The organism is Burkholderia ubonensis, assembly GCF_001718695.1.
In the GTDB taxonomy this organism is placed as follows: Bacteria; Pseudomonadota; Gammaproteobacteria; order Burkholderiales; family Burkholderiaceae; genus Burkholderia; species Burkholderia ubonensis_B.
Map to the genome: position 1 here is coordinate 1,437,456 of NZ_CP013422.1, position 57,028 is coordinate 1,494,483.

The 57,028-nt window shown below is 68.2% G+C and carries 47 protein-coding genes and 2 pseudogenes (2 of these 49 only partly in view); 18 read left to right on the forward strand and 31 right to left on the reverse strand.

Annotation, left to right across the window (positions count from 1 at the left end):
* The 10 genes from WJ35_RS26075 to WJ35_RS26115 form a co-directional block, all read right to left on the reverse strand.
* Nucleotides 1-10,938: the 5' portion of a filamentous haemagglutinin family protein gene (locus WJ35_RS26075; RefSeq protein WP_069240637.1), read on the reverse strand. The gene continues 1,809 nt to the left of window position 1, outside the view; the window shows 10,938 of its 12,747 coding nt (coding positions 1-10,938); it begins with the start codon at nucleotides 10,936-10,938; its stop codon lies beyond the left edge, outside the window.
* 64 nt (nucleotides 10,939-11,002) lie between these two features.
* Complete coding sequence (locus WJ35_RS31935; protein ID WP_014725296.1) at nucleotides 11,003-11,203, reverse strand: hypothetical protein; 201 nt, start codon at nucleotides 11,201-11,203, stop codon at nucleotides 11,003-11,005.
* Between the two features lie 32 nt (nucleotides 11,204-11,235).
* Nucleotides 11,236-11,646, reverse strand: coding sequence for a glycosyltransferase family 9 protein (locus tag WJ35_RS32400; RefSeq protein WP_230459734.1), 411 nt, complete (start codon nucleotides 11,644-11,646; stop codon nucleotides 11,236-11,238).
* Complete coding sequence (locus WJ35_RS26085; protein ID WP_230459735.1) at nucleotides 11,643-13,352, reverse strand: tetratricopeptide repeat protein; 1,710 nt, start codon at nucleotides 13,350-13,352, stop codon at nucleotides 11,643-11,645. Before WJ35_RS26085 ends, WJ35_RS32400 begins: the two co-directional genes overlap by 4 nt.
* On the reverse strand, nucleotides 13,349-16,981 hold the full coding sequence (locus WJ35_RS26090; protein WP_230459736.1) for a tetratricopeptide repeat protein: 3,633 nt from the start codon (nucleotides 16,979-16,981) through the stop codon (nucleotides 13,349-13,351). Before WJ35_RS26090 ends, WJ35_RS26085 begins: the two co-directional genes overlap by 4 nt.
* 137 nt (nucleotides 16,982-17,118) lie before the next feature.
* Nucleotides 17,119-17,781: a PulJ/GspJ family protein gene (locus WJ35_RS26095; protein WP_034195246.1), complete on the reverse strand. Its 663-nt coding sequence runs from the start codon at nucleotides 17,779-17,781 to the stop codon at nucleotides 17,119-17,121.
* Nucleotides 17,765-18,175: a type II secretion system minor pseudopilin GspI gene (gene gspI / locus WJ35_RS26100; protein WP_063710896.1), complete on the reverse strand. Its 411-nt coding sequence runs from the start codon at nucleotides 18,173-18,175 to the stop codon at nucleotides 17,765-17,767. Before gspI ends, WJ35_RS26095 begins: the two co-directional genes overlap by 17 nt.
* Nucleotides 18,176-18,787: 612 nt before the next feature.
* Nucleotides 18,788-18,994 (reverse strand): hypothetical protein, encoded by a 207-nt coding sequence (locus WJ35_RS26105; RefSeq protein ID WP_069240639.1) that lies wholly within the window; start codon nucleotides 18,992-18,994, stop codon nucleotides 18,788-18,790.
* 332 nt (nucleotides 18,995-19,326) lie between these two features.
* Nucleotides 19,327-19,926 carry an alpha-ketoglutarate-dependent dioxygenase AlkB family protein gene (locus tag WJ35_RS26110; protein ID WP_069240334.1) on the reverse strand — a complete coding sequence of 200 codons (600 nt, stop codon included), beginning with the start codon at nucleotides 19,924-19,926 and terminating at the stop codon, nucleotides 19,327-19,329.
* A 261-nt stretch (nucleotides 19,927-20,187) separates the two neighbouring features.
* Nucleotides 20,188-21,336: a metallophosphoesterase gene (locus tag WJ35_RS26115; protein WP_069240335.1), complete on the reverse strand. Its 1,149-nt coding sequence runs from the start codon at nucleotides 21,334-21,336 to the stop codon at nucleotides 20,188-20,190.
* A gap of 3 nt (nucleotides 21,337-21,339) precedes the next feature.
* Between WJ35_RS26115 and WJ35_RS26120 the strand changes: the two genes are divergently transcribed.
* A complete protein-coding gene (locus tag WJ35_RS26120) occupies nucleotides 21,340-21,540 on the forward strand; it encodes a hypothetical protein (RefSeq protein ID WP_034195251.1) in 201 nt (66 codons plus the stop codon).
* Nucleotides 21,541-21,870: 330 nt separating this feature from the next.
* Entirely contained in the window at nucleotides 21,871-22,578 is a 708-nt protein-coding gene (locus WJ35_RS26125) for an MgtC/SapB family protein (RefSeq protein ID WP_069240640.1), read from the forward strand.
* Nucleotides 22,579-22,611: 33 nt separating this feature from the next.
* On the opposite strand, the gene WJ35_RS26130 is transcribed toward WJ35_RS26125, so the two are convergent.
* Nucleotides 22,612-23,331 (reverse strand): autoinducer binding domain-containing protein, encoded by a 720-nt coding sequence (locus WJ35_RS26130; protein ID WP_010089674.1) that lies wholly within the window; start codon nucleotides 23,329-23,331, stop codon nucleotides 22,612-22,614.
* Between the two features lie 71 nt (nucleotides 23,332-23,402).
* Here WJ35_RS26130 and WJ35_RS26135 point away from each other — a divergent pair, with 71 nt between their 5' ends.
* From WJ35_RS26135 to WJ35_RS26145, 3 genes are all read left to right on the forward strand, one after another.
* A complete protein-coding gene (locus WJ35_RS26135) occupies nucleotides 23,403-23,846 on the forward strand; it encodes a DUF4902 domain-containing protein (RefSeq protein WP_069240336.1) in 444 nt (147 codons plus the stop codon).
* A gap of 209 nt (nucleotides 23,847-24,055) precedes the next feature.
* Nucleotides 24,056-24,664 (forward strand): acyl-homoserine-lactone synthase, encoded by a 609-nt coding sequence (locus WJ35_RS26140; RefSeq protein WP_069240337.1) that lies wholly within the window; start codon nucleotides 24,056-24,058, stop codon nucleotides 24,662-24,664.
* Between the two features lie 52 nt (nucleotides 24,665-24,716).
* A complete protein-coding gene (locus tag WJ35_RS26145) occupies nucleotides 24,717-25,490 on the forward strand; it encodes a hypothetical protein (protein WP_080484429.1) in 774 nt (257 codons plus the stop codon).
* A gap of 220 nt (nucleotides 25,491-25,710) precedes the next feature.
* On the opposite strand, the gene WJ35_RS26150 is transcribed toward WJ35_RS26145, so the two are convergent.
* From WJ35_RS26150 to ribA, 5 genes are all read right to left on the reverse strand, one after another.
* On the reverse strand, nucleotides 25,711-26,580 hold the full coding sequence (locus WJ35_RS26150) for an ankyrin repeat domain-containing protein (RefSeq protein ID WP_069240339.1): 870 nt from the start codon (nucleotides 26,578-26,580) through the stop codon (nucleotides 25,711-25,713).
* Entirely contained in the window at nucleotides 26,580-26,870 is a 291-nt protein-coding gene (locus WJ35_RS26155) for a VgrG protein (protein ID WP_224019468.1), read from the reverse strand. Before WJ35_RS26155 ends, WJ35_RS26150 begins: the two co-directional genes overlap by 1 nt.
* A gap of 98 nt (nucleotides 26,871-26,968) precedes the next feature.
* A complete protein-coding gene (locus tag WJ35_RS31645) occupies nucleotides 26,969-27,142 on the reverse strand; it encodes a hypothetical protein (protein ID WP_155121977.1) in 174 nt (57 codons plus the stop codon).
* A gap of 16 nt (nucleotides 27,143-27,158) precedes the next feature.
* On the reverse strand, nucleotides 27,159-28,241 hold the full coding sequence (locus tag WJ35_RS26160) for an acyltransferase family protein (RefSeq protein WP_014725312.1): 1,083 nt from the start codon (nucleotides 28,239-28,241) through the stop codon (nucleotides 27,159-27,161).
* Between the two features lie 54 nt (nucleotides 28,242-28,295).
* Nucleotides 28,296-28,946 (reverse strand): GTP cyclohydrolase II, encoded by a 651-nt coding sequence (ribA, locus tag WJ35_RS26165; RefSeq protein ID WP_060233549.1) that lies wholly within the window; start codon nucleotides 28,944-28,946, stop codon nucleotides 28,296-28,298.
* A gap of 176 nt (nucleotides 28,947-29,122) precedes the next feature.
* Here ribA and WJ35_RS26170 point away from each other — a divergent pair, with 176 nt between their 5' ends.
* Complete coding sequence (locus WJ35_RS26170; RefSeq protein ID WP_059531904.1) at nucleotides 29,123-29,584, forward strand: CBS domain-containing protein; 462 nt, start codon at nucleotides 29,123-29,125, stop codon at nucleotides 29,582-29,584.
* A 142-nt stretch (nucleotides 29,585-29,726) separates the two neighbouring features.
* Here the strand turns inward: WJ35_RS26170 and WJ35_RS26175 are convergent, their stop codons facing one another.
* A complete protein-coding gene (locus WJ35_RS26175; protein ID WP_069240340.1) occupies nucleotides 29,727-30,056 on the reverse strand; it encodes a DUF4148 domain-containing protein in 330 nt (109 codons plus the stop codon).
* A gap of 509 nt (nucleotides 30,057-30,565) precedes the next feature.
* On the opposite strand from WJ35_RS26175, the gene WJ35_RS26180 reads away from it, so the two are divergent.
* A complete protein-coding gene (locus tag WJ35_RS26180; protein WP_010097912.1) occupies nucleotides 30,566-30,964 on the forward strand; it encodes a GreA/GreB family elongation factor in 399 nt (132 codons plus the stop codon).
* Between the two features lie 189 nt (nucleotides 30,965-31,153).
* On the opposite strand, the pseudogene WJ35_RS26185 reads toward WJ35_RS26180, so the two are convergent.
* Nucleotides 31,154-32,267: pseudogene (locus tag WJ35_RS26185) on the reverse strand (porin).
* Between the two features lie 615 nt (nucleotides 32,268-32,882).
* Between WJ35_RS26185 and WJ35_RS30780 the strand changes: the two are divergent.
* The gene (locus WJ35_RS30780) at nucleotides 32,883-33,266 is read left to right on the forward strand and encodes a YXWGXW repeat-containing protein (RefSeq protein WP_080484431.1); all 384 of its coding nucleotides are present in this window, start codon (nucleotides 32,883-32,885) and stop codon (nucleotides 33,264-33,266) included.
* Between the two features lie 111 nt (nucleotides 33,267-33,377).
* On the opposite strand, the pseudogene WJ35_RS26190 reads toward WJ35_RS30780, so the two are convergent.
* Nucleotides 33,378-33,590 (reverse strand): annotated as a pseudogene (locus tag WJ35_RS26190) (dicarboxylate/amino acid:cation symporter); the annotation flags it as partial.
* Entirely contained in the window at nucleotides 33,584-35,335 is a 1,752-nt protein-coding gene (gene ggt, locus WJ35_RS26195) for a gamma-glutamyltransferase (protein ID WP_059894852.1), read from the reverse strand. The pseudogene WJ35_RS26190 and the gene ggt, both read right to left, overlap by 7 nt.
* Here ggt and WJ35_RS31650 point away from each other — a divergent pair.
* A complete protein-coding gene (locus WJ35_RS31650) occupies nucleotides 35,334-35,537 on the forward strand; it encodes a hypothetical protein (protein ID WP_124259751.1) in 204 nt (67 codons plus the stop codon). The genes ggt and WJ35_RS31650 overlap by 2 nt on opposite strands.
* 157 nt (nucleotides 35,538-35,694) lie before the next feature.
* Complete coding sequence (locus WJ35_RS26200; protein ID WP_034195257.1) at nucleotides 35,695-36,573, forward strand: MurR/RpiR family transcriptional regulator; 879 nt, start codon at nucleotides 35,695-35,697, stop codon at nucleotides 36,571-36,573.
* A gap of 49 nt (nucleotides 36,574-36,622) precedes the next feature.
* On the opposite strand, the gene WJ35_RS26205 is transcribed toward WJ35_RS26200, so the two are convergent.
* Nucleotides 36,623-37,969 carry an AAA-associated domain-containing protein gene (locus WJ35_RS26205; protein WP_069240342.1) on the reverse strand — a complete coding sequence of 449 codons (1,347 nt, stop codon included), beginning with the start codon at nucleotides 37,967-37,969 and terminating at the stop codon, nucleotides 36,623-36,625.
* Between the two features lie 11 nt (nucleotides 37,970-37,980).
* On the reverse strand, nucleotides 37,981-39,735 hold the full coding sequence (locus WJ35_RS26210) for an ABC transporter permease (protein WP_069240343.1): 1,755 nt from the start codon (nucleotides 39,733-39,735) through the stop codon (nucleotides 37,981-37,983).
* A 620-nt stretch (nucleotides 39,736-40,355) separates the two neighbouring features.
* Between WJ35_RS26210 and WJ35_RS26215 the strand changes: the two genes are divergently transcribed.
* Complete coding sequence (locus WJ35_RS26215; protein WP_069240344.1) at nucleotides 40,356-41,501, forward strand: patatin-like phospholipase family protein; 1,146 nt, start codon at nucleotides 40,356-40,358, stop codon at nucleotides 41,499-41,501.
* A gap of 58 nt (nucleotides 41,502-41,559) precedes the next feature.
* On the opposite strand, the gene WJ35_RS26220 is transcribed toward WJ35_RS26215, so the two are convergent.
* Nucleotides 41,560-42,264 carry an SDR family oxidoreductase gene (locus WJ35_RS26220; protein WP_069240345.1) on the reverse strand — a complete coding sequence of 235 codons (705 nt, stop codon included), beginning with the start codon at nucleotides 42,262-42,264 and terminating at the stop codon, nucleotides 41,560-41,562.
* Between the two features lie 119 nt (nucleotides 42,265-42,383).
* On the opposite strand from WJ35_RS26220, the gene gcvA reads away from it, so the two are divergent.
* The 3 genes from gcvA (at nucleotide 42,384) to WJ35_RS26235 (ending at nucleotide 44,835) form a co-directional block, all read left to right on the forward strand.
* Entirely contained in the window at nucleotides 42,384-43,283 is a 900-nt protein-coding gene (gene gcvA, locus WJ35_RS26225; RefSeq protein WP_069240346.1) for a transcriptional regulator GcvA, read from the forward strand.
* A gap of 136 nt (nucleotides 43,284-43,419) precedes the next feature.
* Complete coding sequence (locus tag WJ35_RS26230; protein ID WP_010089687.1) at nucleotides 43,420-43,728, forward strand: ArsR/SmtB family transcription factor; 309 nt, start codon at nucleotides 43,420-43,422, stop codon at nucleotides 43,726-43,728.
* A gap of 45 nt (nucleotides 43,729-43,773) precedes the next feature.
* The gene (locus WJ35_RS26235) at nucleotides 43,774-44,835 is read left to right on the forward strand and encodes an alkene reductase (protein WP_069240347.1); all 1,062 of its coding nucleotides are present in this window, start codon (nucleotides 43,774-43,776) and stop codon (nucleotides 44,833-44,835) included.
* A gap of 12 nt (nucleotides 44,836-44,847) precedes the next feature.
* On the opposite strand, the gene WJ35_RS26240 is transcribed toward WJ35_RS26235, so the two are convergent.
* A complete protein-coding gene (locus tag WJ35_RS26240; RefSeq protein ID WP_069240348.1) occupies nucleotides 44,848-45,375 on the reverse strand; it encodes a GNAT family N-acetyltransferase in 528 nt (175 codons plus the stop codon).
* An 86-nt stretch (nucleotides 45,376-45,461) separates the two neighbouring features.
* Here WJ35_RS26240 and WJ35_RS26245 point away from each other — a divergent pair, with 86 nt between their 5' ends.
* Both WJ35_RS26245 and WJ35_RS26250 read left to right on the forward strand, forming a co-directional pair.
* On the forward strand, nucleotides 45,462-46,073 hold the full coding sequence (locus WJ35_RS26245) for a LysE family translocator (protein WP_011882557.1): 612 nt from the start codon (nucleotides 45,462-45,464) through the stop codon (nucleotides 46,071-46,073).
* A gap of 111 nt (nucleotides 46,074-46,184) precedes the next feature.
* Nucleotides 46,185-47,138 carry an alpha/beta hydrolase family protein gene (locus WJ35_RS26250; RefSeq protein ID WP_069240349.1) on the forward strand — a complete coding sequence of 318 codons (954 nt, stop codon included), beginning with the start codon at nucleotides 46,185-46,187 and terminating at the stop codon, nucleotides 47,136-47,138.
* On the opposite strand, the gene WJ35_RS26255 is transcribed toward WJ35_RS26250, so the two are convergent.
* The gene (locus WJ35_RS26255) at nucleotides 47,135-48,049 is read right to left on the reverse strand and encodes a phosphatidylinositol-specific phospholipase C (RefSeq protein WP_155121978.1); all 915 of its coding nucleotides are present in this window, start codon (nucleotides 48,047-48,049) and stop codon (nucleotides 47,135-47,137) included. The two genes, WJ35_RS26250 and WJ35_RS26255, sit on opposite strands and share 4 nt — an antisense overlap.
* A gap of 3 nt (nucleotides 48,050-48,052) precedes the next feature.
* Here WJ35_RS26255 and WJ35_RS26260 point away from each other — a divergent pair, with 3 nt between their 5' ends.
* Nucleotides 48,053-49,087, forward strand: coding sequence for a LacI family DNA-binding transcriptional regulator (locus WJ35_RS26260; RefSeq protein ID WP_060233680.1), 1,035 nt, complete (start codon nucleotides 48,053-48,055; stop codon nucleotides 49,085-49,087).
* A gap of 94 nt (nucleotides 49,088-49,181) precedes the next feature.
* On the opposite strand, the gene WJ35_RS26265 is transcribed toward WJ35_RS26260, so the two are convergent.
* From WJ35_RS26265 to WJ35_RS26285, 5 genes are all read right to left on the reverse strand, one after another.
* Entirely contained in the window at nucleotides 49,182-50,060 is an 879-nt protein-coding gene (locus WJ35_RS26265) for a carbohydrate ABC transporter permease (protein ID WP_230459737.1), read from the reverse strand.
* A complete protein-coding gene (locus tag WJ35_RS26270; protein WP_060233517.1) occupies nucleotides 50,030-50,899 on the reverse strand; it encodes a carbohydrate ABC transporter permease in 870 nt (289 codons plus the stop codon). Before WJ35_RS26270 ends, WJ35_RS26265 begins: the two co-directional genes overlap by 31 nt.
* A 35-nt stretch (nucleotides 50,900-50,934) precedes the next feature.
* Complete coding sequence (locus WJ35_RS26275) at nucleotides 50,935-52,173, reverse strand: ABC transporter substrate-binding protein (protein WP_060233515.1); 1,239 nt, start codon at nucleotides 52,171-52,173, stop codon at nucleotides 50,935-50,937.
* 423 nt (nucleotides 52,174-52,596) lie between these two features.
* A complete protein-coding gene (locus WJ35_RS26280; RefSeq protein WP_069240350.1) occupies nucleotides 52,597-53,478 on the reverse strand; it encodes a neutral zinc metallopeptidase in 882 nt (293 codons plus the stop codon).
* A gap of 778 nt (nucleotides 53,479-54,256) precedes the next feature.
* A complete protein-coding gene (locus WJ35_RS26285) occupies nucleotides 54,257-55,237 on the reverse strand; it encodes an NAD-dependent epimerase/dehydratase family protein (RefSeq protein ID WP_069240351.1) in 981 nt (326 codons plus the stop codon).
* 99 nt (nucleotides 55,238-55,336) lie between these two features.
* Between WJ35_RS26285 and WJ35_RS26290 the strand changes: the two genes are divergently transcribed.
* Nucleotides 55,337-56,236 (forward strand): LysR family transcriptional regulator, encoded by a 900-nt coding sequence (locus tag WJ35_RS26290; protein WP_069240352.1) that lies wholly within the window; start codon nucleotides 55,337-55,339, stop codon nucleotides 56,234-56,236.
* A gap of 340 nt (nucleotides 56,237-56,576) precedes the next feature.
* Here the strand turns inward: WJ35_RS26290 and WJ35_RS26295 are convergent, their stop codons facing one another.
* Nucleotides 56,577-57,028 carry the 3' portion of a LysR family transcriptional regulator gene (locus WJ35_RS26295; protein ID WP_011882568.1) on the reverse strand. The gene runs 421 nt beyond the window's last position, so the window shows 452 of its 873 coding nt (coding positions 422-873); the start codon falls outside the window, past its right edge; its stop codon occupies nucleotides 56,577-56,579.

Sequence of the window (57,028 nt, forward strand, 5' to 3'; positions counted from 1 at the left end):
CGCGTCGGTCAGCGCCGGGATCGCGGCGACCGGCAGCGGGTTGGTCGGCGACGGCATCGTCGACGGATCGGCGTCCGACAGGCCGAATTGCGTCGCCGGCGCCGTGTCGCTGCCGACCGACAACGCCGCGGCGTTGGACAGACGCACCGACCGATCCGCGATCAGGTTCAGTTGTCCGAGCGCCGACGGAAACAGCGTACCGCCCGATTCGACGTCGATACCGCCGCTGAATGCGGTCAGATTGACGCTGGCCGGCAGCACGCCGTTCGCACCGGTCAACAGGCTGCCGATTGCGCCGAGCCGGATATCGCCGGTCGTCGACGACACGTTCACCGACGAGGTCGGCGAGTAGCCCTGGCTGTCGGCGTACTGCCCGTAGTACTGCAGGTTGATCTGGTGGGTCGGCGAATCGCCTGCCTGAGGGAACGCGCTCGCATACGACGGATCGAGCACCGCGCCGAGCTCGACACCCTGTCGGCCGGTCACGTCGAACACGCCGTCCTGGGTCGCCAGGATCGTCGATACCGCTACTGGAGCTTGCCCGGGGATCGACACCGGCACCGCGATGTCCGAGCCGATGCTGCCGCCTGCCGAGATCACGCCCGCGCCTTTCGCGACGAAGTAAGTGCCGCTCAAAATGTCGCCGTCGGCGCGTACCGACAGATTGCCGCCGCCGACGGTGACGGGCTGGCCGGTTGCGTCCTTGTACCAGGTGGTCGGCAACGACACCGCGAGATCCGAAATATTCCCGCCGGCACTGAGCGAGACATTGCCGCCGACGCTCATCACGCCCTGGTCGAAGGCGCCGAAATCGATCGAGGTCCGGGCCAGCGGAGCAACGAGTGTGTTGCCGTCGGCCGTTTTCGCGCCGGTGATCTGCATCCACTGCCACCAATACTGGTCGATCGAGTTACCGGCATTTCCGGTCACGGTTCCGTTCGCGTCGATCACCTTCTGCATGCCCTTGATGTCACGTCGCGCATGAATCGTGATGTCGCCGGCCGAATCGGGATTCACTGCCGAAGTCACCAGAACGTCCTGCAGGCCGGCGACGTTGCCATGCGCGATCGCGGTCGTCAAACCGACCGGCGGCGCGCCTGCCGCCGGCGCGCCGGCCGTATAGATCACGCCCGGAATGATCAGCGTCGACGGATCGGCGACCCGCGACGTGTCGAACAACGACACGTCGTTGCCGGCCGCCACGTCGATCGATCCCTTGCCGGTCCGGATCGTTACCGGTTCGACGAGCGTCAAGCCGTTGCTGTCCACGTAGCCCGTGTGCCCGCTCAGCACCACGTTGCCGAGGTTGGCGGAAGCCGCCGCTGCGTTCGTGGACGTCGAAGCCGGCTGCAACGCGAGCGGGTTCGCGCTCGACACATCGGCGCCGGACACGATCCGGTACGACGAGCTTTCGCCGCCGAGCAAGGTCGCGAAAGCGACCGGTAGCGGATTGTTCGCGGTCGGCACGTTCGCCGCCGCGTTGCCGGGTAGCGCGCCGATATTCACGACGCCGGTATCCGGCACCGACGAAGGCGCAATGGGCGCATAGAACACGTTGTACGCACGTACGGGCGGTGTGAACAGGCTCGGGAGCCGACGATTGAAATAGCGTGAATATGCGAGCATATAGTTCGCGTAATCGGCAAGGTAGGCACGCTGCTCCGACAACGTCGCGTTCGCGGCCAGGCCGGTCGGCGGTGTCGGTGCGGCAGGTGTGCCAAAACTCGTAACCGTCCTGGGGGTGTACCCATTCATGTAAGTGCCGGGCGCGGGGCCGCTCGTGAGGTCAGAGCCCCAATAGGCCGTCAGATAGTCGCTGTAGGTCGAATGATCGGCCAGTACCGGCGCCGGCGTAACCGACGGCCTGACCGGCAGAATGTGCCCGGTGTAAATCGATGCGGAATTCGGCGACGTCCACGCTTCGATATCCTGTTGCCACGCGCCGGTATATGACAGATATGCCGAGTAATAGCCACCGGTCTGCCCCGTCAGCGGCGATACCAGCATTGCATTCGGATCCAGCGACGTGAGGCCCGCCGTTCCCCCGTTCGTAAACGTCACGGTCACCTGCGTCGGATCGTCAAGCGACACCAACTGGTCGAATTGCTGCTTCGCGTCCGTATAAGTGCCGGTTGCCGTAGCCGGCCCCGATCCGCCCAGGATCGACGCCACCTGGCTCTGATAAAACCCGTCCGAAATGCTTGCGTACGCATCGAAATCGTTGGCCGCGCGGAACGTCAGCGTCGGCGCGATCGTCGACCGATAGCGGAAATCCGGCGTAATGCTGCCGCTGTTGTTCGGTGCGCCCGCGCCGAGGTTCCAGTTCGACAGCACCGAGATATTGCCGCCGTTCACCGCATGGCCCGGATTGGCGAGCTCGATGCCCGGCGCGACGCTGAAATTCTGCAGCGATGCAGCGGCGAACTGGCCGGCGACGCCATCCGGTCCATGCTGGACGAATGCCATCAGCGTGCCCGGCGCTGCGCCGGACGCGTCGGCGCGATACCCGTAGAACGCGACATGATCGGCGTTGGCGGCCGCGGCGGCGAAGTACGCGCCGGACAGCCCGGTGAAGCCGCTGCCGGAAATCCCGTTGCGCAATTGATCCTCGGTCACCGCCGTCGACTCTCCGGTCGCGTCGTTGACGAGCGTTCCGCCGCCCGCGCCGCCCGGCGTATAGCTGTACGTCGCCGGCGTGCTGCCCGGCACCGTGAACGTGCCCGCCAGCAGATGGCCGCTGCCGTCGTACCAGCCGGCCGGATCGACGAGGCCGTCGAAATGCTGCGAGCCGGTCGTCGCATCGGCGGTGCTCCACACCGCATACGCTTCGACCGTCGTCTTGCGCGACCCGCGCACGCGGCTTCCGTCGAGCACGACGTTGACCGTGCCGTCGCGCAGCAGCGGCGCGCGGAAATCGACCGTGCCGTCCAGCGTGCCGCCGGGCGTACCGCCGGACACGTCGATCGACGCATTCGAACCGAGCCGGATCGCGCCGGACTGCGCGGCCGACACGTTCTCGTAGCCGTAGCTCGCGTTGTACGGATCGGCGACGGCCGGATCGAACGTCGCGCTCGTGCCGATCGCGACCTTGCCGCCGCGCTGGCTCGCATCGGTTGCCTTCGCGAGCAGCGAGCCCTCGATATCGACGCCGCTCTTGCCGTACAGGCTGATCTGCCCGCCCGCCTTGCCGGACGCATCGATCGTCCCCAGCACGTCGACGTTGCCGTTCGCCGCATCCGACGCGTTGCCCGCGCCGCCGTCGGCCGTCAGCGACACCGCGTGAGCGGACAGCGCATTGCCGGCCGACAGCGTCAGGTTGCCCGAGCGCGTGTGAATGTCGATCGACTGGTTCACGCCGCTCGACGCGAGCGTCTTCGCCAGCGCGTCGAGGTCGGCCGCACCGGCCGTGTCGAGCGACAGCGAGCCGCCCGCATAGCCGCTCGCCGCGCCGCCCTTGATCGTGCCGTTCAGGTTCACGACCTGCTTGGGCGCCGACAGCGTCAGGCTGCCCGCCGCGCCGCCGCCCTTCGCGCCCGAGAAATCGAGCGTCGCGCCCGGCTGCAGGTCGACCGTCCCCGCATCGGCGGTCAGCGTGATCGAACCGGCCGGCGCGTACTGCGTCACGTCGAAGAACTGCTTCGACACGCCTGCCGAACTGACCGTCGAACCGCTGCCGATCGTCAGATTGCCGGTGGTCGCCTCGAGGCTCACGTTGCCGGCCGGCGCCGCGATCGTCGCGCCGTTGTCGGCGAGCGTGGCGCCGACGAAGTGCCATGCACCGCCGACCGGCGTCTGCGGCAACGCGGCGCCCGCCGCGCCGTTCAACGTCAGCGCGCCGGCCGTCTTCACGGTCGACGCGGAACGCGTATCGGCCAGATACACGGGCGCGTTCAGCGTCACCGGCAGCGCACCGAAATCGAACGTCCCCGTGCCTTGCCCGACGATGCCGGCGCTCGCGCTCAGGTTCGCCGACGCGAATCCGCTCAGCGACTTCGTGCCGGCGCCGAAATCGATCTCCTGCGCGTTGACCGTCAGCGTGCCGCGGCCCGGCGTGACGGCGCCGTTCGGCGCGCCCGTCTCGTTGGTGAACGCGATCTGCTGCCCGTTCAGCGTCACGCGGCCGCCGTCGCTCGTGAAGGTGCCCGCGCTGAGGTCGACGTGCTTGCCGAACGTCGCATTCACGTCGCCGATGAAGCCCATCGCGCCATAGCTGCGCAACGACACGAGATCGGCGTTCGCGAACTGCGCGAGGCCCGACGGATCGATCACGAAACCGGGCAGGCTCGCCGCGGCTGCGCCGCCCGCATTCGTGAACGTGATCGCCGAGCCGTCCACCGTGATCGCTTTGGCCGACAGCAGCGCGCTCGGGTCGGCCTTCAGCGTGCCGGACGAATCGAGCAGCAGCGCCTGTCCGCCCGACAGCGTCGCGCCCGCGCCGACCGTCAACAGCCCGGCGCCGGTCGCGCCGCTGCGCGTGAGCGGCGCCATCGCGCCGTTCGATACGCGCAGCAGCGCGCCGTCGCCTGCGATCGTGATCGGTTGATCCTTGGCCGCCGGGTAGTCGCCCGCCGCCGCGATCGATGCCCCGGCGTCGACGCGCAAGCCGTTCGCCGCATTCGGATCCGTACCGCTCGCGTCGGTTCTCGTCGCGATCAGGATCTCGGGGCCCTTCAGCGACGAACCTGCGTCGTTCGACACGACCACGCTGTTCGCGATCGGCGTGATCGTCACGCCGTTCGCGGTCGCCGCACGCGTGCCGCCGATCAGCAGGCTGCCGGCATTCAGCGAATCGAGCGCATCGCTGCCGATCTGCAGATAGCCGGCCAATGCCGCGCTGCCGCTGCCGGTGATCTGGATGTCGCGCGACGCGATGTCGACCTCCGCCGGCGCGCCGAGTGCACCGGGCGCCGCGTTGAGCGTCGCGCCGAGCGCCAGCGCCTTGGTCGCGGCGAGCACGAGCTGACCGCCGTCCACCGGCAGCGGCGGCGTCACGTTGCCCTGCTTCGCGGCCTGCGCGGCGAAGAAATCGTTCGCGCCCTTCAGCGTGTACTGCGAATACTGCTGCCAGGTTGCGCCCGACTGCACGTCGAACAGCGTCGGCGTCGCGCTGCGGCCGCCGGTGACCGCGTCGGCGAAGTAGCCGGCCGTCGTCACGGTGCCGTCCGGCCGCACCTGCGTCGCGCCCGGAACGACGTTGCCGCCGGTGCCCGACACCGTCACGCGGTACGCGCCCGGCAGCGTCGCGTACTTGCCCGGCAACAGCGTGTAGTAGCCGGGTTTCAGGCCCGGCACGCCGGACAGGTACACAGCCTTGCCGATCGCGTCGTGCAAGCCGGCCTGGCCGACATCGAGCGTCGCGGTCGTGGTCGTCGGCGTCCCGTTGCTCGCGACGCCCGGCTGCAGCGTCTGCGCGAACATCGGATCGTATGCGGCGACCGGCGACTGGACGCCCGGCACGATTGCGTAGACGTTCCCGGCGCCGGCGTTGACCGGCACCGCCGTTGCCCCGTTGCCGCTCGCATAGCTCACGTTGTATTGCGCCAGCACGTCGCGCGTGCCGCCCGTGCCCGGCACCCATTCGGCGGCCTGCAGATCGCCGCCGCCCGACAGGTCGATCGTCGCGCCCTTGCCGAGCGCGACGCGCGCGCCGTTCACGCCCACGTACTTCGCGGGCGGCGCGTTCAGGTCCCCCGCCGACGCGCCGGCGAGCGGATTGAACTGCCATTCGACGCCGTCGATCGTCGTGCCGTACGGAATGATCGACGTGCCGTTCGAGACCGACGTGACGCTGCCGTTCGCGAACGTCACCGAATCGGTCGCGACGAGCGGCAGCGTGCCGAACTGTTTCTGCGTCGCACCGCTCGCAGGATCGCCGACGCCGAACACGAGCGCGCCCGACGGCGCGCGCACGGTGCCGCCCTGCACGATGTCGGTGGCGTCGACGAGCAGCGTGCCGCCCGCCGACAGTGGCGTGCCGGACGCGCCGGTCGAGCCGAACGTGACGGTGGTCGGCGCACGCTGGCCCGTGACCGGATCGACGGGACCGACCGCATCGACGATGAAGGTGCTGCCGGTGGCCGGATACAGGCTCGCCGCATTGAACGTGACGTTGCCCGGCGTGTACAGCACGCCCGGCAGCAGCGCATTGCCCTGCTGAGACACGCTCGTCGAGCTCAGACGGATGTCGCCGCGGCTGCTCAGGTTCGCGTGACCGAAGTTGTTGAGCTGGATCTGGTTGCGCAGATCGACGAACGACGCATTGACGTTCAGCGTCGCATCGGACAGCGTCTCGACCGGCGCGAACTGCGGCGTCGACGACGTTGCCGTCGGGCCCGCCAGCGCGACGTACGGCGCGTCGATCGTCACCTTCGTGCCGAGCGGGTGAGCCGGCGCCTGCGACAAAAGGGCGTCGAGCGCCGAACCGGCGGCGCCCGGCTGCTGCGGCGTCGCCAGCAGCGTCTGCAGCTGGTCCATGCCGATCGCGGCGATGCGCCCGCCATTGAGCGTCACCGACTCGGGCAGCGCGAGGCTCACGTTGCCCGCGAAAGCGATCGTCGGCACCGGCGCCGAAAGCGGCGACGGCGTGCTGTCGCCCAACACGAGATTCGCGATCCCCGAACCGTCGAGGCGATCCGCGGCGAACTCGATCACGCCGCTCGGCTGGCCGGCCGCGCTATCGGCCGGCGTCGGGACAGCCGCGCCCGGCGCGAACCCGGCGGGCAGCAACGTGCCGCTCTGCCGCACGACGAGCGCGGTCGCGCCGGGCGAACCGCCGTTCTGGTGCGGCAGGATCGTCAGCGTGCCGCCGCGCGCTTGCGACGCGCCGCCGTGGCCCGCCAGCTTGCCGTCCGCGAACAGCCCGTATGCGGCCGACAGCGTGATCGAGCCGGCGTCGCTCCACACCGGTTGCGACGCATAGGCGCCGTTCGCCTGCAGGCGGTCGAAGTTCGTCGACGCGCCCGAGACGTCGATCGTCGAGCCGGCTTGCGCGACCACGTAGCCGGCATCGCTCGACAGCGTCACCGAGCCGCCGGGCAACACCTTGCCGGTATGCGGCGTGACCGTCGTCGCGCCGATCCTGACCGGCGCGGCCAGCGGATCGGCCAACGCGACACCGGCCGCGTCGAGCGTCGCATCGGCGCCCAGCCACACCGAGCGGCCGGCGCTCGGCGTGAACACGATGGCTTGCCCCGGCTGCGCAAACGGGCCGCCGCCCGTATCGGCGCTCAGCGTGATCGAGCCACCCGGCGCGACCACCGAGCCGAGCACCGTCACCTGCAGCGGCGAACCGAAGCCGATGCTCGCGCCGGCATCCGCATGGATCGACGCGCCCGACGCCAGCGTCACGGCGCCGGTCACGTCCGCATAGGACGGCGGCGGGCCATTGGGCGTGCTCTGCCAAGTCAGATAGTTGCCGCCCGTCAACACGAGGCTCGTCGGTTGCCGGTGATAGGCGTCGAGTTGCCCGATCGTCGTCAGTCCCGCCGACGCGAGGTTCGCGCCCGAACCGGTGCGCTGCAGCGCGAGCGCGTCCGGCATGCGGTTGCGTTGCGTCAGCGCGAGCGTCGCGCCCGGCGCGATGGTCGAGCCGTAGTACGCGTTCAGCACGTACTTGCCGAAGCCCTGCTGCGCGAAAAAGCTGTCGGGCAGGTACACGTCCCACGGCGAGGCGGCCGAGCGGTCGCCGCCGATCCGCAAGCCGAGCGCCTCGAGCGTCAGCGTGCCGCCGCCCGAAAAGCCTTCGCTCAGTATCGTGCCGCCCATCGCGATCGTGCCGGCGCTCGGCTGCGTGGCGGGCAGCGGCGCACCGCCGTCGAGCGTGTGACCGAACTGCCTGGTCGCGCCGGATGCCGCATAGGTCTGCAACGTGACGTTGCCGCCGCGCCCGACCGGCACGCCGTCGCGCATCAGCAGTTGCCCGTTCGCGAGCATCTCGCCGCCGCTCGACACGTCGAGCACGCTGCCCGGCTGCAGCACGATCGAGCCGGTCGCATCCACGTCGGCGCCGTTCACGCGCGTCGAGCCCTGCATCGCCGACAGCGAGATGCTGCCGCCGTCGACGAACTGGCTGTTGCCGGGCGTGGTGCCCGGCGCGGCCTGCACGTCGTTGTTCACCCACTGGCCGGCCGCGTCGAGCGCGCCGTGCGGGCCGACCACGACATTGCCGCCGCTCGTGACCGAAATCTTGCCGGACGGCGCCGAGACACGCCCCGCGATGTTCACGTCCGCGCCGATCGCCGAGCTGTCGAGCGAAACGGAGCCGCCGGGCTGCAGGTTCAGCTGCGTGCCCTGCGCGACCTCGATGCCCTTGCCGGCGTTCTTGTCGCCGGTCACGTTCAGGCTCGCGAAGCCGCCGCGATTCAGCGTCGCCACCGGCACGACCTGCGTGGCCGGCAGATTGTCCGGATCGTTCGCGGCGAGCGCCGCCGACGCGCTCGGGTCGAGCCGCGTGTCGATCGAAAAGCCCGGCATCAACGCGCCGAGCTGCGGCGCTTCGTTCTGCAGGATCACGAGGCCTGCGATGCCGTTGATCGTGAGCGACGTGCTGGCCGCGGCGTTCCACGCCATCCCGGCCAGCGCGCCGCCGGCCAGCTTCGGGTCCGCGCCGAGGTTGAACGTACCGCCCGACGGCAGGCTGTTGCCCTGCGTCTGCTTCGCGCCGCCGAACGCCTGCGCGCTGACGTCGCCGTCGAGCACCAGCGCCTGCGACGCGAACAGGTCGAGCGTGCCCGCATTGCCGCCGACGATGTAGTCGGCCTGGTACGCGGCGCCCGTCTGCAGCGGGTTGAACCACGACTTCGTCACGCCCCAGCGCGGATGGCTTTCGACGAACTGCCCGGCAATGCCGACATAGCGCTCGTACGGGCTCGCCTGCCCGATCGGCACGATCGCGCCGTTGGCGTCCACCAGCCGCGTCGTGTTCACCATCCCGCCGTCGTAATGCACGTAGCCGCCGTTCAGGTTCATCGACGAACCGGTCGCGGTCATCACCTCGTTGCCGGACAGCGTGATCGTGCCGCCGTTGGTCAGCAGCTGGTCGACGGTGCGCGGAATCAGGTTCACGTAGCCGGACAGGTTCAGGATCGGGCTGCCGACCCACTGCACGCCGTCGCTGCGCGTGCCGGTCAGCGTGCTGTCGACGACCACGCCCTTCAGCCCGAACAGGAAGCTGTTGCGCAACAACGGCGAGTCGGCCAGCTCGTTCTGGCCGATCCGGTCGATGGTCAGCAGCGTCTGCGAGATCGGCGCGTGCACGTCGGCCAGCCCCGATACGTCGATCGTCGCGCCGTCGTCCACGTAGATGCGGCCCGGCACCGCGCTCTGCCCCGGCGTCGAATTCGACACGACGGACGGCACATAGGCCGTCACCGACACGTTCGAGCCCGGCGCCTCGATCAGCGAGCCGCGCTGGAACCACACCGAACCGGCCGTCATCGCGATGCCGCCCGGCGTGAAGGTCGTGCCCGGCGTCGACGTCGCCGTCTGGCCGGCGCTGTCCGCCAGCACGGTGGTCACCGATTGCGGCCCGAAGCTCAGCAGGCCCGCGCGATTGACGTTGTCGGCACCGCCGGTCCCGCTGGAGACCAGCCCCGAGCCGGGGTACGGATTGCCGAGCGGATCGTTCGACGCATATTCGTCCGCGGTCGAGATCGTGATCGTGCCCGGCGTGTTCACGCTCGTCGTCACGCCGACCACGCCGTTCTGGGCGACGCGGCTGCCGAGCAGGTTCACGTTGCCGCGCGCGGCCTGGACGATGCCGGTGTTGGTCAGCGTGCCGGCGGGCGTGACGTCGATCGTGCCGCCGGTCTGCAGGTCGGTCTTGACGATCTGTCCGCTCAACTCCGGCAACAGCACCTGCGGATTAGCCGTCACGCCGGCGGTGTTGGGGCGCAGGCTCACGCCGACGCCCGCCGCCAGCACCACCTGTCCGGCCGTCGCGGAAATGCTGCCGGCGTTCGTCACGTTCGGCGCCGCGACCAGCACGAAGCCGCCGTCGCTCGCCGTCCCGTTGGTGTGCGTCGTGATCGACGCGCCCTGCTCGATGGTCACGTCGCCCGGCGCCTGATACGCGCCGCTCAGCAGCACCGGGCCGCCGAGCCCGAGCACCTCGTTCGGGCGGCCGATGGCGCCCGCCACGCCGCTCGAACTGCCCGATTGCGGATAGGCCAGGCCGCCCGTCTTGCCGGGCTGCACGCTCAGGAACTGCAGGTTGCTCGCGACGATGCCGTCCGCGGTCGGCACGAGCTGCTTCTTCATGTCGAGCAGGTTCAGCGACGACGCGACCAGCGAATGCACGTTGACCTGCGAGCCGGCACCGAACAGCACGCCGTTGCGGTTGATCACGTAGACGGCGCCCTGCGCGGCGATGTTGCCGAGGATCTGGCTCGGCCGGCCGCTCGGATCGTTGACGCGGTTCAGCACCGCCCAGTTGTTCGCACCGTTGGTCTGCGTGCCGCCCGACTGGTCGAAATTCAGCGTGGTCTGACGGCCGACGTTCATCGTCTCCCACGTGAGCACCGCATTCTGGCCGGTCTGCTTGACGTCGACGTTCACGTGCCCGTTCGCGTCGACGCTCTGCGTCGGCGCGTTCGCGTTGAACCACAGCACCGGGTTGCTCGTGTCGGCCGTCGCGCCGGCCGCCACCTGCAGCCCGCCCGGCGCGAGCCCGTTCGGCACGCTCGACGGCAGCTTCGCCGCGGCGGCGGCCGCGTTCTGCTGCGCGGCGATCTGAGCCGCGATCGCATGCGCGGCGTAGCCGAGGTTGCGGATCGACGGCTGGCTCGCCTGCGCCGCCTGCTGCGGCGACACGCCGAGGTTCGGCATGCCCGGCACGCCGCCGGCCGCGCCGCTGCCGCCGCCTGCGGCGCGCGCGGTGGCCGCGCCGAGGTTCATGATGCCGGCCGCGTGCGCATGCGCGGACGCCGCGGCCAGCAACATCAGCGCAGCGGCGCGCACCAGCGGCCGCAGTTCCGAGTTGAGGGTCGAGCGCGACCCCGTCGCGTCAGATTGTCGTGCCGTACGTGCGCGTGCTGCCATTCGTCACCCCGAATCCTATGAAATGGCGCTCGGCGACGATCGCGCCGCCCACGACGCCGATCCGTTGCCGCGCCTGGTCGTTGCGCGTCGGCCGGAACCCGGCCGCGGGAATCCCGAGAACATACGAAGGCCCGATGGCAGCGACATGGCGGGTGTTACGGACCATTCCGGCCGCGCGCGAATGGTCCGTAGCTTTTGTCACAGTCGGCCGGCCGCGTGGGCGCGCACACGCGCGGCGAGCGCATCGGCCACGCGCTCGACCACCGCCGGCCAGTCGCCCGGCAGGCGCTGGCGGAACAGCGTCGCGTGCGGATACCACGGGCTGTCGTCGCGCTCGAGCAGCCAGCGCCAGTCGGGCACGCGCGGCAGCAGCACCCACACCGGCCGGCCGAGCGCGCCGGCCAGATGCACGACCGACGTGTCGACGGCGATCACGAGATCCAGCACGTCGACGAGTGCGGCCGTTTCCGCGAAATCGGTCAACGCGTTCGCGAACGACAGCACGCCGCCGGCCGCGAACGCGGCGGCGTCGCGCGCGCGCACGTCGACCTGCAGGCTGACGAAGGTCGCGTCGAGCGCCATGAGCGGCGCCAGCGCCGCCAACGTCATCGACCGGTTCTCGTCGTTCGCGTGATGCGGATTGCCCGACCACGCGAGCCCGACGCGCAGGCGCCGCGACGGCGCGGCCGCGTCATCGGGCAATGCAGGTCGAACGCCGGCGCGGGCTGCCCAGCGGCGACGACGCGGCTCACGCCGCGCAGCGTGCCGAGCAACTCGGCTAACGCCGCCGGCGCATCGATCACGACGGTGGCCCCGCGATCGTGCGCGAGGCTCGCGTAGCGGCAGAACTGCAGCGTGTCGCCGAAGCCCTGCTCCGCGTGCAGCAGCAGCGTGCGGCCCGCGAGCGGTGCGTCGCCGGTCCACTGCGGGCGGCTCGCATGACGCCGGTGCAACGTCACGTCGGCGGCGTCCCAGCGCGCCTCGTGCAGCCGCCAGCCGGTCGCGAAGTCGCCGGTCAGCAGACGGCAGAATGCGTCGGAACGGCGGGCGATGCCGTGATTCGGGTCGTGCCGGCAGGCCAGCGCGAAATCGGCGAGCGCCCCCGCGTAGTCGCCGAGCTGCTGGCGCGCGACCGCGCGCGTGCAGAGCTCCTGCGCGGTGCTGCCGGGCGCGGCGGCGGCGGCCGCGTAGCTCGCGAGCGCGTCGTCGTAACGGCCGAGCAACTGCTGCGCGATCGCGCGATTGCACAGCACTTCGGCGTGGGGGCCGCGCGCGGCGAGCGCGCGATCGTAATCGGCAAGCGCGTCTTCACAGGCGCCCAGCGTACGCAGCGCGCCCGCCCGATTGCGCAGCGCGTCGAAGTCGCCCGGCGCGCGCGCCAGCGCTTCGTCGTAGGCACGCACCGCTTCGTCGTGACGGCGCAGTCCGAGCAACGCGTTGCCGCGGCCGAGCCACGCGCCGACGCTGTCGCGGTCGAGCGCGAGCAGACGGTCGGCGCGCTTCAGCAATTCGTCGTGCAGATGCAGCAGATCGAGCGCGACGCAGCTGACGAACAGCAGCTGGGCGTCGTCGGGCATGCGCGTCAGCACTTCGTCGATGCATGCGAGCGCGTCGGCCGGGCGGCCCAGTTCGATCAGCGCATGGCCGCATGCGTAGACGAGTTCGGCGGTCTTGCCGCGCACCACCATCGCGAGCCGGAAGCAATGCACGGCCTCGTCGCCGCGCCCCAGCGCGCGCAGTGCATGGCCGCGTTGCGCGAGCGCGTCCGCGTCGTGCGCGTCGATCTGCAGCGCGCGTTCGATGCTGATCAGCGCGTCGGCGGGACGGCCCAGCGCGCGCAGCGCCTCGCCGCGCCGCACCCAGGCCGCGACGCGCCCCGGCTCGCGCATCAGCGCGAGATCGTATGCGCCGAGCGCTTCTGGATGCCGGCCGAGCGCAAGCAGCGCGTCGCCGCGCACCGCATGCGCGCGCGCATGGCCGGGATCGCGCGCGAGTGCCTGCGCGGCCGCGTCGAGCGCGTCGCGATAGCGGCCGATTCCGGTCAGCGCCGCCGCATGGTTGGTGAAATTCCACGGCTGATCGAGCCCGAAGCGCATCGAGCGCGCGATCTGCGGCTCCGCGCGCGACGGGTCGCCGCGTTCCAGATGCACGACGCCGAGCAGGTGCAACGCCTCGACGTGATCGGGCAGCATCGCGAGCACACCTTCGTAGAGCCGCGCCGCGCCGGCGAAATCGCGCTGCGCGAGCTTCGCGCGCGCGTGTCGCAGCGCGTCGTCGACGGCCGCCCGCAGCGGCGGCGCAGGCACGGTGCTCATCGCGTCGCGCGCGCAAGCAGCGCCGGCAGCGCGCCGCGCACGCGCTCGACCACCGGCGCCCACTGGCCGCCGGCCGGTTGCCGGAACAGCGTCGCGCGCGGATACCACGGGCTGTCGTCGCGATCGAGCAGCCAGCGGAAATCGGGCGTGTGCGGCAGCAGCACGGCGAGCGGGCAGCCCAGCGCGCCGGCCAGGTGCGCAACCGACGTATCGACGCTGATCACCGCATCGAGCGCGCCGATCAGCGCGGCCGTCTCGGCGAAATCGGTCAGGTCGTCGCCCACGAAACGGATCGCGCTCGCGTCGAGCACCGCGCGGTCGTCGTCGCGAATCACTTTCTGCACGCTGATCCAGTCGTAGCGATCGTCGAGCAGCGGCAGCAGCTCGGCCAGCGTCATCGAACGGTTGCGATCGTTCAGGTGCAGCGGGTTGCCGGTCCATACGAGGCCGATGCGTGCACGACCGCTGTCGCCGAGGCGCGCACGCCACCGTTCGACCCGCTCGGGATCGGCGCGCAGGTACGGCGCGCCCGCGGGAATCGACGCGAGATTCGTGCGGAATTCGAGCGGCAGACTCAGCAGCGGGCAATGCAGGTCGAACGGCGGCAGCGGCTCGCCGCGCGCGACCAGCACGTCGACGCCGTCGAGCGTGGCGAACAGCGTCGTCAGCTCGACCGGCGCCTCCAGCACGACGCGCGCGCCGAGCGCCTTCACCAGCGGCACGTAGCGGCAGAACTGCAGCGTGTCGCCGAGCCCCTGTTCCGGATACAGCAGGATCGTGCGACCGTCGAGCGGCATGCCGCGCGTCCAGCGCGGTTGCGCGAAATCGCGCCGGCTGGCGTCGAGCTGACTGTCGCGCCAGCGCCATTCGTACTCGGCCCAGCCGGTTTCGAAATCGCCGGTCGACAGGCACAGGAAGGCGCGCGTGCAGTGGGCGGCCGCATCGTCCGGATCGATGTCGAGCACGCGCGCGTAGGCGTGCAGCGCGTCGTCGTGCCGGCGCAGCGCGCGCAACGCGTGGCCGCGATGGAAGTGCGCGAGCTTGTCGAGCGGCGCGAGCGCGATCGCGCGTGAGAGATCGTCGAGCGCATCGTAGTAACGATGCGTTTCGAGCCGCACGCGTGCGCGCGTGAACCACGCCGGCGCGCACTGCGGGTCGAGCTCGAGCGCGCGCTCGCACAGCGCGTGCGCGTCGGCGTGGCGATCGACGCGCATCAGCGCATCGGCGAAGTTGCACAGCACGACGGTGCTGAGCGGATCGGCGTCGAGCGCGCGCGCATAGCTATCGATTGCGTCCGTGTGACGTCCGAGTTGGCTCGCCGCGTTGCCGCGGGTGGCGAGCGCGCACGCGTGGCGCGGCTCGAGCGCAAGCGCGCGGTCGCAGCGCAGCAGCGCTTCGTCGTGGCGGCCAAGCTGCTCGAGCGCGATTGCGCTGTTGACGAGCGCATCGACAAAGGTCGGCTTCGTCGCGATCGCCGCGTTGAAATCCGTGAGCGCGCGCTCGGGATCGTGCAGATCGAGATGAACGACGCCGCGCAGGAACAGCACGTCGGCGCTGCCGGGCGCCAGCGCAAGCGCATGGTCGTAGCTGTCGGCCGCGTCGCGATGGCGGCCGAGTTCGCGCAGCGCGAGACCGCGCGTGCGCATCGCGTCGAACGTGCGGCCCGCGAGCGCGATTGCGCGATCGCAGTCGGCCACCGCCGCAGCGTGGTGGCCGAGCGCGCGCTGCGTGTCGCTGCGCTTCACGTAGCCGTCGGCGAAGCCCGGGGTAAGTTCGAGCAGCCGGTCGTAGGCTATGCGGCCTTCGTCGTGCCGGCCAAGTTCCGCGAGCAGGCCCGCGCGCTGGAACAGTGCGCGCGCGTGCGTCGGATTGATCGCGAGCGCATCGTCGAGCCGTGCGAGTGCGTCGTGTGTGCGGCCGAGCCCAGCGAGTACCGCCGAGTAGTTCGCGAGCGCTAGCGGCGCCGGCTGGCGCTCGATCGAGCGCCGCATCAGCGGCTCGGCATCGTCGAGCCGTCCCTGCTGGAAACGCAACACGCCGAGCAGGTGCAGCGCTTCCGGATGGTCGGGATCGGCTGCGAGCAGCGCGGCGTACGCGTGCTCGGCCTGCTGCAGCGCGCCGTCGCGGTGCGCGGCGCGTGCGCCGGCGAGTAGTTGGTCGGGGGCGAGCGCTTCGGGGGCGCTGGGATTGGGTTGCCTGGCATTGGACGGGCCGGCATCGGCTCGGCTCGCATCGGGCGGGTTACCAATGGGCGCGCTGTCATCGGGCTGGCTCGCACCGGGCCGGCTGCCATTGGACCGGCCGGCATCGGCTCGCCTGGCATCGGGCGGGTTACCAATGGGCGCGCTGTCGTCGGGCCAGCTCGCATCGGTCCGGCTGCCACTGGACGGGCCGGCATCGGCTCGCCTGGCATCGGGCTGGTTACCAATGGGCGCGCTGTCGTCGGGCGAGCTCGCATCGGACCGGTTGCCATTGGACCGGCCGGCATCGGCTCGCCTGGCATCTGGCTGATGACCAACCGACGCGCTGCCATCGTGCTGACTGCCATCGGCCGATCGCGGCGCGGCCGGCGCGCTCGCGCGTGGCGCTCGTTCCAGGTTCGAGGACCTCGCGCGGCCGTCGAGCGCGTCGTCGTCGCGGCGAAGTGGCGGCAATGCATTGCCGCCACCCGCCAGCGCACGCACCTGATCCGGATCGGACGCCAGCACGCGCTCCCAGCGGGCAAGCGCTTCGTCCGCGCGACCGAGCCGTTCGAGCACGGCCGCGCTGTCGCGCAGCACGTCGAGCCGCGCCGGGTCGGCCGCGATCGCATCGTTGAACGCGGCGAGCGCTTCGTTGTCGCGGCCAAGATCGGCCAGTGCGCGGCCGCGCTCGGCCTCGATCGCGGCCACGCCCGGCCGCAGCGCGTGCGCGCGCTCGAAGCAGTGCAGCGCGTCGACGGATCGCTGCAGCTCGCGCAGCACGAGCCCGCGGTTGAACCACGATTCGCACGATTGCGGGTCGACCATCAGCGCGCGCTCGTAGGTGTCGAGCGCTTCGTCGAAGCGGCCGAGCGCCCGCAGCGCACCGCCGCGATTGCACAGCGCATCGAGCACGAGCGGCGACAGCGCCAGCGCGCGATCGAACGACGCAAGCGCGTCGTCGTAGCGCCGCAGCCCGAGCAGCGTGTTGCCGCGGCGCACGAGCGTCTGCACGTCGTCGGGCGATGCCCGCAGCGCCGCCGCGAAATGGTCGAGCGCCTCGTCGACGCGTCCCTCCTCGCCTACCAGCGCGCCGAGGTCGGACAACGCGCGTGCGCTCGCGTCGAGCGCGATCGAGCGGCGCAGCAGCGCTTCGGCCTGATCGGCCGCACCGCGCTGGAACTGCAGCACGCCGTACAGGTGCAGCGCCTGCGGATGATCGGGTTCGTTCGCGAGCACGGCAAGATAGTCGCGTGCCGCGTCGTCGAAGCGCCCGGCGCCGTGCCATTGCTGCGCGCGGCCGAGGAGCGCCGCCGCTTGCCATTGCCCGGACGCACCGTTCGCCGGCGCGCCCGCGTGTGGATCATGCCGGTGCTCGACCGTCACGTTCGCCCCCTTCCCGTTTGCCGATGCCGGCGACGGGCCGAAGCGGCCGGTCGCGGCGGTCATGTTCGGCACGAGACTAACGGACGCCCGATAACAGCCGTATGACGAAAGTTACGGACCATTTTTGCCGGGTCACGCAGCGCGCGGTCGGCTGCGGCCGACCGCGGCCGTGCCGGCGCCGCAGGGCGTTGCCGCCGCCGTCACTGACCGATCGCGATCGTCCTCACGTATTCGACCGGCGGCGCGCCGATCGTCACGGCGAAGCGCACACCGCGCGGCAGCGGCATCCCGAGCGACGTTGAATTGCTGATGCCGTGCTGCGCGAGAAACTGCGCGTAGGCTTGCTCGATCGCGGCCTGGCTGGTCGTCCAGCCGCCGGGGGCGATCCACACCGCGAGCTGCATCGCGCGTGCATCGCTGCTGACGACGACCTGCGCGAAATCGTCCATGTGCCGCAGCGCCGCGTCCACCTCGGCGAGCGTGGCGAGCGGCTGCGACGCGCTGCGCACGAGTGCGCGCCCGTTCAGCCGGTAGCGCACGACCTGCACGTGCGTCGGCCCGCTGCCGACGCCGAGACGGCGCACCATCACGAGCTCGTTCGGCCGGATGCGCAGCGGCGGCCCGAACACCTCGTCGGCCGTCACGAGGTTCATCAGGTCGAACTGCAGCTGGGAGAAGTAGCGGCCGAGCAGACGCGTTTGCGCCAGATTCGACGCGATGTCGTCGCGGCCGCGAATCGTCGCATCGAGGCCGCGCCACGACAGCAGCGCGATCACCGCGAGCAGCGCGATCGCGACCAGCATCTCGATCAGCGTGAAGCCGCGCGCATGGAGGCGCGCGGGCCGATCAGCGCCGTGCTTCATTCTGGATCACCGTCACGACTTCGGCGAGCACGGTGCCGCTCGATGCCGACGGATAAACGCTGACCGTCACGCGCCGCACGAGCGGGCTCGGCAGCGTGGCGACGGACTGTCGGCAGACGAACCGGTAACGGCCTTGCGGGCACGCGAACGTCTGCGTGCCGGCGTCCGGCCAACTCGACGCGATGCGCAGTTCGCCGAGCGCGTTGTCTGCGCTCCAGAGCGCGAGCAGCCGCATGCGGGTCGTGTCGGTATCCGCGGCGAGCGCGCCGATCGCGCGCATCACGGCGCCGAGCGCCACCGCGACGATCGCCAGCGCGATCAGCACCTCGATCAATGTGAAGCCCCGTCGCGATGCCCGAGCAGCGCGGAAAGTGTCGGTTCTGTCATCGCACATGAGCTGCGTTCGAGTCGGTGAGTCGCCGCCGCGCGGCGTGCGCCGGGCACGCGACGCGTCGCGCAGCGTCGCCATGGCGGACGCCACCCGTGCACGTTAAGCGGAGCGTATGGCACGGACGTGTCGAAAGGTACGGATCATTTTGGGCGGCGCACGCGCCAGGATCACGCCGGTAAGTGACGCGAATGCGTGACGGGGAGCGCAGCAAAGTGGGGAAAGCGGCACGTATGGCAGATCCGTGGCGAAAGCTACGAATCATTTCGGGCGACGCATGCCCCGGCACCACGTCGTTGCATGACGCGATGCGTCGCGAGGAACTGAGGAAATTCGAAGGGTCCGGATCGTTTCGGTCGGACCGCGGGCGGCCTGAGGCACGCGTGCGCGTGACGCAATGCGTGGCAGCGAATGGAGGAAATCGGCGACGAGCACCGCGTATTGCAGCGGTGTATCGAAGCGTGCGGATTATTTGGCTCGATTGGCGCGCGGCCCGAGGTCACGCCGGTGTCTGGCGCGATGCGGGGTAGAGAGCTAAGAAAATCGGAAAGGCAGAAAGAACGGAGACGACGAACGGACGCCTGCCCGCATACCGCCCGATGCGGCAGCGTCAGCGGCTCACGTCGTCACGGCGTCGTCATACTCGGCGCGCGCCCGCTCGCCGGCGGCATACGCGTCGGCTTCGCGGTGGTAGCCCTCGGTGCTGAACGCGACCACCTTCACGCCGACGCCCGCCGTCCGCTTCACCGTCAGCGCCCATTGCCATTCGCCGTCCTGTTCGAAGACGTGCAGCAAGGGTTCGAGGGATGAGTCCAGTACGATCACGGATTGTGCTCCTGCCCTGCGCGTCGCATCGGCGCCGCCGGGCATGTCGAAAAATTGCGCCGAGTGCCGACGCGATCCTGCCATTCGCCAGTCTAGTCAAAGAATGTTGCGACGCACCATCAGGGCTTACACTTGCCTATCGGAACCGGCCAGTCGATCGAAACTGTTCGCAAGTCAAGCGGCACGGGCCTCGCGGGCCGCCCTCCGCGGCGCGCCAGCGCGCCGTGCGTCAACGTGCCACATCGACGACCAGCCAATCGCGACATACGTAATCGGGGCGCGCCAGATGTGCCCGAACGCAGCGACCGCACTCCGGCACGAGCCTCCGGCTGCTACTGCGCGGTCGGCGTCACGAACCGGAACGTCAGGTTGACCCGCTCGCCCTGCACGGACGGCGCCTTCGGCACGCGATGCTGCCACTCGGCCTGGGTCCGCCCGCGCATCACGAGCAGGCTGCCGTGCGTCAGCCGGTATGCATGCGTGACGCCGGTCGCGCGGTGCCGCAGGTCGAACACGCGCATCGCGCCGAGGCTCACCGACGCGATCACGGGCGCATCGCCGAGTTCGGGCTCGTTGTCCGCGTGCCAGCCCATGCTGTCCTGCCCGTTGCGATAGCGGTTCAGCAGCACGCTGTTGAAGCGCGCGCCGCACGCCGCCTCGACCGCGCGCTTCAGCTCGAGCACGGCCGGCGTCCACGGCGCAGGCACGTTGCGGATGCCCGAATACACGTAGACCGCGTCCGGCTCGCCCTGCCACGCGGTGAGGCGCGGCAGCGGGACGAGGCCGCGCGGCGTGCGGATCGCATCCTGGCGCCACGCGACCTCGCCGGTCAGCGCGGCCAGCGCGCGATCGGCGTCGGCCGGCGCGAGCCAGTCCGGGTACCAGTCCACCTCGGGAGCCGGCGTATCGGCGAAAAGATCGGGCGTCGACATGGCGGGATCAGACAGAGAGCGAAGGACGGGAGCGAATCATCCATGCATGGTAGCCAACGCCGCCTCGCGCCGCCATGCGCGATCGTCGCGGTGCCCATGTCAAGCGTGCGGCCGCGTCGCCATGTAGGCCGGTGAGCCCTGCCGAACATCCCGATCCGCACGAGCTGCGTCGTTGGCGCCAGGCATGCCGAACCGGCACGTATGCTCGCGCACATCCCACGCGTCGATCCGGACGACATCGCCCCTAACGCTCGACGCGCTCTAGCTCCCGCGCGTCAGACGGATCAGCGTGATCTCGGACGGCACGCCGAACCGGTTCGGCGGCCCCCAGTAGCCGGTTCCCCGGCTCGTATAAACCCACAGATCGCCGAATTTCCGCAAGCCGGCGATGACCGGCTGCTGCAGCCGCACGAACGGCGGCCACGGCAGGAACTGCCCGCCGTGCGTATGGCCGGACAACTGCACGGTGAAACCGGCGCGGCTCGCCGCTTGCGCGCTGCGCGGCTGGTGCGCGAGCAGGATCCTGGTGGCGACGTCGGGCGGCGCGCCCGCGAGCGCCTGTTCGGGATCGCTGCGATGCGCGGGATCGAAGCCGCCCGCCGTAAAGTCGGTGACGCCCGCGACCACCGCGCGCGCGCCGTCGTGCTCGACCACCACGTGCTCGTTCAGCAACACCGTCAGGCCGATGCGCCGGAACTCCGCGATCCACGCATGCGCGCCGGCGTAGTACTCGTGATTGCCCGTCACCAGGAAGCTGCCGTGCCGGGATTTCATGCGCCCGAGCGGCGCTGTGTGCTCGCGCAGCCGCTCGACGGAGCCGTCGACCACGTCGCCCGTGACCGCGACGATGTCGGCATCGAGCGCATTGACCGCGCCGACGATGCGCTCGACATACGCGCGCTTGATGGTCGGCCCGACGTGGATATCCGACAGCTGCACGATCTTCAGGCCGTCGAGCGCGGCGGGCAGGCCCTGCACCGGAATCGACACGCGCTTGACCGCCGCGGTGCGCCGCGCGCCCACGAAACCGATCGCGCTGACCAGTACCGCGGCTGCCAACACTGCGAGCGCCGTAGCGGACGCCGCATCGCTCCACGCGCCGGGATGCACGAATTGCCGCCAGGCGACCACGCCGAGCAGCATCAGGTCGCGCACGAACGTCAGCGCGAGCAGCGACGAGAAGAATCCCATCGCGATCGCGCCGGCCCAGCCGAACAGCGTCGCCGCCCAGCCTTCGTCGAAGCGCCGCGCGAACATCCCGACCGGAATCAGCACGCAGAAGCTCGCGAGCACGAGCGCCGCGACGACGCGCGCGGTGGTCGACGCGAACGCGTCGGGAATGATCCGCATCCCGACGTACAGATGGAACAGCAGGCCGATCGCAATGAACCGGACAAGGAAACTTCGCATGGAATGCTCGTCCTGATCGGGATATCGATTGCGCGCCGCGCGCCGGACGTGAACATGACGTCGGCTCACGTTGTGTCCGGCGTCGCGCGCCCTATGTCCGATGGTACACAGATACCGGGCGGCACGACGGGACGCGCGTCGGGCGTACCTGAGCGGGCGGCGGCGGCCGCGCTCATGACGGAGACGATCGACGCGGCGCAATGAGCATTACCGCATGCGGCGGCCGTCCGCCGACGCTGCCGACGCGATTGACGTACGCGCGAGCCGCCCACTAGAATGCCGCCCATTCTTCCTTCAGGAACCATCGTGGACAGTTGCAGCACTCCGTTGCGTGCGCTTCTCGCCGCCTGAACGCCTGTCCGCCGCAGTTCTCCTGCCCCGGCTCGCGTTCCCGCGAGTCCGCACGCCGCCCCGTTTCACATTCGACGGCGCATTCGCGCGGTACAGTACCGCGCGATGACGGCCATCGCATCGCGCTCGCCCAGCGCCGCCGCGATGCGGGCCGGCAAGCGCGCTTTACACGGCAGGACCAACATGACGCTCGATTTCGCACTTCGTCTTCTCACCGCGTTCGCCTGTGGCGTCGCGATCGGCCTCGAACGCCAGATGCGCCAGCGCACCGCGGGCCTGCGCACGATCACGCTGGTCGCGAGCGGCGCCTGCCTGTTCGTGACGCTCGGCGTGCTGACCGGCAACGGCGTCGCGGGCGTCACGCAGATCGCCGCATACGTCGTGTCGGGCGTCGGCTTCCTCGGCGGCGGCGTGATCATGCGCGACAAGGGCTCGATCCAGGGCATCAACACGGCCGCGACGCTGTGGTGCTCGGCCGCCGTCGGCGTGCTGTCGGGCTCCGGCCATTACGTGCCCGCGCTGGCCGGCACGGGCGTCGTGCTGCTCACCAACACGGTGCTGCGCGGCGTCAGCCAGGCGATCAATGCGACGCCCGTGTCGAACGCCGATCTCGTGCGCGAATACCAGATCACCGTGATCTGCCTCGCGGCGGACGAGGTGCACATCCGCACGCTGCTGTCGAATTCGATGTACGCGAAACCGCTGTCGTTCCAGAGCCTGACGAGCGAGGACGTGCCCGACCAGCCGGACCGGCTGAAGGTCACCGCGACGTTGAAGCTGCATCCGAAGGATCAGCAGAAGCTCGAGCAGATCGCGAGCCGGATGAGCATGGAGAAGAGCATCTCCAGCGTGAGCTGGACCGCGAAGGAAGCGGAACCGCTGATGGAGTGACGCGGGCGCAACCGCGCGCGCCCGCGCCGCCCGTCAGGGCGTATCGATCAGCCCGGCCGAGATCGCCTTGACGACCGCCTGCACCTTGTTGGTCGCGCCGAGCTTCTCGAGGATGTTGTTGACGTGGAAGTTGACCGTCCGCTCGGAGATGTTGAGGATCTGGCCGATCTCGCACGCGGTCTTGCCTTCGGCCGTCCAGCACAGCACTTCGCGCTCGCGCGCGGTCAGCACGACGTTCGCCTCCGGCGCCAGCTTCGGCACCATGAAGCCGCTCATCAGCGAATGCGACAGGTTCGCGAGCCAGTTGGTCTGCAGCGTCAGCATGTTGATTTCGGCGGGCGTGAGCCGGTCGGCATGGCGCGCGATGCTCAACAGGCCGAACGCGCCGCGCGCCGCCCAGCTCGACTGCGCGACGCCGACGGCGAGGCCGGATGCGCGCGCATCCGCCCACAGCGGCGACGCGCCGGCCTTGTCGGCGTCCGGCCACACGATCAGGTTGGTGCTGAGCGCGCCGTCGCGAACCGTCGAATCGATGTCGATGTAGTTCTGCTCCTGGTAGTGCGCCATCCAGCCGTCCGGATAGGTGTCGAAGATCGCGACGGCCGGCTTCGACACCGGCAGCGGCACCCGAATCCCGTAACAGCAATACTCGAAGCCCAGGCGCTTCGAATACGCGGCGATCCGCTGGAAGAGTTGCTGCTCATCTTCAGCGGCGCTGAATTGATGGTAGGCATCCTGCCAACGCAGTTCCATTCGTTCTCCGACAGGTCACGCTGTCATACTTATCAGGTTTCAGCATCAGGTGAGGCTGATACATTCCGCGCATGACTTCACCTTTGCTGCAACCCATCCATGGTCCGTCCCCGGACGGTTACGTGCGTCTTTCCGAAAGCGCGCTGGCCGAGCTTGCGCTCGATCATGTCGCGAGCGGTCTCGATGCCTCGCTGCTCGACGAATTGCGCGAAGGCGGCATCGACGCGCGCCTGGCCGGCTATACCGAATGGCACCGCCCGGCGAGCGTCGGTGTCGCATACCTGACGCTCGGCTGGGACTGGTATCTCGAGCGCGCATCAGGCGCGTTCGTGATCGCCGGCGGCGACGTTCGCAGCAACGTGATGGCCGTCGACGCCACCGGCGCCGACATCGGCATGTTCCGCACCGCCGCCGCGCTCGCCACCCGGCTCACGGATCTCGACTGGGCCGCCGCGGTCGCTGCATCGGTACTGGGTCGCAACGACGCCTATCATGCCGGTCCCACGCTCCAGTGACAACCGTCCCGGCTTTCCTCTGACTTTTCCGCAAGACTGGCGCTCTTTATAAGCAAAATCCGCGCCGGTTTTCAATCCCGTCGTTCAAGAAACCGTTACCACCGGTCGAATGATACCGGTAAGCCGCCACCCTGTAAGAGTTACCAGTTACCGCCCCTCGGGACGCGCGCTGTAATGCGTGCATCCCAAAGTACCGATCCGAGGACACGATGCGGACCTTCGTTCACGAGGAAGGGCGGTTGCCACACGAACTTGCAGCGGATATCGGCCGCTACCGGCGCCGTATATTCATCGAGCAACTCGGCTGGGCACTTCCGTCTGCAAACGAGCGTTTCGAGCATGATCAGTTTGATCGTGACGATACCGTCTACGTGTTCGCGAGGGACGCTGCTGGCGACGTGTGCGGCTGTGCGCGCCTGTTGCCGACCACGCGTCCGTATCTGCTGGAGTCGCTGTTCGCCGATCTCATCGCCGAAGACGTCGCCCTGCCGCAATCGGCGGCCGTCTGGGAGCTGTCGCGGTTCGCGGCCACCGGCGACGAAGGCGGCGCGGGCAATGCCGACTGGGCGGTGCGTCCGATGCTGGCCGCGGTCGTCGAGTGCGCGGCGCAGCTCGGCGCGCGGCAGCTGATCGGCGTGACGTTCGCCAGCATGGAGCGCCTGTTCCGCCGCATCGGCGTGCATGCGCACCGGGCCGGCCCGCCGAAGATGATCGACGGCCGGATGGTGGTCGCGTGCTGGATCGATATCGATCCGCAAACGTTTGCAGCGCTTGGAATCGTCCCGGGAAGCGGCGCCCGGCAAGCCATCGCCGCCTGAGCCGGAACGCGCGTAGTCCGGCCGGACGGAATCGTAACAAAGGAGAATCAGTGTGGATCAGTCTCAGGTCTTTCGCGCAATGATGCCCGGATTGACGGGCGCTGCCGGAGCCGGCATCACGCTCGCCTACCCGTTGTTCCCGCGCGCGCTGCCGCTCGTGCGGCTCGATCGACGCGGATTGGTGTTTCGCGCGAGCGGCGTCGCGCCGCTCGTCTGCGGACTGCCGCGCGCGGCCACGCTGCTGGCCCGGAACGAACCGCTCTGCTCGTTGCGCCTCGTGATTCGCGCCGTCGCCGCCACCGGCGACGGCCGCCATGACCTGACGATGCAGCCGTCGTGCGCCGCCAGCGACGAACTGCTGTGGCACACGCTGCGCGACCGCGAACCGTACCGTCGGATTCGCGAGCCGCTCGCGCCGATCGACCGCGCCATCGACACCGCGATCGCGCCGGGCGGCGACGGGCAGGTGACGGATACCGCGCAACGGCCATCGCGCACGGCGGCGTTCCGCCTGAGCAGCCACAGCGACGCCCTCTTCTTCGCGGACTGGCTCGAGTTTCACTTCGACGAGTTGCATGCGCTGGCGCAGGAGCGCGGCCCGCAATTGCACCTCAATCAGTTGCAGCGGCAGGTGGCCGACGACGAGGTCGACGTGCGCTTCGTCTACGACATCGACGGGCACGCGACCCGGCATGAACTGAACGACTGCGCGCGCGAAGCCTGCGCGTGGATCAAAACGGAAATGCGCGACAAGTTCGCGCTGCCGATCGCCCACGAGCGGTTCGGCGGATTCTCGGGGAACGTTGCGTTGCACAATTACAACTAGGGCTTGCCAGGCCTCGGGTTTTCCCTTAAAGTTCGAACTGTCTCCTCCATGTCTCCAAACATGGTTTCGGCCCGCTCAAGCAGCGGGCTTTTTCTTGCCTGCGATATTTTGATGGGGACGGATGAGGGGATGCAGTCCGGCTGCCCGCGGCGTGGCGGTTTTGAAGCTTCGCAAAGCGATGAGAGTCGGGCGTGCGACGCTTCAACCGACCCGCGTGCGTTCAATCCGTCTGGCCTGCCGGCGTCACGACCTTCTCGCCGCGAGCGCGCATCGCTGCGCGTTGCGCCTTCGGATCGAGCGGCGGCCACGGCGCGCCGGCCGCGACGATCTTGCGACGAATCCCCTCGATACGCGTACGCGCCGACGAATCCGCGGTCGTATGGTTCTTCAATTCGTTCTGCAGCACCCACCCGTACGACACCCCGAGCTGGCTGGCAGTCTTCGGATCGGCGCCGTGCGCGAGCAGGTAGTCGACGACGTCCCACTGCTGAATCATCGTCGCCTCGAAGAGTGCTGTCTTTCCGAGCGAGTCGCGCGCATTCACGTTCGCCTTGTGCTCGACCAGCAGCTTCAGCTGGGGCAGCAGCCGGTTCTCTGCAACCGCGAAGATCATCGGCGTGTCGCCGTTGTACAGCCAATTGGGATCGAGTCCGCTGTTCAACAACACGCGCAGAAGGTTGGGCGTATCGGCCCGCAATGCGACATCGACCACCGATCCACCGCTGCTGCCAACCGGGGCCTTCGGATCCGCACCGCTCTTCACGAGCACCGAAATGATCTGATACCGCGGATTAGACGCATCGTTCTTGACCGGAACGATTTCCTGCACTGCGTACGACAGCAGCGTCGTGTTCTTCGCGCCGGGCGCATTCAGATCGGTCTTCGGCGCGAGTTGCTGAACCCGGCCGAGATCGCCGTCATGAATGGCCTGAGCCAACGTGAGTTGCTGCCCCGAAAAGAAATGTTCCGGTGCGTAACGTTTGAAGCCGGTTATGTTCGTCCCTTGGGCTTGAATGGGCCACCAGAGCGGTGAGGTCACTCCAACGAGTGCGGCAATCGCGCCGGCGGTTATCGCTTTCTTGTATCGCATCAGTGAGATGAGTTCATCTGTGAAACCAGGCCGAACTGATCCGTCGCGACCTGCTGGTTGATCCCGTTCGTCACGTCACCCATCAAGTGACGGCCAACAGTCGTGATGCTCTGACCATCGAGCGTGACGGGAGTACCGACCGCTTTCGGCATGAGCTGCGCAGTACCGTCACCGATCGGTCCGAGCCGCCCTTCCTGAAGCCCGGTCAATATGCCACCGTCGACGCGATAGGCCGTGATGTTGGTCGATTGAACCGTCCCGCCGTACTGCGCCACCGTTTCAGGATTCATTGTCCTCGAAGTAATGCCGGGCTTGTTATTCAAAGGTAGAACATCACACCTAGCCAAATCTCACGCCGCTCCAAAGGACGATCAGTCACCTTCTGGCCTCAATGCCGCCCTGCCACATAGCCAGCCGAATCCTGCTGCGTGCTGCCGACCGGCACCTTCGCGACACCAATCAATGTGCCGATGATGGTCCATTCCAGAATCGTCTTTTCGTGGTCTTGCCTCGAATCCCCGTAAACGAAAAAACCGCCCGAAGGCGGCAAAATGAATCTCATGCAGAAACGCAGAGCGTTACTGGCGCATTCGGCTCCGTTGCGCAGTTAAAGCCCAGTTGCGAAGCGCATCAAGCCCAAGCACGATTCCGCTCCTCAGCGGCCGTGCGAGCGGTTTCTCGACGGCTACATGCACCATCAATGCAAACGCGATGGCCGCCGCGATAACGCTCCAAAACAGCACGTCGCTATTCGCCGTTGCGTCGGTCAAGTTGAATAGCATGTAACCGACGTTCTGATGAATCAGGTAAAGCGGATAGCTAACTGCACCGAACCAGGCCCATCGCGAACCGTGAAGGATCGGCGTTCGACGAAGCGCGAGCCCGAGCAGTACCACGAAAAAAGACGTCATCACGATACCGATGACCACCGGGCTCAGGTCCAATCGAAAGTGTTCGCTAAAGGATGGCAGCAACTGGAATTCGTGATACAGCGATAGTGCCCACGAGGCACACAGCAGCACGACGCGTGAGCGCGATAGCCCGTGCGCCCGAATGAGAAAGCACGCCGCGCCAGCGATGAAGAAGCCAGCGTAATCCGTCACCAGGAAAGTCTTGAGCTTGATGAACGGGAATATCTCCACGAGCACCGTGCCGATCAACCATACAAAGAGCCATCGCTCTGAACGGCCAATTTGGCCGACGATGATCAGAATCGCGACCAATCTGTAGAACCGCAGTTCTGCACCGAGCGACCAATATGCGCCGTCGATCGGATCGGCCCCAAACCCGCCGCCGAGCGTCAGCATGTTGACGATGTATTGGGGCCATGTCGCCGTAAACCTGTTCCCGCCAACTGCGAGCGTCACGAAGAAAGTGACCGTGCAACAAACCCAAAACGCCGGCAGCAGACGAGCCGCACGGGACGCAATGAATTTTTTGATGCTCGCATCGCCGGCCGTCATGAGGATTACGAACCCGCTGATCATGAAAAACAGATGCACGCCGAGGAAACCGTACCGAGAAATCGGCTCCAGCGGCGGATAATGCATGATGGTCAGGTCGTCGGCTGCATGGCCCCGAAATGCAAAGTGAAAAAACACTACGGCAAGTGCGGCGACGAACCGAAGCAGGTCAAGTTCGGGAATTCGAGAAAGCTTCACGATCTACAATTTTTTGATTTGTTGGTTCCGGCTCCTCGGAGCCAGTCGATCGTGTTACTCGTTTTCCTCGAAGTAATGGCCAAACTTGGCCTGCTTGGTGCGGATATAGCGCTCGTTTTCCTCGCGCACCGGCACTGCCAGCGCGACTCGCTCGCACACGGGGATGCCGTGTTTCACGAGCGTGTCGAATTTCTTCGGATTGTTGCTCATCAGGCGCACCGACGTCACGCCGAGGATGCGCAGGATCGCGGCTGCGGAATCGTATTCGCGCGCGTCGTCGGGCAGGCCGAGGTCGAGATTCGCTTCGACGGTATCCCGCCCCTGCTCCTGCAGCGCATACGCGCGGATCTTGTTGCTCAGGCCGATGCCGCGCCCTTCGTGGCCGCGCAGGTACAGCAGCACGCCGCGGTCTTCCGCGGCGATATAGCGCAACGCGAGATCGAGCTGCTCGCCGCAGTCGCAGCGATACGAGCCGAACACGTCGCCGGTCAGGCATTCGGAATGCAGCCGCGTCAGCACGGACTGCTCGCCGGCGACGTCGCCCATGACGAGCGCAAGGTGTTCGGCGTCGCTACCCGAGACGCGGAAGGCATACGACGTGAACGTGCCGTAGCGCGTGGGCAGCAACGCGGTTGCGACGAGCGCCACGCACTCGTCGGCCCGGCCATTGCCCTGCGTGGGCGATTGGGGACGCGAAGACATCATGAAATCAATGGACGATCAGGAATATAGGAATTTTCTGGATGGCACGTGACGGCAGTTTACCGCTAATCTGCAATCTGTCACGCGCCGCTGCCGCGCACCCGTCTATACTGGATCAATCGGGTGCCGCGCATCACGCCCAGCCTTCCCTGCATTGTCCCGCACACGGAGAAAAGCGTATGAGCACGACTGTCGCGCAGATTCTCAAGGCCAAGCCGGAATCCGGCCGCACCATCTACACCGTCAGGAAAACCGACCTCGTCTACGACGCCATCAAGCTGATGGCCGAGAAGGGCATCGGCGCGCTGCTGGTCATGGATGGCGACGACATATCCGGCATCGTCACCGAGCGCGACTACGCGCGCAAGATCGTGCTGCAGGACCGTTCGTCGAAGGCCACGCGCGTCGAGGAGATCATGACCTCGAAGGTCCGCTACGTCGAACCCTCGCAATCCAGCGACGAATGCATGGCGCTGATGACCGAGCACCGGATGCGCCACCTGCCTGTCCTCGACGACGGCAAGCTGATCGGCCTCATCTCGATCGGCGACCTCGTCAAGAGCGTGATTGCCGACCAGCAGTTCACGATCAGCCAGCTCGAGCACTACATTCACGGAACCCCGGCCGTCACGTCCGTCTGACGGCGCTCCCGGCAAAAAAGGCCCAAACGCGCGAGCGTCTGAGCGAGAAAGCCGCCGGAACGCGGCGACGGAGGTTCTGCTCTGCTGACAAGGACGCGCGCCTCGTCGGTCACATGCTGTGCTCGGGCAGACCCGGAATCGTTCAGTTGCCGAAGTAGACGGAGTTCACCGGATTCGGCGCTTCATGCGTGCTACGACGGCCCGACTGGCCGGCGCCGGTCGCCACGGCGCCGTAGCCGCTCGTATCGGCATGCGCGAGCATCGGCTGACTCGGCTGGACACGCTGCTCGGCGGCCTGGATGTTCTGCGGGTATTGCGCGTCGCTCGCGAGCGCCTTGTAGCCGTTCTGCTCGAGTTGCACGAGTTCGGCGCGAACCTGTGCACGGGTCAAGCCCTGCTCGGACTGTGCAAACGAGGCAATCGGCGCGGCAAGAACGGATGCAGCGATCGCTGCGTAGATGATCGACTTCATGATGGACCTCCGAAATGTGTTCTGTTTTGACGTCGCTTTCGGTGGGACTTGTCCGAAGCGATGGATCAAGTGTAGGCCGCGCCGAACCAAGGGGAAACCCTTAGTTTGAACATACTGCGTTGCGTTTTTGGAAAAAATCAGCGGTCGACGCGCATCGAGATCCCGGCCACTTCGATCATTTCGGAAACAATAGCTGTCGAATTGCCGACAGCAGAACCATCAGTTCAAAGGTTGTGTTGTAGAATCGTAAGGTTTTTCGTCCGACTATTTCCCGCCATCATGTACGCGCCCGCGCTGCTGTTCGTTTCGCCATCCGGCCCGGCCGGCGTGCGTGCGCGCGCCGGCCATCCGGCACAACCCAGCGTTCGACGCACGGCCCAGACGCCGCTCGCCCTCGCCCGGCGTCTGATCTGACAGCTCGGCCTCCTTCCGGAGCCAAGTCAGACAGGCTCCGGGCGATCCACGTGGGTAAGCCCCGCCTGCCCCTGCCGATCATTTGGAGAACTGCCATGAAACAACGCCTTTATCAGCTGACCGAACTCGACGTCGCTCGCCTCGAGAAACATGCCGAACACAACCCGCGCTTCCAGGCGATGCTCGACGCATTGCTCGAACGCGCCGATATCGTCCAGCCCGACGCCATCAAGGCGAACGTCGTCACGATGAACTCGCAGATCACGCTGCTCGACGAGACGAACCACGAGAAGACGACCTGGACGATCGTCTATCCGGAGGAAGCCAATCTCGAGCAAGGACGCCTGAACGTCTTTTCGCCGGTCGGCATGGCACTGCTGGGCACGCAGCGCGGCCAGTTGGTGAAGGTGATGCAGCCGAGCGGCACGGAAAAGCTGATGAAGGTCGCGGAAATCGTGTTCCAGCCGGAGGCCAACGGCGAATACACGCGCTGACGATGCGCTGAGGCCCGTGCCGACCGCCGGCACATCCTGACGCACCAACGCAAAAAGCGAGGCTCGCCGCCTCGCTTTTTTGCTCCGACGCTTCGCAATGACGTGATCGCTTCCGGTACACCCATCTCGTACGCGAAAAAAAGGCGCCCGAAGGCGCCTTTTTCAGAGCTGGTTACCCAGTTGTCACGCTTAGAAGCGGTGACGCAGACCAACCGTTGCTGCGGTTTGGTTGATCGACGAGCTCGACGGCGTGGTCAGGTCGCCGTTGTAGATCGATGCGTTCAGACCGCTGCCACGCTGGTACACAGCTTGCGCGTAGACGTCCGTGCGCTTCGACAGCGAGTAGTCAGCTTGCACGCCAACTTGGTGGAAGTGGGCGCTGTTCAGGCCATCAACCGTGTTCGACAGGCGAACGTTCGTGTACGTGTAAGCAGCGCCCAGGCCGAGAGCCGGCGTCAGGTTGTACTTTGCGTTGACTTCGTAGTTGTCGGTGCGCAGCGTGCCTGCAGCGACTGCGTTGTTGTCGAGACGCGCTTGCGTCCATGCAGCGCCGACTTGTGCCGGACCGAATGCATAACCGGCAGCAGCACCGTACGTGCGGACGCGGCCTTGGCTAGCGATGCCACCGATTCGTCGCGCCGTTTGCGTTCGTACCGTCACCCAGGTTCGCTTGCGAGTATGCAGCAGCCAGCTTCAGACCTTGGAACTGGTATGCAGCAGCCGCGCTGTACGCACGGTTGTTGCCGAAGTTCGTGTTGTTCGAGAACGAGTACGTGCCGCCGAATTGCAGGCCAGCGTAGTTCGCGCTCGTGAACTTGATCGTGTTGTTCGCTGCGACATCGCCGGTCGTGCTCAGACGGTCAAGGTTCAGCGGGTGCGCGAAGTACGTGCCGCCCCACGAGCCCGTTGCGGTCAGCGGAGCCAGGTAGTCTTGAACTGCGTCGTATTGCTTACCCAGCGTGACCGTGCCGTACTGGCTCGACAGGCCGACGAACGCCTGACGGTTGAACATGCCCTTGTTGTTCGAGAGGCCACCGTTGCCGATGTTGAAACCGCTTTCCAACGTGAAGATTGCCTTCAGGCCGCCGCCGAGGTCTTCCGAACCACGCAGGCCGAAGCGGCTCTGGTCAATGCCCGAACCCATCGCCCAACGCGACTTGCCAGCTTGGCCGAGTGCCGGCTGAACGTTGCTCGTGTAGGTGATGCCTGCGTCCAGCACGCCGTACAGCGTGACGCTGCTTTGCGCGTGAGCGACGGTTGCGAACGATGCTGCAGCTGCTGCAACGATCAGAGTCTTGTTCATTCGTGGAGCTCCCTTCTATAAAAAGAGGCAGGTCTCGCGACCTTGTTCATAAACGGTCTGCAACCGCCCGGAAACGCCATCGGTCCTGCTGGCTGCGCCCGGATAGTTGCCCGTTTGGGAACCGTGAGTTTAGGGGTGTACCCTAGGGGAGCGATTCGCAAATAAAGAAATAAGCTTTTCCATAAATAGAAATAATGAAAACGGGGGCGCGTTATAAGTATTTGTTTTAAAGGATTTTTTTGACCTCTTGACGACTTCTTTTTGAAGCCTTTCATCCCAACATTCCTCCGTGTCACCGTCTTGACGGTTGCATAGAAACAACAAACGGAATCCGTGGATACACCTAAAAACGGTAATTTTTACCCATTCGGATCTCAAATATTGGGGTTGCGGGGGCTAAACACCCAACCATCGAACGGTAAAACACTCCGAGACGGCCTCGAGCGAGGCAATCAGCATGGCGAAGTCCTCAAACGAAACCCGCATCGGCCATGGGCCGCGGTCCGCAGGAGGCGGTGACATGCGGTAACAGCCTTAACGGCCACCGTAACCCGAGGACGGAAGCTGCGCGCTAAGGTAAGGCCCACTTCTGTTGCATATAAAGAGGACCCGCAAATGAATCGACGCTCGTTGTTGCGCGCCATCGGACTGACCGCGGCCGTGGCCGGCATCGGCGGCTGGCTGCCTGGCGCATCGGCGCAACCCGCGCCGCCCGGCTATCGCCCTCCGCCCCGGCCCGGCCCCGATCACGGGCCCGGCGGCCGGCCTTACGCCGATCGCCCGCGCTTCGCGCCGCCGGCGCCGCGACGCGATCGCCGGCCGCCGCCGCCTCAGCCGCATGGCTACGTCTGGACCGACGGGTATTGGCGCTGGCAGCGCGGCCAATACATCTGGGTGTCGGGACGCTGGGTCGCGCGCCGCCCGGGACATCGCTGGGTGCCTGGCTATTGGAGACGCCAGGGGCCGGGCTGGGTCTACGTCGAAGGTGGCTGGCGATAGGCGTCGGCGCGGTCGGCGGACGCAACGCCGAAAGCGATACCGCGCGGTGCTGCTCGCGGCACCCGGCGACCAGCGACCAGCGACCGCCCACCGCCAACGCAAACCTCCCGCTCAAACCGACGCCGCGCGCCCGCCTCCATAGCCGACGTCGCCGTTGCGCCGTTCGAGTTCCGCGTCGAAATGCGCGGCATGCACAAGCGCCTCGGACTCCGTCATCGGTTCCCCTTCCCCCTTCGCGACCACCTCACTCGCGATCCAGCTTCCGACCGCGGTGGTAACCGAGCGCCCCATGTCGAGAAACGTGTCGACACCGAGGATCAATACCCGATCGCGGCTCCGGCCGGACGGCGCGGATCGTTGACACCATAGAGATAGCCGACGCGCACGTTGCCCGACACCGACGCGTCGTTGCCCGAGCTCTGGCGGCTCGCCACCTCGGTGCCCGGCAGGCCGACCAGGATCAGCTCGGCGGCGCCCCACGGCGTCTGCTCGACCATCTTGTAGCCCATCTTGCGCAGGATCGACAGCGTGTCGGGCGACAGGCCGCGGGTTTCGTAATAGACCTCGTCGGGCAGCCACTGATGATGAATGCGCGGCGCGCCGACCGCATCCTGCGGCGTCATCCCGTAGTCGATCACGTTGAGCACGGTCTGCAGCGTGATCGTGATGATCCGGGAGCCGCCCGGCGAGCCGACCACCATGAACACCTTGCCGTCCTTCTTCACGATCGTCGGCGCCATCGACGACAGCGGACGCTTGCCCGGCGCGATCGAGTTGCGCGTGCCCTGCACGAGCCCGAACAGGTTCTGCGCGCCGACCTTGACGGTGAAGTCGTCCATCTCGTCGTTCAGGAAGAAGCCGGTGCCCGGCGCGATCACGACCGCGCCGAAGCGGCCGTTGACGGTGTACGTCGTCGACACCGCGTTGCCGTCGCGATCGACGATCGAATAGTGGGTCGTCTCCGGCTTCTCGTGCACGCCGATACCGGGCTGCACGTCGACCGACGCCGTCGCCGCGTCGTCGCTGATCTGCTTGCGGATCTCGGCCGCATACTGCTTGCTGGTCAGCTTCGCGACGGGATTGTCGATGAAGTTCGGGTCGCCCAGCAGCGTGTTGCGATCCTCGTATGCGTGGCGCATCGCCTCGGTCATGTAATGGACGACGGCCGCCGACTGGTAGCCCATCTTGCGCAGGTCGTAGCCTTCGAGCACGTTCAGCGTCTCGCACATCGTCACGCCGCCCGAACTCGGCGGCGGCGCCGACACGAACTCGTAGCCGCGATACGTGCAGGTCAGCGGCGCGATGTCCTGCGCGCGATACGACGCGAAGTCGGCCGCCGTGATCACGCCGCCGCCGCGCGTCGACGCGGCTTCGACGAGCTTCGGAATCTCGCCGTGATAGAGCGCGTCCGGGCCCCGCTCCGCGATGCGCTCGAGCGTGCGCGCGAGGTCCTTCTGCACCAGGCGGTCGCCCGGTTGCAGCGGCGTGCCGTCCGCGCGCAGGAAGATGCGCGCGGCCTCCGGGTCCTTCCTGAAGCGCTCGATCGTCGTGTCGAGGATGTCGGTATCGCCGCGCGTCAGCACGAAGCCGTCGCGCGCGAGCCGGATCGCCGGCTCCATCACCTGCCTGCGCGTGAGCTTGCCGTACTTGCGCTGCGCGAGGTCGAGGCCGGCGACCGTGCCCGGCACGCCGACCGCCCGATAGCCGTACAGGCTCTGGTTCGGAATCACGTTGCCGTTCGCGTCGAGGTACATGTTCGCCGACGCCGCGGCCGGCGCCGTCTCGCGGAAATTGATGAAGCGGTCGCGGCCGTCTGCTAGATGCACAGTCATGAAACCGCCGCCGCCGATGTTGCCGCAGCACGGATTGGTCACCGCCTGCGCGTAGCCGACCGCCACGGCCGCGTCCACCGCGTTGCCGCCGGCCTTCAGGATGTCGACGCCGATCTGCGACGCGAAATGCTGCGACGACACGACCATGCCGTGGGTGGCTTCCACCGCGGGCTCCGAAGCCGCGAACGCGCATGCGCCGACGGCCGACAACAAGGTGAGTACGACGAGCCGTCTCATGACGAAATCCTCCACACGATTGACCGGCGATGCCGGGATGCGCGATGCGCCGGGCGGCCGGCCGATCCGGCTCCGGTCGAATGTAATGAACGATACATTTCAGCAAGGCTGCGATCATAGCATCGGCATTTTTCCGTCAAAAACTAGGGGATTTACCGTGCTTTCTGCGCGAAACCCGCGCATGAGATCGGAGAATGTTTGATTCGTTACACGATCGGCGGAGCGGCGCGTCGCCTGGATGCTTGCGTCGGAACGGTCGGGCCGCCCGCCTCGCGCGGCGTCCATCAGCTACCATGCACGCTCGCCGGCAGACGCAGTTCTGCCGTTCGTCGTTCAGCCACGAGCCAGCCGGGGGGCCCATGGGGACAAGCATCAGGGCGTTGCTGCTATCGCAGATGGACAGCTTCACGCCGTCGGAACAGAAGGTGGCGCACGCGCTGCTGGATCGCTACCCGAGCCTCGGGCTCGGGCCGATCGCGAGCTTCGCGAAGCAAGCCGAAGTGAGCGACCCGACCGTGTTTCGCTTCGTCGTCAGGATCGGCTTTCCGAATTACTCGTCGTTTCAGCAGGCGCTGCACGACGAGATCGACGCGGCGATGAACTCGCCGCTCGCGCGCATGGACGCGTTTCATTCGCAAACCGGCATGCGCGACAGTCATGCGGCCATCTTCGAGCGGCTGTCGCAATCGCTCGCGACGACGATCGACGGGCTCGACGCGGCCGCGTTCGACGCCGCGGTGGCGCTGCTCGCGGCGCCGGAGGTGCGCGTGTTCTGCGGCGGCGGGCGTTATACGGCGCCGCTCGCCTCGCTGTTCTCGTTCACGCTCGCGTATGCGCGGCCGCACGTGCACTACGTCGAGCCGAACGTGAACGTCGCGTCGGTGTCGCTGGCCGACATGGAGCCCGGCGACGTGCTCGTGATCTTCGACTTTCGCCGCTATCAGAAGGACAGCGTCCGGTTCGCGCAGGCTGCGCACGCGCTCGGCGTGCGCGTGCTACTGATCACCGACGAATGGCGCTCGCCGATCAGCGCGTTCGCCGAAATCGTGCTGCGGATTCTCGGGCGGCCGTTCGCGATGTTGCAGACCAACGTGCCCGCGCTCGCGCTCGCCGAGGCGCTCGTGATCGGCGTCACGAACCGGCTGCCGGAACTCGCGCGGCAGCGCATGGAGAAGATCGAGCGGCTCGGTACGGGCGGCGGCGCGCAGGATGCCGACCGGTGGGACCTGCCGGAGTGAGCGGCGCGGCGCGCCGCATCGGTCGCCGCGCATCAGCGGCGATGAAGCGTCAGCTCTCGACGTCCTCGAGGCTGAACACCTCGGTTTTGTCGTTGTACGAAAACACTTCCCCGTAACGCCCCCAGTCGATCACCGCGTCGAGCGTTTCCTCGGCCGTGTCGTCCGGCAGAAAATCCTCCAGCTCCTGCTCGAAGCGCACGCGCGGCGCGCGATGGCCCGGCCGCTCGTTGAGCACCTTCTTGATCCGCGCGGCGAGCGGCACGTGCTTCAGCAGATGATCCGCGAACATCAGCTTGCGCTCCTGCGTGCCGAACTCCGCGAACACGCGCCCCGGCGGCGTCAGGAACACGTCCCCTTCCCGCACGTCGGCGAAGCCGAGGTACTGCAGCACTTCGGCGATCGGGAACAGGTCGTCGACCTCCAGATGCAGCGTGCGCGCGATTTCCGGCATGTCCGCGCGGCCGTGGTACGGCGGCGCGGCGAGCGTCTCGATCAGGCCGGCCATCAGGTTGGTCGACACCTGCGGCAGCCAGCTGCCGAGCTCGAGCCCCTTCTTCGTCGCCTCGCCGATCTGGCGGGCCGTCATCTTCGCGTAGATGTCGTCGACCAGCCGGCGGAACGCCGGGTCGAGACGATTGCGCGGATGCTTGAACGGCACCTTGATCTCGGCGATCACGCGGCCCGGGTTCGACGACAGCACGAGGATCCGGTCGCACATGAACACCGCTTCCTCGATGTTGTGCGTGACGATCAGCACCGACTTGATCGGCATGCGGCCCTGCGTCCACAGGTCGAGCAGGTCGGTGCGCAACGTCTCGGCCGTCAGCACGTCGAGCGCCGAGAACGGCTCGTCCATCAGCAGGATCGTCGGTTCGACGACGAGCGCGCGCGCAAAGCCGACGCGCTGGCGCATGCCGCCCGACAGCTCGCGCGGATACGCGTTCTCGAAGCCGTCGAGGCCGATCAGGTCGATCGCGGCGAGCGCGCGCTCGCGACGCTCGCGCGCGCCCACGCCGAGCGCCTCGAGGCCGGCTTCCACGTTCTGCAGCACGGTGAGCCACGGGAACAGCGCGAAGGTCTGGAACACCATCGCGACGCCTTCGGCCGGGCCGCGCAGCGGCTTGCCGAGATAGGTCACTTCGCCGCCGGTCGGCTCGATCAGCCCGGCGATGATCCGCAGCAACGTGGACTTGCCCGAGCCGGAACGGCCGAGCAGCCCGACGATTTCGCCTTCACGCAGCGACAGGTTCGCGTCGTCGAGCACGAGCAATTCGCCCTGCGTCTTGTTGAAGCCGCGGCTCACGTGGTCGACGCGCAGGATTTCGGCGCCGGGCCGCGGCGGCTGAAGCGGCTGGGACGTCTGGACGGGGGCGTTGATTACGGTCGGATTTTGCATCGCGCTTACTCTCAATCGAGACGGAGCCGGGATTCCGCATAGGCGTACATCGGACGCCACAGCAGACGGTTGAACAGCGTAACGAACAGCGACATCACCGCGATGCCCAGGATGATCTTCGGGAAGTCGCCGGCCGCGGTGGTCTGCGCGATATAGGAGCCGAGGCCGTGCGCGACGACCTTCGTGTCGCCCCACTGCACGAATTCGGACACGATGCTCGCATTCCATGCGCCGCCGGACGCGGTGATCGCCCCGGTCACGAAATACGGAAACACGCCGGGCAGCATCGCCTGACGCCACCACTGCCAGCCGCGGATGCGGAAGTTCTTGGTCGCTTCCTTGTAGTCGTTCGGATAGGACATCGCGCCGGCAATCACGTTGAACAGGATGTACCACTGCGTGCCAAGCACGATCAGCGGCGACAGCCAGATGTCCGCGTTCAGGTGGAAGTGGACGATCACGATCACGAACACCGGGAACAGCAGGTTGGCCGGGAACGCGGCAAGGAACTGCGCGAGCGGCTGGATCTTCTCGGCGAGCTTCGGGCGCAGCCCGATCAGCACGCCGAGCGGCACCCACACCACCGATGCGATCGCGATCAACACCAGCACGCGCAGCAGCGTGATGAGCCCGAGCACGAGCACGTGGCCGACCTCGGCCAGCGTGACGCCGGTCGCCACGAAGCCGACGACGCGCCACGCGACATACAGCGTCAACGCGATCACGACGGCGGCCCACACGAGGTCGCCGACGCGCGACGACCGGCGCGACGACTTGCCGCGCGACCGCGCGAGCGTCACCGACGGCGCGCGCAGCGGAATGCGCGCCGCCTGCGACAGCAGCCAGCCGGCCGGCACCAGCAGTTGGTGGATCAGGCGCGTGCGGCGCACGAGGTCGAGCAGCCACGATTCGGGCGCATTGCCGGAGCTCGTGGTTTCCATCCGGAACTTGTCGGCCCACGCGACGAGCGGGCGGAACAGCAGCTGGTCGTACGCGAGGATCACGACGGTCATCGCGAGGATCACCCAGCCGATCGCGCCGAGGTTCTTGTCGCTGATCGCCTGCGCGAGATACGCGCCGATGCCCGGCAGCGTGATCGTGTGGTTGCCGACCGTGATCGCCTCCGACGCGACGACGAAGAACCAGCCGCCCGACATCGACATCATCATGTTCCAGATCAGGCCCGGCATCGAGAACGGCACCTCGAGCTTCCAGAAGCGCTGCCACGACGTGAGGTGGAAGCCGCGCGACACTTCGTCCAGATCGCGCGGCACCGTGCGCAGCGACTGGTAGAAGCTGAACGTCATGTTCCACGCCTGGCTCGTGAAGATCGCGAAGATCGCGGCCAGTTCGGCGCCGAGCACGCGGCTCGGGAACAGCGCGAGGAAGAACGTCACCGTAAACGAGATATAGCCGAGCACCGGCACCGACTGCAGGATGTCGAGGATCGGCACGAGCACCATGCCGGCGCGGCGGCTCTTCGCGGCGAGCGTGCCGTACACGAGCGTGAACGCGAGCGACGCGACCATCGCCGCGAGCATCCGCAGCGTCGTGCGCAGCGCATATTCGGGCAGGTTCGACGGATCCAGCGAGATCTTCTGCGTATTGAGGGTCGTGATCGGCGCCATCGTTTCATGGAACCCGACCACCGCCATCGCGATCACGCAGATGATCAGCGGAAACGCGACCGCGTCCCAGCGGTTGGGCAGCACGCGCCACGCGGACGCATTGGCGGTGCGATTCGGATCGAAGAAGCGGATATCCATCGGTAGCGTGTGGGTGAAATTGAAAATCGATGGGAGCGGCCGCGCGCGCAGCCGATGGCCGCGTCAGCGTGCGTGGCCCCAGGCAGGCCGTCGGCAGACGCCAACGGCGGACGCGCGGCAGCGAGCCGCGGCGCGGGGTTCCGTTGCCGCGAGGTTCGGCATCATGGGCTCCGGAGTGACGATTCGGTGTCGCAGGCTATCGGGCCGGCATGACGCAAATGTGACGTGTCACTTACAGGACATTGACATGCAACACATTGCCGGTCGCGGAACCGGTCGCAAACGTTGGCGCAGCGCGACAGCTTTCGCTTCGCATTGAACGTCGCAGACAGAAGCCACGTGGCGCTCGCCAGTGCGCGCACGATCCGCCCGTCGAAGTGGCCGGCCGGCATGCATTCGGCGTATCGCGATCGCAGCCGATGACGGCAGCAGGAAGCACTTCGATGCGAAGCCGCCTCGCGCCATCGGCGAAATGCGCATCCGCCACTCGAATGCGCTCGCCCCCTTCGTACGCCGCGGCATCGGGCAACGCACCGCGCAGCGCAGGCGCCGCCGGCCATCGCCTACACTGCTTCCATCCGGCCGGCGCCCGCCGGCCGTCACCGACCGCGAGGCAAACGATGACGGCGAGTCAACCCGCACACCCGAAACTGCCCGGCCAGGTCGTGCTCGTCCTGCAGGGCGGCGGCGCGTTGGGCGCGTACCAGCTCGGCGTATTCCAGGCGATGAGCGAATCCGGCATCGAGCCGGACTGGGTCATCGGCACCTCGATCGGCGCGATCAATGCGGCGCTGATCGCCGGCAACGCGCCGGCGCAGCGCGCGCAGCGGATCGCACAGTTCTGGCGTCACGTGACCGAACGCCCCGCGGTGAACGTGCCGGGCCTGCCGACGACCTGGAACAAGATCGGCGCCGAGTTCGCGGTGATCGGCGCGGGGCTGCCCGGATTTTTTCGGCCGAACCCTGCCGCGTGGCTCGGGCCGCTCGCGCACGTCGGCGTCGAGCACGCGTCGTACTACGTGGCCGAGCCGCTGCGCGACACGCTCGTCTCGCTGATCGACGTCGAGCTGCTGAACGCGGGCCGGCCGCGCCTGACCGTCGGCGCCGTGAACGCGTGCACGGGCGAGATGCGCTATTTCGACTCGCGCGACCAGCACAGCCCGCTGACCGTCGAGCACATCATGAGCTCGGGCGCGCTGCCGCCGGCGTTCCCCGCGGTGCGGATCGACGGCCAGCCGTACTGGGATGGCGGCGTCTATTCCAATACCCCGGTCGAGGTGGTGCTGGACGACACGCCGCGCCGGAGCTCGATCATCTTCTCGGTGCAGATGTGGAATCCGGTCGGCCCCGAGCCGGAAAGCATCTGGCAGGTATCGGAACGGCAGAAGGATATCCAGTACGCGAGCCGCACCGACAGCCAGATCAAGCGTCAGCAGCAGATCCACCGCCTGCGCCACGTGATCAACGAACTGGTGATGCGCGTGCCGGAGCCGGAGCGCGCGTCGGCGGACGTGCAGGCGCTGGCCGCGTGGGGATGCCAGACCACGATGCGCGTGATCAAGCTCGCCGCGCCGCGGCTCGACGGGGACAACCAGTTCAAGGACATCGATTTCACGCCGGCCGGCATCGCCGCCCGCCGCCAGGCCGGTTTCGACGCGACGATGCAGGCGATCGCCGCGCGGCCGTGGGAACGGCCGATGGATCCGACCGAGGGCTTGAGCGTGTGGAGCCCGGAAGAAAACCGGATCGGCGAACGGCACAACTGACGCGCGCCGCGCGGCGGCGTCGCGTGGTGCCGCCCGCGGCGCGCGCTCGCGCGGCCGCTCAGAGCGCGCGCACGATGCCGCCGTCGACGCGAATGTTCTGCCCGGTGACGTAGCCCGCGCCGTCGGACAGCAGAAACGCGACCGTCTTCGCGATTTCCCCGGTCTTGCCGAAGCGGCCCGCCGGAATGCGCGCGACGATCTCCGGCGTTTCCGGCCAGCTGTCGACGAAGCCCGGCAGCACCGCGTTCATCCGGATGTTCTCGCCCGCGTAGCGCTCCGCATAGAGACGCGTCCATGCGCTCAACGCCGCGCGCAGCGCCGACGACACCGGCATCGGCTGCTCGGGCGCATCCGCCGCGAAGCTCGAGATGTTCACCACCGCGCCGCCGCCCTGCGCCTGGAAAATCGGCGTCACGCGCCGCATCACGCGCACGACGTTCAGCAGGATCAGGTCCAGCCCCGCGTGCCAGTCGTCGTCGGTGATCGACAGCAGGTCGCCCTTCGGCGGATGCCCGGTGTTGTTCACGACCGCGTCGATGCGGCCATACCGCGCGATCGTCTCGCGCACGAGCCGCTCGATGTCCGCGTCCTCGGTTACCGAGCCCTGGAGGCCGAAGCCGCCCAGCTCCTCGCCCAGCGCGACCGCGCTGCCGGACGGCGACATCAGCGCGACGCGGTAGCCCGTCGCCGCCAGTTCGCGCGCGATCGCCGCGCCCATGCCCTTGCCCGCCGCCGTGATCAGCGCCACTTTTTCTACAGTCATGCCGTTCTCCAGAATGGTCGGCGCAACGCTACCGACGTGTGCAAAAGCGCCACTCTAGGCCTCTATAATCGGCCTGTCGAACGATCATTTCTGCATTTACCCTGTAGGTTTTCTACTGCATGAAGGCGCTGTCCAATGCCCGTCGGTTTCCGCCGCTGAATGCGCTGCGCGCGTTCGAAGTGTCCGCGCGCCACCTGAATTTTCGCCTCGCCGCCGATGAACTCGGCGTCACGCAGGGCGCGGTTGCGCAGCAAGTGCGGCATCTGGAGGACGCGGTGCAAGTACAGTTGTTCCGGCGCTTGCCGCGAGGGCTCGCGCTGACGCGCGACGGGCTCGAGTATTTCTCGTCGGTCCAGCGCGCGCTGCAGCTGATCGCCGACGCGACGCAAGCGCTCGGCCAGCGGCCGGCGGCGCTCACGATCAGCACGACGCCGTCGTTCGCGTCGAAGTGGCTGATCCCGCGGCTGGCCGACTTCGGCCGGCAGCATCCCGACATTGAAGTGCGCGTCGTCGCGGACGAGCGGCTCGCATCGTTCCGGGCCGATGGCGTCGATATCGCGATTCGGCTCGGCAAGCCGCCGTTTCCCGCCGGGCTGACCGCGCAGTTACTGTCGCCGCTCGACGTGTTCGCCGTCGCCAGCCCCAAATTGCTCGACGGCGCGCCGCCGATCCGCTCGATCGACGATCTGTCGACGCACGTGCTGCTGCACGACGGGCACGATCTGTGGCCGGAATTCGTCGACAAGCTCGGCGGACGAGGCCGCGTGGACGCGACCAAGGGCCCGCGCTTCAGTCAGTCGCTGCTCGCGATCGACGCGGCAGTCGCCGGCCAGGGCATCGCCTTGACGAGCGAGCCGCTCGTCGAGCGCGATATCGCCGAAGGCCGGCTGCGGCGCGTATTCGATTTTTCGTTTCCGATGTCGCTCGGCTTTTACGTCGTCTTTCCGAATGCGAATGCGCAGTCCGATACGCTCGAAGCGATGCGCCGATGGCTGTTTGCGCAGTATGCGGCTGCGTGAGCGATGCGGGACGCGCCGTCGATCAACCCCACTCCCACCAGTGCCATCGTGCATATCGTCTTTTTCCGATATATGATTCGGTCAACGGCGATACTCGTTGTGCTCCAGTTTTTCCGCCCGAACATCTGACCTTGCCATGCCGACCGACCTCGACATCGACGCGATCCTCAAGGCGCTCGCCAACCCCGTCCGCCGGGAAATCCTCGACTGGCTGAAAACGCCGGCCGCGCATTTTCCGGACCAGACGCTGCCGTACGACCACGGCGTCTGCGCGGGGCAGATCGACGCGCGTTGCGGGCTGTCGCAATCCACGGTCTCCGCGCACCTGGCGACGCTGCAGCGCGCGGGGCTCGTGACGTCGACGCGGATCGGCCAGTGGGCGTTCTTCAAGCGCAACGAAGCGGTCATCGACGCGTTTCTCGACGCCATGCGCCGCGAACTCTGAGCGCGCGCCGGCCCCCGTCCCGCCTTCCATGAAAAGGAAATCGCCATGCCCACCCTGTTCGACCCCGTCACCCTCGGCGACCTGACCCTGCCGAACCGCATCGTGATGGCGCCGCTCACCCGCGCCCGCGCGGGCGACGCGCGCGTCCCCAACGACCTGATGGCCCGCTACTACGCCGAACGCGCGTCGGCCGGCCTGATCATCAGCGAAGCGACGTCCGTCACGCCGCAAGGCGTCGGCTATGCCGACACGCCGGGCATCTGGTCCGACGAGCAGGTCGAGGGCTGGAAGCGCGTGACACGCGCCGTGCACGACGCGGGCGGCCGCATCGTCCTGCAGCTCTGGCACGTCGGCCGGATCTCGGACCCGATCTTCCTCGACGGCGCGCTGCCGGTCGCGCCGAGCGCGATCGCCGCGGGCGGCCACGTGAGCCTCGTGCGGCCGCAGCGCCCGTTCGTGACGCCGCGCGCGCTCGAGCTCGACGAGATCCCGGGCATCGTCGCCGCGTACCGCAAGGGCGCGGAAAACGCGAAGGCGGCCGGCTTCGACGGCGTCGAGATCCACGGCGCGAACGGCTATCTGCTCGACCAGTTCCTGCAGGACAGCACCAACCGCCGCACCGATGCGTACGGCGGCCCGATCGAGAACCGCGCGCGCCTGCTGCTCGAAGTGGTCGACGCGGCGATCGGCGTGTGGGGCGCCGGACGCGTCGGCGTGCATCTCGCGCCGCGCGGCGACGCGCACACGATGGGCGACTCCGATCCGGCCGCGACGTTCGGCTACGTCGCGCGCGAGCTCGGCCGCCGCAAGATCGCGTTCATCTTCACGCGGGAGTCGTACACGGGCGACCAGTTGAGCCCGCGGCTGAAGGAAGCGTTCGGCGGCCCGCTGATCGCGAACGAGAAGTTCACGCTCGACACCGCGCAACAGGTGCTCGAACGCGGCGACGCCGATGCGATCGCATGGGGCCAGCTGTTCATCGCGAACCCCGACCTGCCGCGCCGGTTCGAACTCGACGCGCCGCTCAACAAGCCGGTGCCGGAAACGTACTACGCGGAAGGCGAAACGGGCTACACCGACTATCCGGCGCTAGACGACGCAGCCTGACGGCGCAGACGTTCACGCGCGCACGTCGGCGCGCATGAACACGCGCTGCGTCTCGTCGAGGCCCAGCGCGACGTGGTGCGCGCGAATCGCGCGCAGCGCGGCGTCGAGCGCTGCGTCGTCGATCACACGAAAGCCGACGCGCGCGTAGTACGGCGCATTCCACGGCACGTCGCGAAACGTCGACAGCACGACCTCAGCAAAGCCGTCGCGCGCGGCGCGCATCATGATCCGCTCAATCAGGCGCGCGCCGATCCGCTGCCCCGCGTGCGACGGCGCGACGTCCAGTTCCTCGAGATACAGCCGATGCGCATCCAGCAGCCGGTAGAACGCGAAGCCGACGCACGCGCCGTGCGCGTCGGTCGCGACGTACGCACGCCCCGCGTCGATGCGCGCGAGCACGTCGGCCGCATCGGTCGGCTCGCCTTCGGCAATGTCCGGCATGCCGATGAAATGAAAGCGCCGGGCAGCGGCCACTTCGACGGCGGCCATCGCGGCCGCGTCTGCGCGCGTGGCGCGGCGAATCCGGATCGATACTGTCATCACGGCAACCCAGGCAGACGGAAACGGCCGTCACTATAATCGAAACTTCATACCTTTCGAACGCCCCCTTCCGCCAGAGGTTCGCCATGACGTTGTCCGCGCTCGCCGTGTTCGCCTTCGCCCTTCTCGCCCTGGCCGGCACGCCCGGCCCGAGCGTCGCCGCGCTCGTCGCGCGCGTGCTGACGAACGGCGTGCGCGACGTGCTGCCGTTCCTCGCCGCGATGTGGATCGGTGAAGCGCTGTGGCTCACGCTGGCCGTCGCCGGGCTGTCCGCGTTCACGCGCACGTTCGAAAGCGGCCTGCTCGTGCTGAAGCTCGTCGGCGTCGCGTATCTGCTGCTGCTCGCGTGGAAGATGTGGCGGGCGCCGACCGACACGAAAGCCGCCGACCTGCCGCGCGGCCAGTCGCCGTGGCGCATGTTCGCGGCCGGCACGCTGGTCACGCTCGGCAACCCGAAGATCATGCTGTTCTATCTGGCGTTGCTGCCGACGATCGTCGATCTGACGCAGGTCGGCGTGCTCGCGTGGGGCGAGCTGGTCGGCACGATGCTCGTGATCCTGATCCTGACCGACTGCTTCTGGTCGCTGCTCGCGCTGCGGGCGCGCGCGTTCCTCACCTCCGCACGCGCGAAGCGGATCGCGAACCGCACGAGTGCGACCGCGATGGCCGGCGCGGCGGTCGCGATCGCGGTGCGGTGACTCGCCCTCGCCGGGCATGACGAACGGCGACAGGCTCCAATCGGAAGGTCCGTACGATCGGACACGCAGGCCAGCACGTCGCATGCACTCGCCTCACCTGAGGAGTCCATCATGAAGCACTGGCTGTCCGCTTCGCTTCTGTGCCTGTGCGCGACGCTCGCGCAGGCGGCCGGCGTCAAGTTCGCCACGATTCCTGCCGATGCATCCGGCCCCGAACTGCACGCGATCATATGGACGCCCTGCGCCGATGCCGCGCAGACGCTGACGGTCGGCCCGTACCTGCAAGGCCGGCGCGACTGCGCGACCGTCGGCGACGCGCTGCCGCTGGTCGTGATCTCGCACGGCCACGGCGGCACGTATCTCGGCCACCACGATCTGGCGGAAACGCTCGCCGACGCGGGCTACGTCGTCGCGGCGATCAATCATCCGGGCGACACGTTCGCCGACATGAGCCGCGCCGCCGACGCGCAGGAATTCTTCGAACGGCCGATCGACATCAAGCGGCTGGTCGACTACATGCTCGGCCCCTCGGCCGACGCCGCACGCATCGACCCGGCGCGGATCGGCTTCTTCGGTTTTTCGCGCGGTGGCTACACGGGCCTCGTGCTGGCGGGCGGCAACCCCGATTTCGTGCATGCGCCGGTCGCATGCACGAACCCCGCGTGGCGCATCTGCAAGCAGATTCACGACGAAAGCATCACGCGCCAGCCGTTGACGCACGACGCGCGCATCAAGGCTTACGTGATCGCCGATCCACTCGACGAATTTCCGAGCGCCACCACGCTGGCCGACGTGCACGCGCCGATCCAGCTATGGACCTCCGAATTCGGCGGCGACGGCGTCGAGCCGCACACCGGCCCCGCGCTGGCCAAGTTGCTGCCCGCGCGCCCCGAGCTGCACGTGGTGCCCAATGCGGGGCACTTCGCGTTTCTCGCGCCGTGTCCGCCCTCACTCGCGCAGCACGCGCCGGCCGTCTGCACCGACGCGAAGGGTTTCGATCGCGTGGCGTTCCATGCGACGCTCGACGCGAGCGCGCTCGCGTTCTTCAACGCACACATGCGCTAACAGCCGCTCGGCGCGCACGGCCGCGCAACCACGAAACCGTTGCACGCGACCAGCGCGCGCACGAGCGCCCAGTCATCGTCGTCGCAGAAATCGAGCAGCATCGCGCCGCACGGGCCGGGCCGTTCGCGCAGGTGTTGGGCGAGCCGCGCATGGATGCCCTGCACGCGGCCGTCGCCGCGCGCGACGATCGACGGATTCGCGCCCATCCCCGTCCCGCTGCAGAAATTGATCGCCCAGCGCCCGCTGTCGGCGGACGGCATGTGCGTGAGCAGCGCATCGATCGCCTGCCATTTGTGTTCGATCGACGCCGCGACCGGCACCCGGTATTCGTCCTGGATCACGAACGCCGCGTCCGGATGGTCGATCGTGAACGTCATGTTGTCCGGCCATGCGGTCAGGTCGATCCCGAGCGGGCGGCGGCTGCGAAAGCGCCGCAACAGGACGATCGCGCCGCGCACGCCGCCGAGCGCGGGAATCGCGCCGCCGGCATGCCAGCGCAGCCCCGGATGCCGCGCGCGATGCGCGTCGAATGTCGCGTCGAAGCCGCGGCGGCACGCGTGCGCCGGCCATTCGTCCTTCACCGACATCACGATGCACTCGCCCGGATGCGCGGCAAGAAAATCCGCGCAGGTCGCCAGCACGTCGTCGAACGTCATGCCGAGCGCGATCCCGCCGTGATGAATCTCGAATTCGTCGCGCACGTGCCGGCAGCGGATGTCGAGCATCCGCACGCCGTGCATCAGCTGTGCGTCGAGCGGCGCATATTGCGTGCGAACGAGCGCATCGTCGACGGTATACGCACAGGTGTCATGACTGCCCGGTACGGTCAGGGTATGCAGCGATCGCCCGTCGTCGAGCGTCGACATCCAGTCGGCAAGCGGCAGGCGTGGGTCGTGGTGCGAATGGATCATTGGATGACAGACAGACAGAAAAAACAGTGGATCACCGCGTCCGACGTCGCGGCGCGGGCCGGCGTATCGCGCTCGGCGGTGTCGCGCGCGTTCTCGCCGAGCGCGAGCATCGCGCCCGAAACGCGCGAGCGCGTGATGAGCGCGGCGCGCGCGCTCGGCTACCAGGTCAACCTGATCGCGCGCGACATGATCACGCAGCGCAGCAGCATGATCGGCGTCGTCACCGCGGGCTTCGAGAATCCGTTTCGCGCGCGGCTGCTGTCGGACCTGATGGCCGCGCTCGGGCATCGCGGGCTCACGCCGCTCGTGACGAACGCGGAGGACCCGCGCCAGATCCGCCAGTCGCTCGAGCGGCTGCTCAGCTACCGGATCGCCGGGCTCGTGATGACGTCCGCGTCGCCGCCGCTGTCGGTCGCGCGCCAGTACCTCGCGCACCGGATTCCGGTCGTGATGATCAACCGCGCGGCGAACCTGCCGGGCGCGGACGTCGTCGTCAGCGACAACGCGGACGGCGCCGGCCACGCCGCGCGCCTCTTCGCGCAAGCAGGCGCGCGCCGGCTCGCGTTCGTCGGGCCGCGCGACACGAGCTACAGCGCGAAATCGCGCGCCGATGCGTTCGCCGAAGCGCTCCGTCACGGAGAACCCCGCGGCACGGCACCGCTGCGCATTCACGACACGTCGTCCGACACCTATGCGTGCGGCGTCGAGGCCGCGCGGCAACTGCTGTCCGGCGACGCCCGCCCGGACGGCGTGTTCTGCTCGTCCGACCTGCTCGCGCTCGGCGTGATCGACACCGCGCGGCAGCGCTTCGGCCTGCGCGTGCCGGACGACCTGCGCGTGATCGGCTTCGACGACATACCGGCCGCCGCGTATGACGTGTATCGGCTCACGACGCTTCGACAGGACACCCAAGGGCTCGCAAACGCCGCGATCGACATGCTGTCGGAGCGGATCGACGCACAGGACGGCATGGCCGACGGCAAATCGCGCACGCGCATCGTGCCGGTCGAATGCGTGCGGCGTCACAGTTGCGAATAGCGCCCGGCGCGGTGGCGCGCGGCATGGCCGGCGCGATCGCGTGCCGGCCGGCCGCCGTCACGACGCCGCGACGTGCACGCTGCGCCCATTCGCGTCACTTCAATCCGCCCGCGAAGCCGCGCAGCAGATAGCGCTGCACATACCCGGCAACCGCAAGCGTCGGCAGCGACGCGATCAGCCCCGCGCTCATCAGGTCGCCCCAGTCGATCCCGTTCTCGGTCACGTAGCCCGCGATCGCGAGCGGCAGCGTGAAGCGGCTCGGCGTCGACACGAACAGCAGCGCGAGCAGGAATTCGTTCCAGGCGGCAATGAACACGAAGATCGCGGTCGCGATCAGGCCCGGCGCGCACAGCGGCAGCACGATCTGCACGAGCCGCCGGGCGAGCCCCGCGCCGTCGATGCACGCGGCTTCCTCGTACTCGATGGGGACGTCGCGCACGAACGCGAGCAGCATCCAGATCGCCATCGGCAGTGCATGGATCTGATACGCGAGCATCAGCCCGAGCGTCGAATCGAGCAGATGCAGCCGCTTCGCAAGTGCGAACAGCGGCACCGCGATCGTGATCGGCGGCATCAGCTTCAGCGCCAGCACGAGCCCGAGGAACAGCAGGTCGAGCCGCGCGGGAAAGCGCAGGCGCACGAGCGCATAGGCGGCCGGAAACGCGAGCGACAGCGCGAGCAGCGTCGTGCCGAAGCCGACCAGCAGCGAATTGAGCAACGGGCCGCCGATGCCGCTCGTCCACACCGACACGAAGTGCTCGAACGTCGGCGCGGCCGGCCAGATCCGCAGCGGGTGGTCGAGTCGTTCGAGCGTCGGCATGAACGCCGCACCCGCCATCCACAGGCATGGAAGCAGCAACAGCGCAAGCGCGGCGATACGCAGTACCCACGGCACCGCCCGTGCGAACGCGGGCCGACGCTGCGTGCATCCAGCGTGCGCCGTCACGCGCGCCGCTTGCGAACCGTTTGCCATACGTACCCCGAAACCAGCAGCGCGGACGCCGCAAGCATCAGCACCGACGCGGCGCTCGCCGGCCCGACGTTGAAGAAGCGAAAGCCCGTGTCGTAGATGTAGGTCGACAGCGTCTGTGTCGCATTGCCGGGGCCGCCGCCCGTCAGCGCATAGACCTTGTCGAACAGCTTGAACGTGTCGATCGAGCGCAGCAGCAGCGCAAGCCCGATCTGCGGCGCGGCGAGCGGCAGCGTGATGTCGCGCAGGCATTGCCACTCGCTCGCGCCGTCGGTCCGCGCGGCTTCGTACAGCTCCTGCGGAATCGACTGCAGCCCGGCGAGCACGATCAGGAACGCCATCGGCGTCCACTGCCACACGTCGACGAGCATCAGCGACCACAGCGCCAGATGCGGATCCGACAGCCAGCGCACGCCTTCCGCGCCGAGCGCCGCGAGCAGCGCGTTCAGGAAGCCGTCGAAGTTCAGCCAGTTGCGCCAGATCGCCGAGCACACGAGCGTGGACAGCATCATCGGCAGGATCGCGAGCGGCAGCGCGATGCGGCGGCCCGGAAACGCGCGCACGAACAGCAGCGCGAGGCCAAAGCCGAGCGCGACCTCGACGAGCGACGCCGCGATCGTGAAGCGCAGCGTGTTGCCGAAGCCGGCCGTGAACGCGTCGTCGCCGAGCACCGCGCGATAGTTCGCGAGGCCCGCGAACGCGCGGCGGCCCGCCGTGTAGTCGACATGGCAGAACGAATCGATCAGCACCTGCACGACCGGATACAGCGCGAGGCCGGCCAGCACCAGCAGCGCGGGCCCGAGCAGCGCGACGAACGGCAGGCTGCGCGAGAACGCCTTCATGCGCGGCGCTCCCGCAAGCGAACGGGCGCGCAGGGTCACTTGCCCGCCGCCGCGATCGCCTGCGCGATCTTCTGCTGCGCCTGGCGCAGCGCCGCGTCGGGCGCGGCCTGCCCCGTCAGCGCGAGCTGCAGCTGATCGCCGAGGATGCTCTCGATCTGCTGCCAGTCCTTCACGCGCGGCCGCGCGCGACCCGCTTCGAGCGCCTTCAGCTGGTCCGGATACCAGCGGTACTGGCGAACCAGCGCCGGGTCCGCGAACACGCTGCGGCGAGTCGGCGGAATGCCGAGCGCGGCGAGGCGCGCCTGCGTGTCGCGTGCGGTCAGGTACGCGAGGAAGTCCTGCGCGAGCTTCGCGTGCGGCGCATCCTTCGGAATCGCCATCTGCCAGATGCCGAGCATCGGCGCGGGGCCGGAGGTCTGCCCCGGCGGCGCCTGCAGCGCGATCTGGCCGGCCACGCGCGACTGCTTCGGATCGTCGAGCGCCGGAATCCACGCCGGCCACACCTCGATCGCCTGCGCGGCGGCGCCGCGCTGCAGCGCATCGCGCACTTCCGCCGCGCCATACACGTCGACGTCCTTCGGCGCGGACGCCTTCAGCGCGAGGAAGGTCTTGAGCGCCGCCTGCGCCTCGCGCGAATCGATCGTCACGTTGCCCGCGCGGGCGAGCACGTCGCCGCCGTACGCCCACAGGATCGGCAGGAAGCCCGTCACGACCGGATTGCCCTTGGTGCCGCGGAACACGACGCCGGACACGCTCTTGTCCGCGCCGCCGATGGTCTGCGCGATCTTCAGCACGTCGTCCCAGTTGCGCGGCGGCTGCAGCTTGTATTTCGCGAGCAGGTCCTTCCGGTACGCGAACATCTCGACGTTGCCGACCACCGGCAGCGCGAACAGCGTGCCCGCCGCGTTGCGGCCGAGCGCGACCGTCGACGGCACCAGATCCGCGTCGGCGAGCGTCGCCGGCAGCGGCTTCAGCCAGCCGTTGCCGATGAATTCCGGCGACCACGTGTCGTCCATCATCACGAGGTCGTACGCGCCGGTGCCCTCGCGCATCGACAGCTTGAGCTTCTGGTAGAGGTTCGCGTTCGGCAGCTTCAGCAACTCGATGTCGGCGCCCGGATGCAGTTTGTTGAAACCGGCGACGGCGTCGGCCAGCCCCTTGCCGTAGATGTCGTCGCGGCCGGCGATGACGAGGTCCGCGGCGACGGCATGCGACGCGAAGACGGAAAGCGCAACGGCGGCGGACAGCGCGCGCAGGCGGCTCAGCAGGGTCATGGTCTCTCTCGTTCGGCGTGGTGGCAGGTCGGCCTCGGGCTGCACACGTGTGCAGCGATGGCTGTGCTTCCGGCGATCTGAAGCGACCGCCATTGTTCACGCCGATCGTTAAGGATTTGTGGCAGGCGGGAAGGCGCGGGACGAGAGACGGTGTGCCAGCGAGAGATCGCGGCCGGGGTTGGCGCGCGCGACGTCGGCCGACGTCGCTGACGTCGCCGCTCGGGCCGCTGCGAGCGGCGCTGCCGGAATCGGGCTACCGGTGTGCCGCAGCGAACCGGTAAACAGGAATGGGGATTGGCCTGCGGCTGCGGATCGCGATGGCGCCAGCCGCCGCCGTGTCGCAATTCGTGATGGACGAGCCGCCGCACCGGCAGCCCGGCGATGCGCGTGCCGCTGCGCGCTGGGCCGCGTCGGCTTCGGCGGCTATCGGTTCGGGTTCGTGGCGAAGGTGTCGCAGGCGCTCACCTGACCCGACTCCATCCCGCGCCGCAGCCAGTACACGCGCTGTTCGCTGCTGCCGTGCGTGAAGCTCTCCGGCACCACGTAACCCTGCCCTTGCTGCTGCAAACGATCGTCGCCGATCGCCGCCGCCGTTTTCAGGCCCTGCTCGAAATCGCCGGGCTCGATGAGTCGCTGGTTCGCGCGCTGCGCGTTGTTCGCCCAGACGCCTGCGAAGCAGTCGGCCTGCAGTTCCATCCGCACCGACAGCGCGTTCGAGCGCGCTTCGCTCGAACGCCGACGCGCGGCGTCGACCTTGCCGGAAATGCCGAGCAGGTTCTGCACGTGGTGGCCGACCTCGTGCGCGATCACGTACGCCTGCGCGAAATCGCCGCCCGCGCCGAAGCGCCGGCGCAGGTCGTCGTAGAACCCGAGATCGATGTACACCTTCCGGTCGCCCGGACAGTAGAACGGGCCCATTGCGGTTTGCCCGGTGCCGCAGGCCGTCGGCGTCGCGTTCGTGAACATCACGAGCTTCGGCGGCTGGTATTGCGCATGCAGCTGCGTGCTGAACACACCCGTCCACGTGCGCTCGATATTGCCGAGCACCTTGCGGGTAAATACCGCGCCGGCGTCGGTCGCGGGCGCGCCCTGATGCTGCGCCTGCGGCTGGGCCTGCTGCCGCCCGCCCTGCAGTGCCGATGCGCCTTCGAGCACGACGCGCGGGTCGATCCCGAAGAAATACGAGGCGGCCAGCACGACGACGATCGTGCCGATGCCGATCGTCGCCCGCCCGCCGCCGAAGCCGCCTCCGCCGCCGCGGCGGTCTTCGACGTTCTGGCTTTCGGTTTCGTCGTCCAGCCTCATTGCGGGCTCCTCCCTGTCTTGTCGAATCCGTGCCGTTCGCGCAACGGGCAGTGCGCCGCCGTTGCACGAGGCTTCGGCGCACGCGATGCAGGCGCATCGGCTGTGAGTTGGCGGCAGCGGCGCTGTCGGCGGTTGCGCGCTGTGCGGCGCGCCGCCGGGTGTTGGCGATGGCGTCTGCACTGGCCTTGGCACCGGCCTTCGCGCTATTTTGCCGGGGCTTTTACGACTTGTCGCAAAAATACGGAGGATAGAGCGATTCGGTGCAGGACATCGTCAGCCTTTGCAAAATGGCGCGTCTGGCCGCCGGTCAGGCCGGCAGCGGCAGCCCGCTTGGATCGTGCGGGCGATCGCATTCATCCTTTCCGCGGATGCCGGCGTACGACCGCGCCGCGTACGGTGACGAGGCAAGGCATCTTTGCGGAGCAACGCATGAGCTATGTGCGTCCCCGCATGATTGCGGTCACCGGCGCGGGTGCCGGCATCGGCGCTGCGCGTGTTCGCCGCTTCGCCGCGAGGGGCGACCGCGTCGTTCGTAGCCGGTGCGCCGCGCGTCGCCGATGGCGGCGCATGGATCGTGGACGTGTCGACGCTCGCGTTCGAATACGCCTGACGCACCTGGATGCGCGCCGCGCGTTCGGTCGGCGCGGGGTGGCAGCTGTTCACGGGGTGCGTGGGGTTCGTTATGTCCGTTCGCTCGATCGGTTCGCTCGGTGCCGCACGTTCGTCTGTTCTCCGTATTCGGCGCCTTCCTCGCGTGGCCTCCGACCGCCGCCTCCGTTCACGACAAGCAGCCGAGCCCCGCCAGCGTCGTCTCCACCGCTGTGTCGAGCGGCGTCAGTGGTTCGCGCCCCAGCACCGCGATCAGCCGCGCGTTGTCCAGGCGGACCGGCTCGCGCCACAGATAACGCATCTCGAGCAGCTCGCGCAGCGTCGTGACGAATGGCGCCGCGGCCCATACGAGCCACCAGGGGAACTGCCGGATCGTCGGCCGCAACCCGTGCCGCTGCGCCACGCGACATACGGCCTGCGCCAGCTGCATGCCGTCCGCGTCCCAGTGTCCGGCCAGGTGAAAGCGCGCGAACGGCGCCAGCGTCTCCCGCCGCGCGATCAGCTCCACCATCGCGCGGGCCACGTCCGGCAGGTATGCCCATTGATGGCCGACGCCCGGCCGCCCCGGGACGCTGATCGCCGTGACCGGACGCCCCGCCTTCACCATGCCCTGCCCGAACCAGTTGTTGCCGGCCCGCGGCCCGAAGAAATCACCGGCGCGCACGATGATCGTCCGCACGCGGTTCGCCGTCGCCGCCTGCAACCGCCGCTCCATCTCGACGCGGATCGCGCCCTTGCGCGTCACCGGCCGCTGCGGCGCGTCCTCGTGCAGCAGCGCAAACGCGTCCGGACCGAAGTTGTAGACCGTACCGGGCAGCACGATCGTCGCCTGCTCGCGCGTGGCCGCCGCGATCGTGTTGTCGATCATCGGCAGCACCTGCGTCGACCAGTTCCGGTAACCGGGCGGGTTCACCGCGTGTACGAGCACGCTGCAGCCGCGTGCCGCACGAAGCACCGCGTCGCGGTCGAGCGCGTCGCCGCGCACCCATCCGATGCCGTCGCGCTCCACGCTCGCGGCGTCGAGACTGCGGCTCAACGCGCGCACCTGCCAGCCGGCATCGCGCAATTGCCGCGCGACCTCGCCGCCGATTCCGCCGCTCGCGCCAAGCACGAGTACCTGCCGTTGTGTCCCCGCTGCGCCTGCCGTCATGACCGCCCTCCGTGATCGAACCGTTGTCGGTCGCCATTCTCGGCCGGAGCGGGCTAATAATGAATTGCTGAGCCTGAGCGATCGGCTATACATTTATGCATGACCACCGATCCGAACTGGGAACGCTACCGCACCTTCCTCGCGGTGCTGACCGAAGGGTCGCTGTCGGGCGCGGCGCGCGCGCTCGGCATCACGCAGCCGACGGCGGGCCGGCACGTCGCCGCGCTCGAAGCCGCGTTCGGCCAGACCCTGTTCACCCGCTCGCCGTCCGGGCTGCTGCCGACCGAGGCCGCGCTGGCGCTGCGCGGCCATGCCGAGACGCTGCGCAGCGCGGCAGCCGCGTTCGAGCGCGCGGCGGCGAGTCACGGCGCCGGCGTCAGCGGCGTCGTGCGGATCTCCGCGAGCGACGTGATCGGCGTCGAAGTGCTGCCGCCGATGCTGACGCAGTTGCGGCGCGACCATCCCGGGCTCGTCGTGGAGCTCGCGCCGACCGACCGCATCCAGGACGTGCTGAACCGTGAAGCCGACATCGCGGTCCGCATGGCGCCGCCCGCGCAGGATGCGCTCGTCGCGCGGCGCATCGGCGCGATCGAGGTCGCGCTGCATGCGCGCGACGACTATCTCGCGCGCAACGGCACGCCGTCGACGGTCGATGAGCTCGCGCGTCACGCGCTGATCGGTTTCGATACGGTGACGCCGTTCATTCGCGCGGCCGGCCGCGCGATGCCGCAGTGGAACCGCGACGCGTTCGCGCTGCGCACGGACAGCAACCTGGCGCAGCTGGCGCTGATCCGCGCGGGATATGGAATCGGCATCTGCCAGACGGCGCTCGCGAAACGCGATGCGCGGCTCGTGCGCGTGCTGCCGGATACGCCCGCGCTCGCGTTGGAGACCTGGGTGGTCATGCACGAGGATCTGCGCACGAGCGCGCGCTGTCGCGTCGTGTTCGACGCGCTCGCGAACGGGCTGCGCGGGTATGCCGAGGGGGGCGGCGAGTAGAGTTCTTCGATGCTGCGGTACGCGTGAATGGCTGGGCGGGTGATGCGATGCGTGCGGCGGGCGACGGAGCGGCTATTTGCGATGTGGGGCTGCGGGTGTTGATGTCGAGGGATTGGGCTGCGGGCGCCGCTTCGACTACTCCGGTTGCTCCGGTTGCTCCGGTTGCTTCGGTTGCTTCGGTTGCTTCGGCCGCTTCGACCGCTCCGGCTGCTCCGGCTGCTCCGGCTGCTCCGGCTGCCTCGGACGCTTCGGCCGCTCCGGCTGCTTCGACCGCTTCAGCTTGGCAAGCAGCACATCGCGATACACGTCGAGCGCGGCGACGCCCTCACCCGCCCCGACGTCACATCAGCAGTTGTCGCGACAGCACCTCACGCGCCTGCGTCACCGTCTCGCGTTCGCCGGGCATCGGCGGCGTCAGAGAAAAGACCGCGTCGGGCAGCGCCGGCAGCCGGTATTTCGCCCCGAGCCGCACGAGGCCTTCGCCGATCGAAGACGCGCACAGGCAGCCGACGCCCAGCCCGGCCGCGAGCAACGACTGCAGCCCGGCGACGCCCGACGCGCTGTGCACGAGCCCGTACGGCACCTGCTGTTCATCGAGCGAGCGCACGGCGATCTGATGCATCATGCAGTCGTCCGGCAGCAGCACGAGCGGCAGCGGCTGCGGAAGCTGTTCGGCCAGCGCCGGCGCCGCGACCCACGACAGCGGCTCGCGCCGCAACACCCAGCGCGTATCGGCCGACGCAGGCCGGAACGGCCCGCGCGACAGGTGCATCACGACGCCGAGATCGATCT

Excerpts from the sequence above, each read along its gene's own strand:
- WJ35_RS31935 (WP_014725296.1), bottom strand. The coding sequence starts at position 11,203 with ATGGTCCGTAACACCCGCCATGTCGCTGCCATCGGGCCTTCGTATGTT.
- WJ35_RS32400 (WP_230459734.1), bottom strand. The coding sequence starts at position 11,646 with ATGACGTTGGCGGCGCTGGCGCCGCTCATGGCGCTCGACGCGACCTTC.
- WJ35_RS26085 (WP_230459735.1), bottom strand. The coding sequence starts at position 13,352 with ATGAGCACCGTGCCTGCGCCGCCGCTGCGGGCGGCCGTCGACGACGCG.
- WJ35_RS26090 (WP_230459736.1), bottom strand. The coding sequence starts at position 16,981 with ATGACCGCCGCGACCGGCCGCTTCGGCCCGTCGCCGGCATCGGCAAAC.
- WJ35_RS26095 (WP_034195246.1), bottom strand. The coding sequence starts at position 17,781 with ATGAAGCACGGCGCTGATCGGCCCGCGCGCCTCCATGCGCGCGGCTTC.
- gspI (WP_063710896.1), bottom strand. The coding sequence starts at position 18,175 with ATGTGCGATGACAGAACCGACACTTTCCGCGCTGCTCGGGCATCGCGA.
- WJ35_RS26110 (WP_069240334.1), bottom strand. The coding sequence starts at position 19,926 with ATGTCGACGCCCGATCTTTTCGCCGATACGCCGGCTCCCGAGGTGGAC.
- WJ35_RS26115 (WP_069240335.1), bottom strand. The coding sequence starts at position 21,336 with ATGCGAAGTTTCCTTGTCCGGTTCATTGCGATCGGCCTGCTGTTCCAT.
- WJ35_RS26120 (WP_034195251.1), top strand. The coding sequence starts at position 21,340 with ATGCTCGTCCTGATCGGGATATCGATTGCGCGCCGCGCGCCGGACGTG.
- WJ35_RS26125 (WP_069240640.1), top strand. The coding sequence starts at position 21,871 with ATGACGCTCGATTTCGCACTTCGTCTTCTCACCGCGTTCGCCTGTGGC.
- WJ35_RS26130 (WP_010089674.1), bottom strand. The coding sequence starts at position 23,331 with ATGGAACTGCGTTGGCAGGATGCCTACCATCAATTCAGCGCCGCTGAA.
- WJ35_RS26135 (WP_069240336.1), top strand. The coding sequence starts at position 23,403 with ATGACTTCACCTTTGCTGCAACCCATCCATGGTCCGTCCCCGGACGGT.
- WJ35_RS26140 (WP_069240337.1), top strand. The coding sequence starts at position 24,056 with ATGCGGACCTTCGTTCACGAGGAAGGGCGGTTGCCACACGAACTTGCA.
- WJ35_RS26150 (WP_069240339.1), bottom strand. The coding sequence starts at position 26,580 with ATGCGATACAAGAAAGCGATAACCGCCGGCGCGATTGCCGCACTCGTT.
- WJ35_RS26155 (WP_224019468.1), bottom strand. The coding sequence starts at position 26,870 with ATGAATCCTGAAACGGTGGCGCAGTACGGCGGGACGGTTCAATCGACC.
- WJ35_RS31645 (WP_155121977.1), bottom strand. The coding sequence starts at position 27,142 with ATGAGATTCATTTTGCCGCCTTCGGGCGGTTTTTTCGTTTACGGGGAT.
- ribA (WP_060233549.1), bottom strand. The coding sequence starts at position 28,946 with ATGATGTCTTCGCGTCCCCAATCGCCCACGCAGGGCAATGGCCGGGCC.
- WJ35_RS26170 (WP_059531904.1), top strand. The coding sequence starts at position 29,123 with ATGAGCACGACTGTCGCGCAGATTCTCAAGGCCAAGCCGGAATCCGGC.
- WJ35_RS26175 (WP_069240340.1), bottom strand. The coding sequence starts at position 30,056 with ATGAAGTCGATCATCTACGCAGCGATCGCTGCATCCGTTCTTGCCGCG.
- WJ35_RS26180 (WP_010097912.1), top strand. The coding sequence starts at position 30,566 with ATGAAACAACGCCTTTATCAGCTGACCGAACTCGACGTCGCTCGCCTC.
- WJ35_RS30780 (WP_080484431.1), top strand. The coding sequence starts at position 32,883 with ATGAATCGACGCTCGTTGTTGCGCGCCATCGGACTGACCGCGGCCGTG.
- WJ35_RS31650 (WP_124259751.1), top strand. The coding sequence starts at position 35,334 with ATGACGAAATCCTCCACACGATTGACCGGCGATGCCGGGATGCGCGAT.
- ggt (WP_059894852.1), bottom strand. The coding sequence starts at position 35,335 with ATGAGACGGCTCGTCGTACTCACCTTGTTGTCGGCCGTCGGCGCATGC.
- WJ35_RS26200 (WP_034195257.1), top strand. The coding sequence starts at position 35,695 with ATGGGGACAAGCATCAGGGCGTTGCTGCTATCGCAGATGGACAGCTTC.
- WJ35_RS26205 (WP_069240342.1), bottom strand. The coding sequence starts at position 37,969 with ATGCAAAATCCGACCGTAATCAACGCCCCCGTCCAGACGTCCCAGCCG.
- WJ35_RS26210 (WP_069240343.1), bottom strand. The coding sequence starts at position 39,735 with ATGGATATCCGCTTCTTCGATCCGAATCGCACCGCCAATGCGTCCGCG.
- WJ35_RS26215 (WP_069240344.1), top strand. The coding sequence starts at position 40,356 with ATGACGGCGAGTCAACCCGCACACCCGAAACTGCCCGGCCAGGTCGTG.
- WJ35_RS26220 (WP_069240345.1), bottom strand. The coding sequence starts at position 42,264 with ATGACTGTAGAAAAAGTGGCGCTGATCACGGCGGCGGGCAAGGGCATG.
- gcvA (WP_069240346.1), top strand. The coding sequence starts at position 42,384 with ATGAAGGCGCTGTCCAATGCCCGTCGGTTTCCGCCGCTGAATGCGCTG.
- WJ35_RS26230 (WP_010089687.1), top strand. The coding sequence starts at position 43,420 with ATGCCGACCGACCTCGACATCGACGCGATCCTCAAGGCGCTCGCCAAC.
- WJ35_RS26235 (WP_069240347.1), top strand. The coding sequence starts at position 43,774 with ATGCCCACCCTGTTCGACCCCGTCACCCTCGGCGACCTGACCCTGCCG.
- WJ35_RS26240 (WP_069240348.1), bottom strand. The coding sequence starts at position 45,375 with ATGACAGTATCGATCCGGATTCGCCGCGCCACGCGCGCAGACGCGGCC.
- WJ35_RS26245 (WP_011882557.1), top strand. The coding sequence starts at position 45,462 with ATGACGTTGTCCGCGCTCGCCGTGTTCGCCTTCGCCCTTCTCGCCCTG.
- WJ35_RS26250 (WP_069240349.1), top strand. The coding sequence starts at position 46,185 with ATGAAGCACTGGCTGTCCGCTTCGCTTCTGTGCCTGTGCGCGACGCTC.
- WJ35_RS26255 (WP_155121978.1), bottom strand. The coding sequence starts at position 48,049 with ATGATCCATTCGCACCACGACCCACGCCTGCCGCTTGCCGACTGGATG.
- WJ35_RS26260 (WP_060233680.1), top strand. The coding sequence starts at position 48,053 with ATGACAGACAGACAGAAAAAACAGTGGATCACCGCGTCCGACGTCGCG.
- WJ35_RS26265 (WP_230459737.1), bottom strand. The coding sequence starts at position 50,060 with ATGGCAAACGGTTCGCAAGCGGCGCGCGTGACGGCGCACGCTGGATGC.
- WJ35_RS26270 (WP_060233517.1), bottom strand. The coding sequence starts at position 50,899 with ATGAAGGCGTTCTCGCGCAGCCTGCCGTTCGTCGCGCTGCTCGGGCCC.
- WJ35_RS26275 (WP_060233515.1), bottom strand. The coding sequence starts at position 52,173 with ATGACCCTGCTGAGCCGCCTGCGCGCGCTGTCCGCCGCCGTTGCGCTT.
- WJ35_RS26280 (WP_069240350.1), bottom strand. The coding sequence starts at position 53,478 with ATGAGGCTGGACGACGAAACCGAAAGCCAGAACGTCGAAGACCGCCGC.
- WJ35_RS26285 (WP_069240351.1), bottom strand. The coding sequence starts at position 55,237 with ATGACGGCAGGCGCAGCGGGGACACAACGGCAGGTACTCGTGCTTGGC.
- WJ35_RS26290 (WP_069240352.1), top strand. The coding sequence starts at position 55,337 with ATGACCACCGATCCGAACTGGGAACGCTACCGCACCTTCCTCGCGGTG.